47 protein-coding genes (1 of these 47 running past the window's edge) are annotated in these 52,439 nt (G+C 42.3%); 34 read left to right on the top strand and 13 right to left on the bottom strand.

What is annotated here, in order from left to right; translation table 11 throughout:
• Nucleotides 1–547 precede the first annotated feature (547 nt).
• On the top strand, nt 548–913 hold the full coding sequence (locus tag AAEY75_RS08370) for a hypothetical protein (protein ID WP_110923327.1): 366 nt from the start codon (nt 548–550) through the stop codon (nt 911–913).
• Nucleotides 914–1,083: 170 nt separating this feature from the next.
• On the opposite strand, the gene AAEY75_RS08365 is transcribed toward AAEY75_RS08370, so the two are convergent.
• The 3 genes from AAEY75_RS08365 to nadR form a co-directional block, all read right to left on the bottom strand.
• On the bottom strand, nt 1,084–1,530 hold the full coding sequence (locus tag AAEY75_RS08365; RefSeq protein ID WP_110923326.1) for an Mpo1 family 2-hydroxy fatty acid dioxygenase: 447 nt from the start codon (nt 1,528–1,530) through the stop codon (nt 1,084–1,086).
• Nucleotides 1,531–1,866: 336 nt separating this feature from the next.
• Nucleotides 1,867–2,598 carry a nicotinamide riboside transporter PnuC gene (gene pnuC, locus AAEY75_RS08360; RefSeq protein WP_197216504.1) on the bottom strand — a complete coding sequence of 244 codons (732 nt, stop codon included), beginning with the start codon at nt 2,596–2,598 and terminating at the stop codon, nt 1,867–1,869.
• Nucleotides 2,599–2,661: 63 nt separating this feature from the next.
• Nucleotides 2,662–3,726: a multifunctional transcriptional regulator/nicotinamide-nucleotide adenylyltransferase/ribosylnicotinamide kinase NadR gene (nadR, locus tag AAEY75_RS08355; protein WP_197216506.1), complete on the bottom strand. Its 1,065-nt coding sequence runs from the start codon at nt 3,724–3,726 to the stop codon at nt 2,662–2,664.
• Nucleotides 3,727–4,270: 544 nt separating this feature from the next.
• On the opposite strand from nadR, the gene AAEY75_RS08350 reads away from it, so the two are divergent.
• The 4 genes from AAEY75_RS08350 to AAEY75_RS08335 all read left to right on the top strand — a co-directional run bounded on the left by AAEY75_RS08350 (nt 4,271) and on the right by AAEY75_RS08335 (nt 8,526).
• On the top strand, nt 4,271–4,483 hold the full coding sequence (locus AAEY75_RS08350; protein WP_110923323.1) for a PspC domain-containing protein: 213 nt from the start codon (nt 4,271–4,273) through the stop codon (nt 4,481–4,483).
• 377 nt (nt 4,484–4,860) lie between these two features.
• Complete coding sequence (gene glyQ, locus AAEY75_RS08345; protein WP_197216906.1) at nt 4,861–5,850, top strand: glycine--tRNA ligase subunit alpha; 990 nt, start codon at nt 4,861–4,863, stop codon at nt 5,848–5,850.
• 9 nt (nt 5,851–5,859) lie between these two features.
• Nucleotides 5,860–7,953, top strand: coding sequence for a glycine--tRNA ligase subunit beta (glyS, locus tag AAEY75_RS08340; RefSeq protein ID WP_352259331.1), 2,094 nt, complete (start codon nt 5,860–5,862; stop codon nt 7,951–7,953).
• A 267-nt stretch (nt 7,954–8,220) separates the two neighbouring features.
• A complete protein-coding gene (locus tag AAEY75_RS08335; RefSeq protein ID WP_227686677.1) occupies nt 8,221–8,526 on the top strand; it encodes a hypothetical protein in 306 nt (101 codons plus the stop codon).
• A 188-nt stretch (nt 8,527–8,714) separates the two neighbouring features.
• Here AAEY75_RS08335 and AAEY75_RS08330 read toward each other — a convergent pair whose 3' ends face one another.
• On the bottom strand, nt 8,715–9,161 hold the full coding sequence (locus AAEY75_RS08330; RefSeq protein WP_352259330.1) for a cell division protein ZapA: 447 nt from the start codon (nt 9,159–9,161) through the stop codon (nt 8,715–8,717).
• Between the two features lie 116 nt (nt 9,162–9,277).
• Nucleotides 9,278–9,718, bottom strand: coding sequence for a hypothetical protein (locus tag AAEY75_RS08325; protein WP_352259329.1), 441 nt, complete (start codon nt 9,716–9,718; stop codon nt 9,278–9,280).
• Nucleotides 9,719–10,198: 480 nt separating this feature from the next.
• On the opposite strand from AAEY75_RS08325, the gene AAEY75_RS08320 reads away from it, so the two are divergent.
• The 6 genes from AAEY75_RS08320 to AAEY75_RS08295 all read left to right on the top strand — a co-directional run bounded on the left by AAEY75_RS08320 (nt 10,199) and on the right by AAEY75_RS08295 (nt 15,909).
• A complete protein-coding gene (locus tag AAEY75_RS08320) occupies nt 10,199–10,852 on the top strand; it encodes a UPF0149 family protein (protein WP_201550036.1) in 654 nt (217 codons plus the stop codon).
• Between the two features lie 33 nt (nt 10,853–10,885).
• Nucleotides 10,886–12,133 carry an acetylornithine deacetylase gene (gene argE, locus AAEY75_RS08315; RefSeq protein ID WP_352259328.1) on the top strand — a complete coding sequence of 416 codons (1,248 nt, stop codon included), beginning with the start codon at nt 10,886–10,888 and terminating at the stop codon, nt 12,131–12,133.
• Nucleotides 12,134–12,292: 159 nt separating this feature from the next.
• Nucleotides 12,293–13,033: a LysE family translocator gene (locus tag AAEY75_RS08310; RefSeq protein WP_201591566.1), complete on the top strand. Its 741-nt coding sequence runs from the start codon at nt 12,293–12,295 to the stop codon at nt 13,031–13,033.
• Between the two features lie 796 nt (nt 13,034–13,829).
• Complete coding sequence (locus AAEY75_RS08305; protein WP_197216511.1) at nt 13,830–15,044, top strand: RtcB family protein; 1,215 nt, start codon at nt 13,830–13,832, stop codon at nt 15,042–15,044.
• A 72-nt stretch (nt 15,045–15,116) separates the two neighbouring features.
• Nucleotides 15,117–15,668, top strand: a complete 552-nt coding sequence (locus AAEY75_RS08300) for a DUF6756 family protein (protein WP_197216512.1) — start codon at nt 15,117–15,119, stop codon at nt 15,666–15,668.
• Nucleotides 15,669–15,672: 4 nt separating this feature from the next.
• On the top strand, nt 15,673–15,909 hold the full coding sequence (locus AAEY75_RS08295) for a hypothetical protein (protein ID WP_227681307.1): 237 nt from the start codon (nt 15,673–15,675) through the stop codon (nt 15,907–15,909).
• A gap of 98 nt (nt 15,910–16,007) precedes the next feature.
• Here the strand turns inward: AAEY75_RS08295 and miaB are convergent, their stop codons facing one another.
• Nucleotides 16,008–17,501: a tRNA (N6-isopentenyl adenosine(37)-C2)-methylthiotransferase MiaB gene (miaB, locus tag AAEY75_RS08290; protein ID WP_197216513.1), complete on the bottom strand. Its 1,494-nt coding sequence runs from the start codon at nt 17,499–17,501 to the stop codon at nt 16,008–16,010.
• A gap of 347 nt (nt 17,502–17,848) precedes the next feature.
• On the opposite strand from miaB, the gene AAEY75_RS08285 reads away from it, so the two are divergent.
• The 4 genes from AAEY75_RS08285 (at nt 17,849) to AAEY75_RS08270 (ending at nt 23,035) form a co-directional block, all read left to right on the top strand.
• Nucleotides 17,849–19,969: a lytic transglycosylase domain-containing protein gene (locus AAEY75_RS08285; protein ID WP_197216514.1), complete on the top strand. Its 2,121-nt coding sequence runs from the start codon at nt 17,849–17,851 to the stop codon at nt 19,967–19,969.
• A gap of 456 nt (nt 19,970–20,425) precedes the next feature.
• The gene (locus tag AAEY75_RS08280; protein WP_197216516.1) at nt 20,426–21,067 is read left to right on the top strand and encodes a T2 family ribonuclease; all 642 of its coding nucleotides are present in this window, start codon (nt 20,426–20,428) and stop codon (nt 21,065–21,067) included.
• Between the two features lie 400 nt (nt 21,068–21,467).
• Complete coding sequence (locus AAEY75_RS08275; RefSeq protein WP_181416277.1) at nt 21,468–22,457, top strand: malate dehydrogenase; 990 nt, start codon at nt 21,468–21,470, stop codon at nt 22,455–22,457.
• A gap of 338 nt (nt 22,458–22,795) precedes the next feature.
• Nucleotides 22,796–23,035, top strand: coding sequence for a DUF2789 domain-containing protein (locus AAEY75_RS08270; RefSeq protein ID WP_197101534.1), 240 nt, complete (start codon nt 22,796–22,798; stop codon nt 23,033–23,035).
• A 115-nt stretch (nt 23,036–23,150) separates the two neighbouring features.
• Here the strand turns inward: AAEY75_RS08270 and ribF are convergent, their stop codons facing one another.
• Entirely contained in the window at nt 23,151–24,185 is a 1,035-nt protein-coding gene (ribF, locus tag AAEY75_RS08265) for a riboflavin biosynthesis protein RibF (RefSeq protein WP_197216520.1), read from the bottom strand.
• A gap of 366 nt (nt 24,186–24,551) precedes the next feature.
• On the opposite strand from ribF, the gene AAEY75_RS08260 reads away from it, so the two are divergent.
• Nucleotides 24,552–25,151, top strand: a complete 600-nt coding sequence (locus AAEY75_RS08260; protein ID WP_197216522.1) for a GNAT family N-acetyltransferase — start codon at nt 24,552–24,554, stop codon at nt 25,149–25,151.
• 55 nt (nt 25,152–25,206) lie between these two features.
• On the opposite strand, the gene AAEY75_RS08255 is transcribed toward AAEY75_RS08260, so the two are convergent.
• The 3 genes from AAEY75_RS08255 to ampD all read right to left on the bottom strand — a co-directional run bounded on the left by AAEY75_RS08255 (nt 25,207) and on the right by ampD (nt 28,122).
• A complete protein-coding gene (locus AAEY75_RS08255; protein WP_227681308.1) occupies nt 25,207–25,725 on the bottom strand; it encodes a hypothetical protein in 519 nt (172 codons plus the stop codon).
• A 123-nt stretch (nt 25,726–25,848) separates the two neighbouring features.
• Entirely contained in the window at nt 25,849–27,399 is a 1,551-nt protein-coding gene (gene murJ / locus AAEY75_RS08250) for a murein biosynthesis integral membrane protein MurJ (protein ID WP_197101540.1), read from the bottom strand.
• Between the two features lie 135 nt (nt 27,400–27,534).
• Nucleotides 27,535–28,122, bottom strand: a complete 588-nt coding sequence (ampD, locus tag AAEY75_RS08245; RefSeq protein WP_197216524.1) for a 1,6-anhydro-N-acetylmuramyl-L-alanine amidase AmpD — start codon at nt 28,120–28,122, stop codon at nt 27,535–27,537.
• A gap of 191 nt (nt 28,123–28,313) precedes the next feature.
• Between ampD and AAEY75_RS08240 the strand changes: the two genes are divergently transcribed.
• From AAEY75_RS08240 to lpxC, 12 genes are all read left to right on the top strand, one after another.
• Nucleotides 28,314–30,488 (top strand): Lnb N-terminal periplasmic domain-containing protein, encoded by a 2,175-nt coding sequence (locus AAEY75_RS08240; protein ID WP_197216526.1) that lies wholly within the window; start codon nt 28,314–28,316, stop codon nt 30,486–30,488.
• 63 nt (nt 30,489–30,551) lie between these two features.
• Nucleotides 30,552–31,391 carry an SDR family oxidoreductase gene (locus AAEY75_RS08235; protein ID WP_197216528.1) on the top strand — a complete coding sequence of 280 codons (840 nt, stop codon included), beginning with the start codon at nt 30,552–30,554 and terminating at the stop codon, nt 31,389–31,391.
• A gap of 337 nt (nt 31,392–31,728) precedes the next feature.
• Nucleotides 31,729–32,769 (top strand): hypothetical protein, encoded by a 1,041-nt coding sequence (locus AAEY75_RS08230; RefSeq protein WP_197216530.1) that lies wholly within the window; start codon nt 31,729–31,731, stop codon nt 32,767–32,769.
• A 61-nt stretch (nt 32,770–32,830) separates the two neighbouring features.
• Nucleotides 32,831–33,553, top strand: a complete 723-nt coding sequence (gene pyrE / locus AAEY75_RS08225; protein WP_197216532.1) for an orotate phosphoribosyltransferase — start codon at nt 32,831–32,833, stop codon at nt 33,551–33,553.
• A gap of 216 nt (nt 33,554–33,769) precedes the next feature.
• Nucleotides 33,770–34,741 carry a glutathione synthase gene (gene gshB / locus AAEY75_RS08220; RefSeq protein WP_197216534.1) on the top strand — a complete coding sequence of 324 codons (972 nt, stop codon included), beginning with the start codon at nt 33,770–33,772 and terminating at the stop codon, nt 34,739–34,741.
• Nucleotides 34,742–35,053: 312 nt separating this feature from the next.
• The gene (murG, locus tag AAEY75_RS08215) at nt 35,054–36,139 is read left to right on the top strand and encodes an undecaprenyldiphospho-muramoylpentapeptide beta-N-acetylglucosaminyltransferase (RefSeq protein ID WP_352259327.1); all 1,086 of its coding nucleotides are present in this window, start codon (nt 35,054–35,056) and stop codon (nt 36,137–36,139) included.
• 84 nt (nt 36,140–36,223) lie between these two features.
• Nucleotides 36,224–37,663 (top strand): UDP-N-acetylmuramate--L-alanine ligase, encoded by a 1,440-nt coding sequence (gene murC, locus AAEY75_RS08210; protein WP_197216538.1) that lies wholly within the window; start codon nt 36,224–36,226, stop codon nt 37,661–37,663.
• 150 nt (nt 37,664–37,813) lie between these two features.
• Nucleotides 37,814–38,782, top strand: a complete 969-nt coding sequence (locus AAEY75_RS08205; protein WP_197216912.1) for a D-alanine--D-alanine ligase — start codon at nt 37,814–37,816, stop codon at nt 38,780–38,782.
• 487 nt (nt 38,783–39,269) lie between these two features.
• Complete coding sequence (locus AAEY75_RS08200; protein WP_352259326.1) at nt 39,270–40,070, top strand: cell division protein FtsQ/DivIB; 801 nt, start codon at nt 39,270–39,272, stop codon at nt 40,068–40,070.
• Between the two features lie 178 nt (nt 40,071–40,248).
• Nucleotides 40,249–41,541: a cell division protein FtsA gene (gene ftsA, locus AAEY75_RS08195; RefSeq protein ID WP_197216541.1), complete on the top strand. Its 1,293-nt coding sequence runs from the start codon at nt 40,249–40,251 to the stop codon at nt 41,539–41,541.
• Nucleotides 41,542–41,790: 249 nt separating this feature from the next.
• A complete protein-coding gene (ftsZ, locus tag AAEY75_RS08190) occupies nt 41,791–42,996 on the top strand; it encodes a cell division protein FtsZ (RefSeq protein WP_110923297.1) in 1,206 nt (401 codons plus the stop codon).
• 372 nt (nt 42,997–43,368) lie between these two features.
• Nucleotides 43,369–44,286, top strand: a complete 918-nt coding sequence (gene lpxC / locus AAEY75_RS08185; protein WP_197101562.1) for a UDP-3-O-acyl-N-acetylglucosamine deacetylase — start codon at nt 43,369–43,371, stop codon at nt 44,284–44,286.
• 298 nt (nt 44,287–44,584) lie between these two features.
• Here lpxC and AAEY75_RS08180 read toward each other — a convergent pair whose 3' ends face one another.
• Nucleotides 44,585–45,091 (bottom strand): hypothetical protein, encoded by a 507-nt coding sequence (locus tag AAEY75_RS08180; protein ID WP_197216545.1) that lies wholly within the window; start codon nt 45,089–45,091, stop codon nt 44,585–44,587.
• Between the two features lie 249 nt (nt 45,092–45,340).
• On the opposite strand from AAEY75_RS08180, the gene AAEY75_RS08175 reads away from it, so the two are divergent.
• Nucleotides 45,341–46,069 (top strand): CHAP domain-containing protein, encoded by a 729-nt coding sequence (locus AAEY75_RS08175; protein ID WP_110923294.1) that lies wholly within the window; start codon nt 45,341–45,343, stop codon nt 46,067–46,069.
• 175 nt (nt 46,070–46,244) lie between these two features.
• Here AAEY75_RS08175 and AAEY75_RS08170 read toward each other — a convergent pair whose 3' ends face one another.
• Both AAEY75_RS08170 and AAEY75_RS08165 read right to left on the bottom strand, forming a co-directional pair.
• On the bottom strand, nt 46,245–46,988 hold the full coding sequence (locus tag AAEY75_RS08170) for a DOMON domain-containing protein (RefSeq protein ID WP_227681309.1): 744 nt from the start codon (nt 46,986–46,988) through the stop codon (nt 46,245–46,247).
• 308 nt (nt 46,989–47,296) lie between these two features.
• Complete coding sequence (locus AAEY75_RS08165; protein ID WP_110923293.1) at nt 47,297–47,608, bottom strand: YhbY family RNA-binding protein; 312 nt, start codon at nt 47,606–47,608, stop codon at nt 47,297–47,299.
• A 323-nt stretch (nt 47,609–47,931) separates the two neighbouring features.
• Between AAEY75_RS08165 and AAEY75_RS08160 the strand changes: the two genes are divergently transcribed.
• The 5 genes from AAEY75_RS08160 to AAEY75_RS08140 all read left to right on the top strand — a co-directional run.
• The gene (locus AAEY75_RS08160) at nt 47,932–48,564 is read left to right on the top strand and encodes an RlmE family RNA methyltransferase (RefSeq protein ID WP_110923292.1); all 633 of its coding nucleotides are present in this window, start codon (nt 47,932–47,934) and stop codon (nt 48,562–48,564) included.
• Between the two features lie 386 nt (nt 48,565–48,950).
• Nucleotides 48,951–50,846 carry an ATP-dependent zinc metalloprotease FtsH gene (gene ftsH / locus AAEY75_RS08155; RefSeq protein ID WP_197216547.1) on the top strand — a complete coding sequence of 632 codons (1,896 nt, stop codon included), beginning with the start codon at nt 48,951–48,953 and terminating at the stop codon, nt 50,844–50,846.
• A 156-nt stretch (nt 50,847–51,002) separates the two neighbouring features.
• A complete protein-coding gene (folP, locus tag AAEY75_RS08150) occupies nt 51,003–51,902 on the top strand; it encodes a dihydropteroate synthase (RefSeq protein ID WP_197216549.1) in 900 nt (299 codons plus the stop codon).
• Between the two features lie 129 nt (nt 51,903–52,031).
• On the top strand, nt 52,032–52,310 hold the full coding sequence (locus tag AAEY75_RS08145) for an FAD assembly factor SdhE (RefSeq protein ID WP_197216551.1): 279 nt from the start codon (nt 52,032–52,034) through the stop codon (nt 52,308–52,310).
• A 28-nt stretch (nt 52,311–52,338) separates the two neighbouring features.
• A protein-coding gene (locus AAEY75_RS08140; protein WP_197216552.1) for a hypothetical protein crosses the window boundary here: on the top strand, nt 52,339–52,439 show its 5' portion. It continues 358 nt past the right edge of the window; 101 of the gene's 459 nt are visible here — the first part of the coding sequence; its start codon is at nt 52,339–52,341; its stop codon lies off the right edge, out of view.

Raw genomic sequence — 52,439 nt, 5'->3', positions numbered from 1 at the left:
CACTAGCCGAAGCACGATATAAGACCAAGAAATTGATTGGGGAAATCTCTGCTATTAGAGAGTAGGGTGATTTGTCTTATCAAATAGACTGGCAATAAAAGTATATGCGTTACGAGTATTTAGACAGAAAAAGCGTCACTCAACAATCAGTTGGGTGGCGCTTTTTTTTGTGATTTAGATGTTGGTATTAATATATTTTCAAGCAGCATTGTAAATTATAGCTAATAAGTGAACATTACCCTCACTTTAATTTATACCTTGTTTGGAATTATTTCGGCGATGAGATATGTCTAATAATGGATATATAACATTTCTCTGTTTTATATGTCAGACGGCAGTTATTTTATCATGACTGGTTAGTTCAAAATAATCTCCCTTATAATACATAGAGTATAATGCGAACTACTAAGTTATGTTAGTTTTTTTAATGAATAAGATTCATTATCTTTGCTGAAAGACATACTTCGTTATTGATGTTTCTTGATCAAAAACATCTCACAATTTTAGCGTTACTTTATTGAACCACAACCAAGTAGATAGGAAAAAAATGTCAAATATCAATGAGTCTTTACAAGAGTTAATGAATCTTGATGGTGCTATGGGTGCCTGTGTTGTTGATTACATGTCAGGTATGGTATTAGGTATGACTGGTAATGGTGGCAGTATAGATTTAGAGCTTGCTGCAGCTGGCAATGCACAAGTAGTAAAAGCGAAAGTCGCTACAATGAGATCACTTGGTATCAAAGGTGAAATTGACGATATGTTAATCACGTTAGAGTCTCAAATACATATCATTCGTCCTACACATAACCACGAAGATTTGTTTATTTACTTGGTGCTTGATAAATCAAAAGCCAACCTTGCACTAGCACGTCGTAAAGTACAAGGGATAGAAAGCAAGCTAGAAATATAATTTGATTGGTAGTATTTAAATCGATGCATATTTGGTAGATATCTATTGTGGTCTTATTAAATAGGCTAGCAATAGGACTATATGTATTACGAACATTTAGACAGAAAAAGCGCCACTCAACAATCAGTTGGGTGGCGCTTTTTTTATAGCTCTAGATGTTATGGATCTAGCTAGCTATTCTTACGTTGCATCAAACTATTGGCGACCCATGCTGGCCCAATTAATAAAAACTGTAGGTCTTTAAAGAATGATGGCTTTTCTCCTTCGATTTTATGACCGATAAACTGTCCAATCCAAGCGACGATGAAGATACCCGCCCACACTTTAAACCCCCACGGTAAGAACGCCATAACAGACAAGCAAATTAAGATAAATATTCCCATTGCTAAAAACAATGGCGTGGACAAGCGTATGTAGAACAATAATACCAAAGCACTAAGTACCAAGGTAAACCACACAGATAGCGACATTCCAACGCCTAGCAGACTGACAAATATAGTAGGGACACATAACCAATGGATTTTTTTATTGACCAGATTTTGATGACTAATAGAGTACTCGCTGAGCCACTGCTCAAGTGTGCGTTTCGACATTCTCTGCTGCTTAACACGAGCCATACCAACCTCCTTGTTAGTAATTAATAGGATGAATTGATACTGGCCACCAGTACAGGTGCCAATAACATTCGTAGTATCAGTTTTATCATTAATTGTCCCAATCTACCATGCTATCCAATGGACGGCACAGTCAGAAATTATGATGCTATAGTCAAATCCACTATAAATTTGATACGGTGTCAGTCTTGCTTAGTCTACTATTCGTAGCACTGTCACTCACCTTCCTTGTATCCAAATTATATTAAACCGACTCTAGTAATATTGTACCCAACACAGCTGACCATATTCTTTTGCTTTTCATTTTGAATGTCTCAGTGTTAATTCAATGCTGAAAAACTAACCTTGTTCGCTACGATGCCATTCATAGAGACCGATAAAGGCATTTATTTGATAGATCATAGTTTGGATAGCAAAAATATAGTTACCAGACATTAAGTTGACGATGAGCCAGACGAAATTCACGATAATCCATAGCCACCAGTTAAATGAATACCGCAAAATCATCGCGGCTTGTGCAGTAATTGAAAGTACAAAGGCAATAACATTAATCCAAAAGAAAGAAATAAACCCTAGAAATAGGCTGCTATCATCTTCTACCACTACATAACCATAGCTCGCTAATAATTCATTTACCGTGGGGAACAATGCAAGCCCAATGATAATGAAGGCAGCGGTAATCAACCAAACGGCTTTATTAGCAGCCTTCGGTATCATGTCACCATCAGGATCGGTATGCTTTGACCAATAAAAAATACCGTAGACATGAGTGAAAAAATTAAATAGCGGCGCAAGCATTAAGCCCACTGCGCCAGACGTCGCTTGTACGACTACTTCGCCAGCAGTTGCTGCCATGCCTAGACCATTACCCATGACGTTTTTTCGGAATGACAGTGAGACAACACAGACCAAACCAACAAAAGACACGCCCAAATAAAACATATCGAGCGAGGTATGGTCTGTGGTGAGCCAAAAGCCAGTGGATAGGGCAACCACTCCGCAAATGAACCAAGTAATAATCCATTGCATTGCCCATTTTCCGGTGATGTTGTCTAGTAGCTGAATACGCATAAGGCTTCTTTCCTAAAATGAGAGTTGGTCGCCGCATAGTGATTGATGCTGTTATTTTCCATTTTACGGATTTTTACCGTAGATATATTGATCAATAAATAGCACCGCTTGCTGATAGCGAGCATCGTAGTCTGGCTCATCAATCATATATGGCTCGATATGATGGCGCGCAAATATATCGACCAGTCGTTGTTCAAAACGCCCTCGTGCTTCAGGCGTGCCCAATGAGCGCATGCCGTCGTCAACCCATGGCGTATTATTATCTAACATAATTGTATGGTCTAAACGGAACTCATCGATACAAGCAGCCACAAACGGGTGCGTGCGATTTTCATATTCTTCACAGAACGCCTGTGTGGTGACAAAATCTGTGTCAACGATGGTGATAGGGGCGGTGGCATTTGCTGTCGCCTCTCGGATAGCTTGGGCATGATGTAGGGCAATGGGCCCATAGTCATTATATTGCAACCCAACCTCGCTACCTCCCAAATCTGTGCCGACGTACAGCCGCCCCATTTCTAGGGCAAAGCTGGCACCATAATAATTAGCAAGCTTATGTATCAAGGTTGTTTTGCCTGAGCTTTCACCACCGACGATAGCAACGGTCTTAGTATAGTCGCCACGAGCTTGCGGATGAATGGCTGACCAATGTGCTACCGGATCACGAGCAATTGCATAAGAGTCAAACTCAGGCTGTAGTGGGGTCGTGACCACACGCAAAAGCAGCTGGTCTTGTACATCGCTTTGCGTGAGTGGATGGTTCTCTGCAATGAACAATACAGTCTCTGCTGATAGTGATAGTGCGTCCGTTAAACGTTGCAATTTGGCGTTACTAGCAGCGATATCGATACTGACATCGTCACTGTCACTGGCATTATAGAGGTGTTCATGCAGCGGCAGCTCGATTTCATGAGTTGTGTGAATATGAATAAAGGGTAAGTCGGCACAGGCCATCTGTAGCCAGCGTGCTTTATCTTGTAAGGTAATCGTGAAATCTGGATGCGGCGATGGATGCGCCATAATAACGATGTGTAAGGTTTTGGCTTGTCCTGCTGCATCCAATATACTGCGCATCTGTCCTAAGTGTAGGGGCTCAAAATGTCCAATCATCAATCCAGTGTCGTACATAGCTATCCTTATCTGAGCCTCATCTTGGCTTTATATTTATTTTGTTTTTTTGACTTGTACCGACCGATATAAGTTTGACTATATAAAGGTTTTGGTTGATTTGCAGGTAGGTTATTGTAAACACAAGTTTGATGCAGAATTTTATATAGATTATTCGTCTTTTTAGAAGATAATTAGTGACCAGTTTTATGCTAATTAAGCTAAATTTTACCAGCTTTATTACTACATAAATACTGCTTATCTATTTGATAGTATTAAAAAAGACTGAGCAGATGAATTATTAGCGTAATGTTTTAGCAATAAACCTAGATTTGAAACATTTTGAAATAATTATTCAAAATCAGGGGTTTAGATGCCCCTATGACAGATTAGGGCAAGCTTAGGTAGCATAAACTCACAAAGTACTGCTACATCTTCAACAGATAGGAGCTGAATAGTTGATATACTTATTCGTAAGTCAAGAGGGCTAAATAGCATTTTGATTGAATATAGCAAACAAGTATAAAAAATATAAGAAAATACAAATAATAGAGAGGTATCTGATTTGGCTAAGTTAGCGAAATTACATCGCTCACAGAACAACCGTATGATAGCAGGAGTGATGGGCGGCGTTGCAGAATATGTCGGTTGGTCACCAACTTGGGTGAGAGTGCTGTTCGTGATTATCTCATCGTTGAGTGCAGCAGTACCAGGCATCTTAATCTATATTATATTATGGATAATAATGCCCAAAGCAACGAGTGAATCGTATCAGTAAACCAGCGTCAAAACTTCAAGCGATACTTTGAAAGTAGAAGTTTAACCAAAAAATAAAAAGCCTGATCAATCAGGATACCAAAGACATACTTTTCCTCCTGCCCAGATGCTCGCGCATCTGGGTATTTTTTTATCTGTTACTTTATCGATGCTTATGGCTCCAGTTTGATTATAAATGAGCCATACAATAGGATTTTTATCGCTTAGATATAAATTTAGTTAAGGTAAATATGGATAAAATAGTCAATTTTTAGTAAGGTGAGCAGACAAATAGAGTCGTTGCCGAATAGGCTGTACGAGTGCTATCAACGTTTTATTTATTAATACTAATTCCATAGTGATTTTATTATGACATCCCAAGCGAAAAACTCTCAACCGATGACTTTTCAAGATTTGATTTTAACCTTACAAAACTATTGGGCCGACAAAGGCTGCGTTATCCTGCAGCCTTATGATATGGAAGTTGGCGCAGGTACTTTTCATACGGCGACATTTTTGCGTTCGTTAGGTCCTGAGCGTTGGAATGCTGCCTATGTTCAGCCATCTCGTCGTCCGACTGATGGGCGTTATGGTGATAACCCAAACCGCTTGCAGCATTATTATCAATTTCAAGTCGTGTTAAAGCCGAATCCACCCAATATCCAAGAGCTATATCTAGACTCGCTAAGAGCCATTGGTATCGATCCGCTGGTGCATGATGTGCGTTTCGTCGAAGACAACTGGGAGTCACCAACGTTAGGTGCGTGGGGACTTGGTTGGGAGATTTGGCTCAACGGTATGGAAGTGACGCAGTTTACGTACTTTCAGCAAGTTGGCGGCATCGAGTGTTTCCCAGTGACTGGCGAAATTACTTATGGTCTTGAGCGCTTGGCGATGTATGTGCAAGGCGTCGATAGCGTTTATGATTTGGTTTGGGCAGATGGCGAGTTTGGCCGTGTCACTTATGGTGATGTCTTTCATCAAAACGAAGTGGAGCAATCTACCTATAACTTTGAGCACGCTGATGTGCCAATGATGGGTCAGATGTTTGATTTCTATGAGCAGCAAGCGGATAAGTTGGTTGCTGAAGGTTTGCCATTACCAGCCTATGAGATGGTGCTAAAAGCTTCGCATGCCTTTAACTTACTTGATGCTCGTGGTGCTATTTCAGTCACTGAGCGCCAGCGTTTTATATTACGTGTGCGTACGCTTGCTCGTAAGGTTGCCATTGGTTATGTCGAAGCACGTGCCAAACTTGGTTTCCCATTGGCGGACGAAGCTCATCGTCATGCAGCGCTTGATAAGTACTTGCCAAAAGAAGACGTGGCAACAGATAGCTTAGCAAAAGAAACTACCGATACCAACCAAACTACTAATAACAATAAATAGGAGCATCCCATGAGTACTATTCTATTTGAACTGGGGTGTGAAGAACTACCTCCAAAAAGCCTAAAACCACTACGTGACGCATTACAAACAAGCGTTATTGAGCAATTGAACGAAGCAGAAATCAGCTTCGATAGTATCAAAGCCTTTGCCGCACCGCGCCGTTTAGCGTTACAAATTCAGGGCATTGGTGATAAGCAGCCGGATCGCAGTGAGCAAAAACGTGGGCCAGCGATTAAAGCTGCCTTTGATGCCGATGGCAATCCAACGCGTGCAGCGATGGGTTTTGCTAAAGGTTTAGGGATTGAAGCCAGTGAGCTGATAACGATTAATACCGATAAAGGTGATTATGTCGGCTATGAGCAGACGATCCAAGGTCAAGCGACCACTGAGCTACTGCCAGCTATTTTTCAAACGGCGCTGGATAAGTTACCGATTGCTAAGCGTATGCGCTCAGGCGACAGCCGTAATGAATTCGTGCGTCCGGTACAGTGGGCAGTATTGATGCAAGATAGTACTGTCATCGACGCCACTATCCAAGGTCATCAGACGGGTACGCAAACTCGTGGTCATCGCTTCCATAGCCCTGACTACCATAATATTGCTCATTCTAATGACTATGAAGAATTACTAAGTGGTTTAAAAGTAGTTGCTGATTTTGATAAGCGTCAAATGCTGATCAAAAACCAAGTCAAAGCGTTGGCTGATGAAGTCAATTCTGATGCCATCGTACCGCAGGCACTGTTAGATGAAGTCACTGCACTGGTTGATTTTCCCATTGCGCTACGAGCAAGCTTTGAGGCGCGCTTCTTACAAGTGCCACAAGAAGCGCTTATCTCTACCATGCAAGCGGATCAAAAATATTTTTGCTTAACCGATAAAGCGGGCAAATTGCAGCCTTACTTTATCTTTATTACCAATATTGAGTCAAAAGACCCGAACCAAATCATTGAAGGTAATGAAAAGGTTGTGCGTCCACGTTTGGCTGATGCAGAGTTTTTCTTCTTACAAGATCAAAAGCAGCCATTATTTGCGTTGACTGAGAGTCTCAAGAATCGTGTATTCCAAGATAAATTGGGTACGATTTGGGAGAAGTCTGAGCGTATAGCCAAGCTGGCTGCATTTATCGCTGCCTTGATGCAACAGCAAGGTCAGCAGATTAGTATCGATGAAACGGTACGTGCTGGCATTTTGTCTAAAGCAGATTTGGCAAGTTCATTGGTCGGTGAGTATCCAGAGTTACAAGGTATCGCTGGTACTTACTATGCGCGCTTAAATAATGAGCCTGAAGCCGTAGCGGCCAGTTTAGAAGAGCAGTATTTGCCCAAGTTCAGTGGTGATGTATTGCCGCAGACGCCGATTGGTATCTGTTTGGCATTAGCGGATCGTCTGGACACGTTAGTCGGTATTTTTGCAATTGACCAAGCACCGACTGGTTCAAAAGACCCATTCAGCTTACGTCGCTCAGCCATTGGTATTTTGCGTATTCTCATTGAAAAACAGTTACCGATTAATTTGGTAGCGCTCGTTGAGCAGGCGATTAAGAACTATACTACGGAAGAAGGTAGCAAGATTGCCAAAATGGGCGATACCTTTACCCAAGTCATGGCATTCTTGAACTCACGCTACCGTGCGATGTATACCGAGCAAGGCGTGAGCGTTGATACCATCCAAGCTGTACAAGCGATTAACCCGCATATGCCGCTAGATTTCGATCAGCGTATTCGTGCAGTGCAAGCATTTAGTGAGTTGTCACAAGCATCAATGCTAGCCGATTCGAACAAACGCGTTGCCAACATTTTGGCCAAGTCAGAAGTGAGTGTAGCTGATAATGTTGATGAGACGTTATTGTCTGAGCCTGCTGAGCAGAGTCTATATGCGAGTGTGCAGCAAGCACAAACGGCGGTACAACCATTACTCGAGCAGGCTGACTATACGCAAGTATTGCAAACGCTTGCCAGTCTAGATGAGCCATTGACACAGTTCTTCGACAATGTGATGGTCAATAGTGAAGATGCTGCGCTGAAGAACAATCGCTTAGCGTTGCTCAAGCAAGTTCGCGCGTTATTCTTAACCGTAGCGGATATCAGCGAGTTACAGCTTTAGCTCTACTGATACATGATTGTTAATTTTGATGCAAAAACCTGGCCTATCGTGGTCAGGTTTTTCTGTTATAGAATAGCGTCATTGTTTAGGACTACCATTCAGTGGATTTATCTAGCAATTCAGCGCAATCAGTAATTAAACTGCAAAGGCATTGTGTTATCGCTATTATTGACGGTAAAATTTATATTATTAAAACGTATTGAATAATCATCAGCTTATTAGCTATTTTTATTCCTCGCGTTAACCTATATTCGAAGGAGCACTGCCGTGTTTGCCGTTATTATTGTTATCCTCATTATCTGGGCATCGATGTGGGCTTTTTATAAGTTTATGTACCCGCGTGCGCCCAAAAGCATGATGCCAAAAGCAGGTGATGTCACCACACCGCGCCAGTGTGATTTTTGTGGCAATAGATTGGCTGAATATCGCGGTGTACTTGAGACCCTTCAGACTACGCCGAGTTTGGCTGACAATAGCGACAGTGTTATAAAAACCAATCAAGACTTATTTTTTTGCAATTATGAGCACCAAGCAGACTTTCATGCCGGTAAGACTTATGGTGCCGATGACTAAATAGATAGATTTTGTTTCAAGCATAAAAAAGCGCTTAGCTTGAGTTGGCTAGGCGCTTATCTTTTTAATAGAGTGCTATTTGCTTATATAGTTGAATTCAAATAATTCCGATACAAGGAAGCCGAGTGCAAGCTATACATTAGTATGGTTAGCGAGGATGACGATGTAGCGGATTTATATGAACTTGACTATAGAATAGAATGTGCGTCTTTCATGATCTTATTTAGCAAAGCTTCAGATTGTTTGTCTTGTTGCAAGCGATCTTCGCTAGTTGTTTGATTGGCATGGATTTTCTCGTACAAGCTCAGGCAACACAGTACCAGTATGCTCTCTTGACTGAGGCTCGGCGCATCTCTCTTGAGGTCTAGCGCATAGTTGTTAATATAAGAGACAGCTGAATGTAGCTCTTCTTGCTCATGCACAGGGCAGTAGATTGGATAGTTAACGCCAGCAATGGCAATATCAACCTTTTTAATTTGCGGCTCAACGACTTTAGATGCTTTAGTATTAGTCTGATCAGAGGTGTTCGGTATAATTGAAGCCGCTGTGGCGACATTTTTTGGTTGTTGTGCAGTATTCTGCGTTTGGTTATTTGGCAGCTGTTTTTCTATCGGTTTTTTGTGGTCATCGGTCATGATAAATCCTACAATATTTGGTCAGTAAGGTGAGTAATATCAGATATTACTGTTATGAGCTTGGCTTAATTCATAAGAAGCAATGAGTTGTTATTATAAAAAATTGCGCTTAGTCATTAGCCTTCTACTCGGTCAATATGGGTTAAGCGTTTTAATACTACTTGTGTGCGCTCGGCTGCCAATTGATTCTTTTTCTGTAGTTCACTGTTTTGTTGTTTAATGTCGCTATACTGCTGCTTTAATTCATTATTATGCTGTTGTAGCTCGCTGTTTTGTTGTTGTAATTGGTCGATCTGTTTTTGCAGCTTGTCTTGCTCTTCACCAATCATATGATGCGCTTCTGCAAGGCTTTGGTAGCGTTTGTCGAGATCGCCTAATTGTTTTTTAGTACCGTCACGTTCTGTATAGCTAGTCTTGAGCTTGGTCCTCAGCACCGTAAGCTCTTGTGGATCAGCAACAGGATGTTGTTTAAGGTTGCTAAGTTCAGCACTGACAAGCTGATACTGTTTTTTTATGTCGAGTACCATTTTTTCTAAGATTCTAAGTTGATCATACATAGTCAGTTTTTATCCTTCACAAGTAAGCGTAAATGAATTTTGTTCTCTGCGTTTAATAATGCCATAGGTGACCGCATAATATCTATATTAACAAAGTAATTACAAGTATTAGGGTCTGTTGAACATTCAAATATTAGGGCTGCTAATCGCTAAAATTACACCAAATTAGGCGCAAGTCGACGATAATATCGAGACCTTAGCTAGGCTTGCAACAACATTTGGGGTGATTTTAGCATTAGCCTTTTAGGGCAGTACTCTTTTTTGCCAATATATGACGAAATTGTTTAACCTAGAATGACTAGGCATCAAAAATTTCACTGCATATTGTCTAAAAAATAGTGACTGCCAGCACCACATTTGAATGTTCAACAGACCCTGAGCTTGGTCTTTCTATTTTTTATGGTCCACCGTCGCATCAATGACGTTGCGCGGGGGCTGTTTTTGTATTTTCAGTAATAATCAATCACTAGGACATCTATTATGAATGACAATATCTCTGGCTGGAACACTTGGCTGACCGCTTTTGATGACTGGACTGACGTATCTATCAGCGAAGTACATGGCCTGATGACTGGACTCATGACTGCTTGTAATGCGCCTGATGAAGCTGTATGGGCTCAAGTTTTTGAAGAGTTAAGCTTTGGAGCATTACCAGAGCCTGCATTGACGTTACTAGCCGAAGAAGCGGAAGATATCGTGTTTCAGCTGAAGGATAAAGATGATGCTTACTCTTATATGCCGCTGATACCTGATGATGAACATGACTTGTACGAGCGCGTGATGGCCTTGAAACAGTGGGCCAATGGTTTTATGACTGGCTTTGGTATCACCGATTGCAGTATTAGTGCTGACGAAAACGAGATGCTATCGGATTTGGCGAAGATTGGCGGTATTCGTTTAGAGGAAGACGAAATATTCGAAGGTGGCGAAGAGTCTTATCTATATATTTATGAATTTGCCCGTATGGTGCCAGTCAGTTTTGCGACCCGTAAGCGTAAAGCAGTCAAAGACATCGCCTTAATTTCTGGACTTGCTATCGATGCTAAGACGACAAAAGAGCTACAGGCAGAAGGTAAATTACCAAAACCGATGCCACCAGTTATTGATATTATGAATCAAAACAACCCTTCATAAGGCGAGTATTGCGTATCATAATAAGGATATTTTATGATGAGAAATAATAGTACTGATAGTGACAGTCAAGCTGGCTCTGATAACGCTTATCCTACACAAAGCATCGATTGGCTAACGCGTTTGATTGCTTTTGATACCGTCAGTCGTCACTCAAATTTAGCACTCATTGAAGATGTGCAAGCGTATTGTGAGCAATTAGGTCTGACAGTCGACTTGACCTTTAATGATGCTAAAAACAAAGCTAATCTGTTCGTGACAGTACCGGCAGGAGAGAACGCTGACCAAGTGAATCATGGTCTCGTGCTCTCTGGTCATACGGATGTTGTCCCAGTCGATGGTCAAGAGTGGACGTCAGATCCATTTACTGCGACGATACGTGGCGATAAGCTCTATGGACGCGGTGCTTGTGATATGAAAGGCTTTATCGGCTGTGGGTTGACGCTCTTACCACAAGCGGTAAAACTGTCTAACGCAGGTCAGCTACGTCGTCCCTTGCATTTGGCTGTGTCATTCGATGAAGAGGTCGGCTGTTTGGGCGCACCACTCATACTAGCAGACATAAAAGCCCGTGGTATTACTCCTGATTATTGTATCGTTGGTGAGCCAACCAATATGGCGATGGTCGTCGCGCACAAAGGTATTTCCATTTATCGCTGCCGCGTGCATGGTAAGTCTGCGCATTCGTCATTGACGGCGCAAGGCGTCAACGCCATTAGCTATGCCAGTCGTTTGATTGGTTATGTCGATGAGCTAGCGGAAGAGATAAGTCATCGCGATGATACTCTTGACGATGGGGACGCGATGTTCGATGTACCTTACTCAACTCTGTCTGTAGGTACTATACAAGGTGGTACCGCGACCAATATCGTTCCTAATCTGTGTGAGTTTACTTTTGATTATCGCAACCTGCCACACATGACGCAGGACGATATCCTGATACCCATTCAGGCAAAGGTCGCGGAGCTGAGTGCTCAAATGCAGGCACGAGCACCAGAGACTGGTATTGAGCTAATACAAGCAGTAGGCGTACCAGCAATGACTGACAGTGATAGTGCTGAGCTGCAATCATTAATCGCTGCGCTGACAGGTGATGATGAACGTCATAAAGTAGCTTACGCGACGGAAGGCGGGCAGTTTACCAATGCTGGCATTCCAACGATTATCTGCGGCCCTGGTAGTATCGAACAGGCGCACAAGGTAGACGAGTATGTTGAGCTGAGCGAGATTGTACGCTGTGATGAGTTTTTGCAAAAGTTGCTAGATAGTTGCACGGTCAATTAGTAGATTGAGAAGCAAGTGACTGTTTTTTTATCTAACTTTTCATCTAAATTTTTATCTAAGTTGGCATAAAATACACCGTCTTTATGGCGGTGTTCACTTTTTAGCGGTTTAGTATTGCTGCGATAAATTTTTTATAAACAATAAAGTAGGGGTCGGTTGATGTCTTGGCATCTGTTTGCGGTATTTTTTGCAAGTACATTTTTTATATCAGCGACCCCTGGTCCGAATATGCTGTTAGCATTCCAGTATGGCATGAACTATGGCGTAAAACGAACGCTGTGGACGCTAGCAGGGTTAAGCCTTGGGCTATTTATATTACTCCTCTCGACCCTGCTTGGGCTCGATGTGATCAGTCGCCAGTCACCTTGGTTACTGACGGCTATCAAAGCAGTTGGCGCGGCGTATTTAATCTATCTAGGTATCAGCTCATGGCGTGATGCGGGTGATGGTAGTTTAATGAAAGACGCTCGCGAAATGAGTGAAGAAGTCGCTTCGGAATATCCTGCGTCTGAAAGTAACAGTGAAAGCATGGCTAATACACCGCAGCCACGTTCTCTCTCTAGCGCGGCAGTCAAAGTATCTCCAAGTAATACGACCTTATTCCGTACGGGTGTCTGGGTATCGCTATCTAATCCCAAAGCCATCCTGTTCTTCGCGGCTTTTTTTCCAAAATTTATCAATTTTAGTGCGCCACTATGGCCGCAATATGTCTTATTGACCATAGGGCTTTTTTTGAGCGAGACAATTTGGCAGATTATTTATACCTTAGGTGGTAAGAAGCTGGCAAGTTGGCTAGATGTAGGCAATCGCCTAGCTTGGCTAAATCGTGGTTGCGGAGTAATATTTATCATAATTGCTGCAGCTCTATTAGCTGAAGTATTAAATAGCTTTATGGTTTAAAGGTTTTTTAATTCTATGTTTAAAGTGATATTCTCAAAGCAATACTTTTAAAGTAACAAGTTTAATGAAATATAATTTTTATAGTAATCTCTATTTAAATAAAATTAATTATTGACTTTATTTTTTAAATCGTTATTATTATCACATTGATTTATCAGCTTCTATGTAAGCGATAAGTCATTCAAATACATCTGCTACTATTGCCCACAATAATTAGCCACAACCTATGGAGGAATCATCGTGTCCTATTTAACTATCAAGACGTTTTTAAAGATTGAATGTGTAAACTACCTGACAGCAATGACGACTTCGAAAAGGTTTGGCTGAATCTATATACAAGCTATTGAGTGATATCCTATCTATTGATATCAACGAATAGTGTTCTGTATCTACTCGCTCTATCCTTCGTTTAAGTCTACTGTGCCAAAATCGTTCTGCGATTGTGCTAGGCCATATTGCGCTTGCTGTTATCTGTTTACCTAACATTTTACTTTACTGTTATTACCAATAAGATTGCTATCGTTTAGCGTATGCTCTTTTGTGTGCATAATTTTTACGCTTTCAATTTTGGTACGGTAAAACCTTTCTTTAAAACGTCCATCATAAATTAACTATGCATTTTTATTGATTTTTTAATTAATAAAAAGACGGTATTTTATTGCCTAAATTTTATGATTTATTAACTTATGTGCTTATTAAACGTATCGTTTAATGGAGACGGGTAAGTAATGTCTAAAAATTAGTAAATTAAAAAATATGTATGGTTATAAAAATAATAAAACGGAAATAATAAATTATGAGCATTCAATTAATATTAAATGAAAACCGCAAACACGGCGTACCCGTCAAGATTTACACCTCAGATGTTGAGCAAGGTGCAATGCAGCAATTGCGCAATCTAGCCCAGCTAGAGTTTGTACACTCACACATTGCGGTGATGCCTGACGTACATGTTGGCAAAGGCGCCACAGTCGGCAGTGTGATTCCGACCAAGTCCGCCATTATTCCTGCCGCAGTCGGTGTGGATATTGGCTGCGGTATGAACGCGGTGCGTTTGTCCCTGACGGCGAGTGATTTGCCTGACAGCTTAAAATCACTGCGGTCGATCGTTGAGCAGCAAGTGCCAGTCGGCTTTAATATGCACAAGCAAATTCAAGCCAAAAACTCAACGCTTGATCCGTTAGGCAAGCGCCTAAAACCGATTACTGATAAGTATCCCGGCTTGCTCAAAATGCTAAAAGGTTTTGAGCGTACTTGGGCGAAGCAGTTAGGAACACTCGGAGGTGGCAATCATTTCATTGAGCTGTGCTTGGATGAAAACAATGATGTCTGGGTCATGCTGCACTCTGGCAGCCGCGGCATTGGTAACTGTATCGGCCAGTACTTTATTAACCTTGCCAAAAAAGAACGTCAATCGCGCTTCGGTCATGTGCCAGATCGAGATTTGTCTTACTTTGCCGAAGGATCTGATAGCTTTGCTGATTATGTTGAAGCAGTGGGTTGGGCGCAGGACTACGCGTTAGAGAACCGCCGTGAGATGATGCGCCTCGTCATTAAGTCATTGCAGTCGCCACAAGCGGGGTTGCCACGATTTCAGCTGACCAAAGAAGCCATTAATTGTCATCATAACTATGTCAATGAAGAGGTGCATTTCGGTGAGCAGGTCTACGTAACACGCAAAGGTGCGATAAGCGCTTATGCAGGTGAGCTTGGTATTATCCCAGGCTCTATGGGTGCAAAGTCCTTTATCGTACGCGGTCTTGGCGAGGCTGAATCGTTTTGCTCATGTTCACATGGGGCAGGGCGACAGATGAGTCGAGGTAAAGCCATGCGAGCATTCACCATCGATGAGCTAAAAGCGCAGACGGATGGCGTCGAGTGTCGCAAAGACAAAGGCGTCATCGATGAAATACCAGGCGCTTATAAAGACATCGATGAAGTGATGGCCAATCAAACGGATTTGGTCGAAGTGGTGCATACGCTAAAGCAGGTCATGTGTATTAAAGGCTAGTTTTTTTATAAAACTTGATCTTGTTTTAACTGTTAGCATCCTATAAGACAAGATCAAATTAAGGAGACAATTATGAGAGATTATCCTTATATCAACAAAAATGGTAAAAAAAGACCCCAATCAAAAGAATGGGCTGATATACGAGCAGAGATTATGTGCTTGAAAACTGAGCTGAATTTAACGGATAAATCTTTTCGAGTTCTAACCCCTTACGATGATTACAAAGGCATAGAAGAGCAGATTTATCAAACCTTTTGCAAAATTGAAAATGGTAAAAGCCGTCCAGTTTGGTTATGGCAAAATCTGATACAAGAAACGTATTCAATGGAAATCAAAGATTCTCTCGAGAATTACTTGTTACGTTTAATTCAGCCCAATGAAAGTATTTGGTTTGGTGTAACAGGAACATTCAACGAGCGTTCAAAAATCTGGTTTTACGAGGGCAAGATTGAGGCAATAATAAAAATACTCGATGAAATCTGCTTCTTTGACGAGTGCTATTTTGTTTCTAAAAAGTATAACTGGCTTATCTGTAGCAACCACCACGACATCTTGATGGCCACAGGTAAAGATATGCCACAAAAATTAAAGGCTATAGAAGATGTAGCAAAGAATAAAGGATAAAATAATGAGCTTAAAACAAACCTTAAAGAAAGCCAAACAGATTGAACGGCAGTTAGAACAAAAAGCTGAAACAGGTGCACAGCAATCGCTAAGCACAGTCAAGCCGCGCAACTATTTGGCACTGGATCCACTGTTAAGAAAAGGTGGTATTCACGAAAAAGAAGATATCGACATTGTCCGCAAAAAACGTCGCCGTGAGACTAAGCAGCAGTTACGGAAGACAGATTGGCTATCGGAGTAGCAACCGTTCATCTTAATCTTAAATTTAAACAACAAAAAAGCCGTTCGCTATGATAGTGAACGGCTTTTTTATTTTTACTCAATCTTATAATTTAACAGTTACGCCAATACTTCGATTAGCTCACCCTTGACCATATGCGGGCTGACGAAATCAGTAATGCGTACGCTGACAAGCTTACCCAACATTTCATCCATCTTTTCGATATCATGAGGGAACATGACCGTACGAGTGTTATCCGCCGTACCGATTAAGCAGTCAGGATGGCGGTTGGCGATTTGTTCAACCAATACGCGTGTCGTGGTGCCGACCATTTCATGGGTTTTCGCTAGCGTTGAGTCAATGATGACTTTTTGAAATTCTGCCAAGCGCTCTTTTTTAGTTTTGAAACTCACATCATCCGGCAACTCAGCGGCTGGCGTGCCTGGGCGCTTAGAGTAGATAAAGCTGTAAGAGTGATCGAAGTTTAATTCCTTTGCCAAGTTCAACGTATCTTGGAAGTCTTGATCGGTCTCACCAGGGAAGCCAATGATAAAGTCGCTCGACAAGTGAATATCAGGACGAATGGCTTTTAGCTTATTAATCTGATTGATATACACATCAATCGTATGGTTGCGTTTCATCGCTGCCAAGATAGCGTTTGAGCCACTTTGAACCGGTAAATGCAAGTGAGACACCAGCTCTGGCAATTGTGCATAGGCATCAATGATGTCATCAGTGAACTCTAGGGGATGGCTGGTCGTATAACGAATACGCTCGACACCATCGACATGTGAGACATAATGCAACAGCTCAGCGAAACGGCAAATGCTGCCATCGTCTTTTTCGCCGCGATAACCGTTGACGTTTTGACCCAAGAGGTTAATTTCACGCACGCCTTGCGCTGCTAAGCTATCAATCTCAGCCAATACGTCATCGAGTGGGCGAGACAATTCTTCACCACGGGTATAAGGCACCACACAAAATGAGCAATATTTTGAGCAACCTTCCATAATAGAGACAAAGGCTTTAAACCCTTCTACTCTTGGTTCAGGCAAAAAGTCGAACTTTTCGATACTTGGGAAGGATACGTCAACTGTGCCGATACGGTTTTTAGGCGCAATCTCACGCTGTTCATGTGATTGATCATATAGCTCTGGTAGACGATGTAAGGTTTGTGGGCCAAAAACCATATCGACATAAGGCGCACGTTTTTGAATGTTGTCGCCTTCTTGTGAGGCCACGCAACCACCGACGCCAATGACGAGGTCAGGGCGTTTTTCTTTTAGTTTGCGCCAGCGACCCAATTCTGAAAAGACTTTCTCTTGCGCTTTTTCGCGGATAGAGCAGGTATTCATTAACAGTACATCGGCCTCATCGATATCATGCGTGACTTCCATACCGTGAGAATCACCGAGCACGTCGAGCATTTTGCCAGAGTCATAGACATTCATCTGGCAGCCTTGAGTGGTGACAAAGACTTTTTTGGTGGCTGGTTTGTTTACAGGAGATTGGGCTGAACTTGCTTCATTGAGTGCAGTGACAGCAGGCGCGGCAGCAGTTGCTTCAGTAACAGCAGCGTCTTTGATGCGGGGGTTGAATACAGTAACACTCATAAGGATAAGTCCATGATTGACTAAAAATATAGCGGGGTAGACGATTAACAGGTGGCGTATTTTATCACAACCCTCTACCAATGTGAAAAATTAGCGTGGGTGTTCGTTGGTCAATATTATAAATTATTCATAACGGTATCAATTATTTACTAGAGTTAGCAGTGATTTTGATAAAAACTACGACTCGACATCATTTCTATGTTACACCGTACTGTCCTATTTATTAACAAAAGGTAAAGGCTATGGTTGAAAGTGCAATGAGTATAGTATGATGAATAAAACCACCTTAGCGGTACATTATAAATCGCTGTTTAATTATTTGTAGAGACATAATAAAGAGAGTCAATATGACAGAGTTGCGCGTTGCTCATAGCATCAAGGATAGAGAGTTGGCCAGTCAAAAGCGTAGTTCTGAGCGATCTAGAGCAGGTAGGCTGCGGGTGAGTGCGCTGAGTTTGGCGACGGCAGCGAGTGCGTTAGGGTTATCGCAAGTTGCTTGTGCAGAGCTGACATGGGGTGATAGCGAGAGCTACCAGCAAGAGAATAATTATCAGCAAGACAGTGGTATTGACTCATTCATGTCAGCAGCAAGCGCCGCGGACCGAGGTGATGTCAGCGCCCTTTATGGTTATGAGCAAGCGATGAGTGGTGGTTTGTTTGCAATGTATCCAACGTATTGGCGAATGAATCTGGATCTTAATTCACAAAGTGCGGCTGCGGTGTCACAGTTCGTACGTCAGTATCCAGATACTGTGATGGCTGAGAAATTGGTTGCGGATTTTGCGGAGACCAAAGCAGGATCAAATGATTATGCATCAGTACGTCAAGTGGCGAATTTAATTACCAATGCCGATGCCAGTGAGCGCTGTGCGGTTGCGCTTGGTTTTAATAACGGTGGTGACACGATGCGTGCTATGGCAGCCAAGTCTGATGTCTGGCTGAATACGCAAAAGCAGCCAGCATTGTGTGATCAGCTAGCGATGGAAATGAACAATAACGCATTGATTAGTGATCAAGATCGTACCGCTCGTCTTAAGCGTATGCTACGTAAAGGTAAAACTGGCGATATCATGGCGTTGTCATCACGCCTAGGCACGCCTATTGCGTATTCAGCATTGAGTGAGATTCAGCTTAGCCCGTCTTTATTTTTTACCAGTTTTGGTAGACAGTCTGCCAGTCAGACCAATCAATATCTCTACCTGTATGCGTTAGGCCGTGTCGCTGATAAGTCTTATCGTGAGGCTGCGCTACAGTTAGATTTTGATATCAAACAAGACAACCAGCGTTCAGTGAAGTTGTTGAATGATGATACCCGTCGTTATGCTTATCGCATCCTTGGCGTACAGCGTATGAACCACAATACCGATGATGGCTTTAATGCTGAGGCAGTTGAATGGTTCCGTAACAGCTTAGATAACGACTTTAATTTTGAAGAAGCCGAAGATTATGCCATGGCAGCCATTCGCTTTAGTCAATGGGATGATGTGGTCGAAGCCATTTCTAGAATGGAGAGCGAAACTCAAAAAAGTAGCCAGTGGCAATATTGGCTAGCACGCGCATATGAGCAATCGAGCGATTCAAGCAAGCGTAACACTGCCAAAAAGATGTATAAGAACATCGCAAAAAGTAATGAGTATTATGGCTTAATGGCAAAAGATAAAATTGGTCAGCGCTTCGATGCTAGCCAGTTCGGTGGTAGTAATTTACCCAACGTGAGTACCTCGGATCGCGCACGTGTTATGCAAGATGGCAACTTTGCTCGTGCTTTTGCCTTATATAACTCTGACGCTAGTCGTGCTTATGCTAACCGAGAGTGGAACTGGGCGGTGAAGCAGGCGCGTGACAAGCGTGATGACAATCTAATCATCGCTGCTGCCCGTCAAGCACATGACATGGGCTGGCTCGATCGTGCAATTTACGCGGTTGATAATACGGATAGAGTTGATAGCTTAGCATTGTCGCATCCAATGCCGCACCAAGATGCTGTCGTTCGCTACAGCCAATCTGCTGGCATCGATCCAGAGTGGGCTTATGGCATTATGCGTCAAGAGAGTCGTTTTGTGACTTCTGCCCGCTCAAACGTTGGAGCAAGTGGACTGATGCAGGTCATGCCTGATACGGCAAAATATATCGCTCGTAATCTAGGTGAGACCTATAGTGCTAGCCGTGCTAATAGTGGTGATACCAATATTCGTTATGGTACGTGGTATATGGGTGATATCTTGAGCAAGTTGAACCGTCAGCCAGTCGTTGCTACAGCAGGCTACAATGCTGGACCTAACAATGCCAAACGCTGGCAGCCAGTGTATGGGTCACTTGCAGCAGATCAATATGTTGAGTCTATTGCATTTCCTGAAACGCGCAATTACGTCAAGCATGTGATGGAGAATGCCACTATCTATAGTAGCTTATTGGGTCGTAGTCAGCCTATTAGCCAGCGCATGGGTACCGTGCCTTCTTCTTTTTAGAGCACTCATTTACGATTCAAATAAGCCATTGATGAGCAATCGTTAGTGGCTTATTTTTATACATTGATTTTAGTCGTCCTAATCTCATGTTTACGTTTCTGCTATAGATTAAAAAAAACGATTTGTTACCATTGCATTAATGATTGTCTTTAATTGATGTTTACAAATCGCCGTTCATATTTTTTAGCTCTATGTTTAGTGGTATGAGTGTTTGTATGTCAAACGCCATAATCTAAGCGATAGCCTATACTTTATCACTGCTAGATGCCTCCAGCCCTTATGATCAAAAAATACTTTACTCTATGTATGTTATCGAAAGTTAGACGTCAGTCATCTATGCAGGTGCACTCGCTATCTAACCTGACGGCGACTCCGAGTCATTCGAATGTTCATTCAGCGATCAAACCAATCAAAATTTTGAATAAATGTCACGCAAGCCTAATCAACAAGCGTTTTATGAGTAAAATAAATACCATGGTGGGGATTGGTGCACTACTAATATTGCAAGGTATTTTTCTAATGCCAGCACATGCTGCCAGTACCGCGAGGAGTGGCCAACGTGTGTTGATGATCGAAATGACGCCTGCCTTATGTAGTATGCAGCCAACGCGTGCCCGTATGCGTCAATGTCTAGAAGGCTATTCGCTCACCGTATCGGGTTTAGATATGGGCTATGGTGAGCGTTGCGGTCGTGGTAGTGAGCCACGTTTAACACCGCTTCAGCTAAAAGTCGTCAACCGTATCATGCCTGATACCACAGTACGCAGCCAAACATGGCAACGTTATGGTGCCTGTAGTCCATTTAGTGCCAGTAGTTACTTTCGCCAGATTACCAATTACGCTGGCGCATTGAAGTTGCCAAAGGAGCTAAATACGGGTAATAGCTATACGGTTTCTAAGTCACGATTTATCAGTCAGATGACTCGCCTTAATAAAGGTATGTCATCGGCTAGTGTCGACCTAATTTGCCAAGCGGGCAGTCGAAAGCAGTCTATCTTGACGGATATTCATGTTTGTTATGAAGGTTCTGAGTTTGGTAGTTGTCCTAATGTTGTGGACAGTTGTGGTAGTCGCTTTATCATTTCAGGCGGTGAGTAGCTTTCCTCAATGCTATTTAAAAGTTATCATTTAGCATCCTTTTTGATACCCTCTTTGACAATTTTTAGTCATAGCTTATAGCCTCATCCTTTTATTATAAGCGTTATATCAAGCGATATAGTGCTAATCCACGTGATCATCAGCTCCTTTTAAATCTGTCTTAGTGCTTGATTCATAAGCGCTTTACTTGCTTAAAGCCTCTCTCGTATAAAATGTAACAATATAATAGGTCGTGGGCCTCTTATTGTCTCTAGACGATTCGCTGAACGAAGTGCTACACTAACCCTCGGTTTATGGCTGCTGCTATGCAGCAAACAAGTCGATATCTAAAATGATAATCATTCATTAGAGTCATCAATTAGAATCATGAATTATCTAATAATTAATTAGGGAGTATTCAATGTCAATGAAACAGCCTTTACGTGTTGCCGTCACTGGTGCCGCTGGTAATATCAGCTATGCTATGCTATTTCGTATTGCATCTGGTGAAATGCTAGGTAAAGATCAGCCAGTTATTTTGCAATTGCTTGAAATCGCCCCAGCACTTGACGCCCTAAAGGGTGTGGTCATGGAGTTAGAAGACTGTGCATTCCCATTATTGGCCGGTATCGTTCAAACTGATGATGCGACCGTTGCATTCAAAGATGTTGACTATGCTTTGCTAGTCGGTTCACGTCCTCGTGGCCCAGGTATGGAACGTAAAGATTTGCTAGAAGCCAATGCTGCGATTTTCTCAGCACAAGGTAAAGCATTGAATGACGTAGCAAGCCGTGACGTAAAAGTATTGGTAGTGGGTAACCCTGCTAACACCAACGCGCTTATCGCTCAACGCAATGCACCAGATCTTGATCCACGTAACTTCACAGCAATGACTCGTTTGGATCATAACCGTGCCATGGCGCAGTTGGCTGGCAAAACTGACAGCACTGTAAATGACGTGAAAAAAATGATCATCTGGGGTAACCACTCATCAACTCAGTATCCAGATCTAACAGCTTGTACTGTAAACGGTAAGCCAGCTTTAGATCTAGTTGATCGTACTTGGTACGAAGGCACTTATATCCCAGAAGTACAGCAACGTGGTGCAGCGATTATTAAAGCTCGCGGTGCTTCATCTGCCGCTTCTGCTGCCAATGCTGCCATTGCACATATGCGCACTTGGGCACTTGGTACTGATGAGAACGATTGGGTATCAATGGGCGTTTACTCAAACGGCGAATACGGTATCGCGGAAGGTTTGATTTACTCATTCCCATGCACGTGTACTAACGGCGACTGGTCTATCGTAGACGGCGTTGATGTATCATCTGATTTCTCAAAAGAGAAAATGGCTGCGACTGAGCAAGAGCTTAGCGAAGAGCGTGATGCAGTAGCACACTTACTACCATAAGCAGATATTTTGCTTAAGTGGTAAGACCAAAAGCAGTACATAAAAAGGCCCTCTGAAATATGAGGGCTTTTTTTATGTCTTGGAAAAATAAGTAATCGTTGCAGCTAGTTTGAGACACTTTAGATGTAAGTAAGGCAAACAAAGCAAAATAAGTAAAACACTAAAAATAATAGCCTAACATCGTATCTGATTTATACAAGACTGGACCATTGCCATTAATACAATTGATAACGTTAGATAAACGTTGGTTAACAGCTATTAAAATAGAGCCTGCTACAATAAAGTGGTAAGCATAAATAATAATCACAAATAAACCTGCATTATCTAGGGAGAAAAATATGATGAATGAACCTGAATATAATATAAATGAATTATTTGCGCAGCTAGGACTTGATAGCTCAGATGAAGCAATCGATAGCTTTATTGAAAAAAACAAATTGGCAAAAGAAGAGAAGCTAATAGAGTCAAATGTCTGGACCGAAAATCAGCGTATGTTTTTGCAAGAAGAATGGGAAAAAGATGCGGAATGGGTAGAAGTCATTGACGACTTAAACGTACGTATGCACCCAGATGCCTAGCTATAAAAGCAAGCTTGTAAAGAAAGAAAGCTTATAAAAAAGCAAGCTCATAAAAAAACCCACAAACATTTATGTTGTGGGTTTTTTTATGAGTTAGATATCTGTTCTAACAAGGTTATTGTTTTGCTAGCCACTCAATCAACTCTTTTACATCGTTATGAATGCCAGTCTTTAATGCCTCTAAGCCATCGTAACGTCGTTCACCATGCAGATAATGCAAAAATCGAACCTGTAGAGTCAGGTCATATAAATCAGCTTGCAGCTCTGGGAAATGAACTTCCAAACGCCAATTATGCTCTTTATCTACTGAAGGTCTGGTACCGATATTGGCTGTACCAAACAAGCTATCAGCACGTAATCCTGCTATACCAGTTTGTCCGTTGACCGCATTTACAGTTAGGCCATTAGGAATTATTTGACCATTATCATCGAGACTGACCACATCGACACCGAATATGCCATGCAACGCAGGCTTTAAGCGTTTTAGATCAATATTAGCAGTAGGGAAGTCTATCGTGCGGCCAATTTGATCACCACTGACGACCAGTCCTGTAATCGCATAGTCGCGACCTAGTAAGGTATTGGCGGCATCGATATCACCAGCCAACAGCATATCACGCACACGAGTAGAGCTGATACGTGCCGCATTATCACTACTGTCAGTGACAGTATGTAAGTTGGTCACATCCAGACCATAATCACGCAAAAACTGACTGTCACCAGTACGGTCATGACCAAATTTGAAGTCATCGCCCAGTACTAAGGCTTGTACATTCAAGCGCAGTGCCAAAATATCTGCAAATGCTTGTGCGGATAGCGACCGGAAATCTGTATCAAATCCCGCCACAATTAAAGTTTCAACACCATACTCTGCTAGCAAGGCTTGTTTTTCAGCGAGATTGGTTAAGCGAGCAGGCGCAGTGGCTGTCGCAAAAAACTCACGAGGCTGTGGCTCAAATATCATGACAGCAGAGCCAAGATTTTGCGCCTGTGCAATTTCTCTGACTTGTGTAAGCATCGCTTGATGCCCCAAATGTACGCCGTCAAAATTGCCAATAGTGAGCACACAGGGCGCTAGATCTATTGGGCTAATATTGGCAGGCAGTGTACTTGGCGACGCAATCAGTTGCTCAAGAAAATAGGTGTTCATAAATTTTCAGCTATGATAGATAAGACCAGATAAAAAAGAAAAACACACCATACCAAAAATCGATGTGTCTAAAATCAGCCATTATAAAGTAAAATGGCTATACTAACATCCTATAGTCTACTCATAATATAAGTAGGGCGCTGTCAGTTCCGCTATTATAAAGAAACACTTGAGCTTATCTTCCTTTGACGACTATCGTTAGCAATCAGCTATATAGTGGATTCAGTTTAAAAGAGAGTCAAGGCAACCGAGTGCAGATGTATATGTGATACTTCAAGCGAGGTTGACGCTGTAGCTCTTTTATAAAAGATTGACTATATTCAAAAATTCCTGCGAATCATACAACCAACTAACTATGGAGCTCTTATGTCCGATGTTGCCTTGAATGCTGTGCCATCTATCTTACCTCAACACAATCTTAATGACGATTTTATCGTACAGCGCGCAAGTGAGAGAGACCTGCCAGAGATATTAGCGATTTATAATCAAAGCATTGCAGGTAAGCAAGCAACAGCCAACCTTGTTCCAGTGACCTGTGAAGAGCGTGCAGATTGGTTTGATGAGCATTTAAATAGCGCCACGCGACCTATTTATGTCGTTCGCTCAGTGACAGAAACCACCGAAAGTGGTAAGCAAGCAGAGTCTTCGCCGATAGTGGCATGGGGCAGTTTTAGTGATCTTTATGCACGTATGGCGTACCATATCAGCACCGAGATTAGTATTTATTTGCACGAAGGGCATCAAGGAAAAGGACTGGGCAGTTTACTGACACGCTGGATGCTTACTCAAGCACCAAGCTTAGGGATTCAAAATATCATCGCGCTTATCTTCGCACACAACCAACCAAGCTTAGGGTTGTTCCGTAAGCTTGATTTTGAGCAATGGGGTTATATGCCAAAGGTTTGTGATATGGAAGGTTTTATGGCGGATGTTGTCATGCTTGGAAAAGCGGTGACAATAGACTAGAACCTGTTAGACAGAAAGGAAAATCAAATAGCATCATGCTTGATAGTGTGATGCTTTAGCCTAAGATTTTCCATTGACCGTCTATTTCTTGTAGTTCGTAAGTCAAAGGTGCAGGCTCACTCTGTCCTTTTAACATCAGCTCACCAGTGATGGTGGCACGAGTTTTATCATCGTTATATTGAGTGTCAGTAATAGTGACACCCTCCACGGTTTGCTGAAAGGCAGACTGAGTTTTTGCTAGCTCTTCTTCAAAGTTTGCCATATCTACTTCATAGTATCCAGCGGCTTGTTTTACATCACCGTAGTACAGGCTATCCAATGCTTTCTTAACCGTGTCTTCTGGCGTGCCAGCTTCAGTAGGATTGGTGACTAGGCTTTTTTGCTGAGTAGCCTCTTTATTACTATCAGCTGTTTTTTCATCATCAGTTGCGCTATGAGAATCGGCCACTTCTACTTTGTGTACCGTTTCTTCTGTATCGACATCATTGCTGCAACCACTCAGAAGCAATCCAGTACTCAGTAGACCAGTCGCAAATAAGATTGGCAAACGTGGAATTATCAGCTGTTTAGTCATTATAAGACCTCAAAATTTATTTATTAATGCATAAGCTATTATGACAAATATTCGTATCGAACACTGTCAGTTCTCAGGCCAAGCTTGTTTTGGTTTCGTAAGTTAAGGCCTTGTTTGGTATGTTTAGCCATGCTTTAGTTGGCGGGGGCGGAAGCCTGTAGCGAGTAATACCACACCATAAACCAAAGCACCCACGGCACACATAATAATAAGAGCAGTAATACGTCGCCACTGAGCATCATCGGCAGGGAAATAGGGCAACATGAAATACAGCACTGCAATCATCGCGGTTGTAGAAATGGCAAACTGGGCAAACAGTTTTTTCCAGTGGCTACCAAAACGGAAAATATCGCGCTTATGTAAGAAATAATACAATAGCCCTGCGTTTACAAATGCCGCACCTGTGGTTGCTAATGCCAAGCCACCGTGTAGTGGAATCTCCAAGAAATAGAAAATACCAATAAAAATAACACTAAAGACCATATTGGCTATAACGGAGATGATACCGATTTTTACAGGCGTTCGAGTGTCTTGACGTGCAAAAAATGCAGGGGCAAATATCTTAATCAACATAAAGCCTAAGATACCACCAGCCATACTACGCAATGCTAGCGAGCTCATTTGTGCATCACGCAAAGTAAATTCACCACGCAAAAACAATGCTTGCATTAATACATCTGCAAGTATAAATAGCGCTGCTGATGCCGGAACACCTACTAATATGATTAAGCGTGCCGCCCAGTCAATCGTCTTTTTGAAGCTAACGTCGTCTTGCATCGCTTCACTTTTTGACAGACTTGGTAATATGACTGTACCAATTGCCACGCCAATCAGACCTAGTGGCAGCTCGCTCATACGCTCTGCAGCATACAACCAAGAAACCGACCCACCAATCATTAATGATGCAAAGATGGTGTTTAATAGTAAATTAATCTGAGTGACAGAAACACCAAAAATGGCAGGGAGCATGAGTTTTAAAATACGGCGAACGCCTTCATGCTGAAAGTCAATCTTTGGAGCGACCAGCAGTTTTTGTTGCCATAGCTGTGGCAGCTGTAGCAAAAACTGTAGCAAACCTGCGATAGCGACGGCATAGCCAAGTGCCATGATAGGGGTATCGAACATTGGGGCGAAAATCAGTGCACCACCAATCATGCATAAGTTTAATAACACTGGTGCAAACGCTGGTGCAGCAAATCGTCCGTAGCTTTGCAAAATACCACTGGCAAAAGCCGTCATGGAAATGAATAGCAAATACGGAAAGGTTAGGCGTAGTAATTCAGCAGTGATGGCAAATTTATCGGGTTGATCGGCAAAGCCGGGTGCAAACAACGTCACGACCCAAGGCGCGATTAAGATAACCACGACTGTCAGCATGGATAGAACCATTAACAGAGCACCTGAAGTGCGACTGACTAAAATCTGTACTTGCTGTAGGCTGTACTTTTCTTTGTATTCGGATAGAACAGGTACGAACGCTTGGCTAAAAGCGCCTTCTGCAAATAGACGTCGCAAAAAGTTGGGTATCTTAAAGGCGACCAAAAAGGCATCCATCAGACCACCAGCGCCAAAAACACCTAACAATACGACATCGCGTACTAGGCCTAAAATACGAGACAGCATGGTCATACTGCTGACCACCATGGTTGAACGAAATAACCGACTTTTTGCCATGAGAACCTATCTTGCTAAGTTGTATTGGGTTGTGTGCTGATTTTCTGTGTTGAAAAACTGACGAATTATATCACTTTCATAATCGAGATAAATGGATTGAATGTGGAATATGACATGTGGACAAAATAGGGTGTTTTATTTTAATAGAACGGCAACGTTTTCACGCAGTTTTGTCCATTCAAAATAATCACCAGGATCTGTCTTACGTCCTGGCGCGATATCGCTATGACCTGTCAAGTGACGACGAGTTTTAGGATAAGCTTCATAGATAGCACTGACGACCTGTGCGAGCCTGTCATATTGCATGTCAGTGAAAGGCGTAAAATCTGACCCTTCGAGTTCGATACCAATGCTATAATTGTTACATTCAGGTCGTCCCAAATAGCTTGATCGACCGGCATGCCAAGCACGCTCGTTAAAGTTTACAAACTGAGTGATCGACCCATCACGCTCGATAAATAGATGCGCAGAAACTTCGGTCCCTTCTATAGTTTTAAAGTAGGAATGGGCATTCCAATCTATTTGATTGGTAAACAGCGCCTTAACATAGTGAGTGCCATCAGTGTCGCAAGCGCCGAATTCGTTGGGTGGCAAGCTGATATTATGAATGACGATAGTGTCGATATTCATATCTGCTGGTCGCATATTTTTGTTGGGCGATGCGAGCCATGTGGCTGCAGATAATAAGCCGTCTTTAATAGTCATTGAGGATGATTTGGACATAATATTCTCTTTTACTAAAATTTATCAAACACGCCCCAGAGATTTAAACAATCTAGGTCGAAAACGGGTTTTGGATTGTTTTATTTAGGGTCTGTTGCATATTCAACAGACCTTAACACTACAGTAGACATTATTAGTCAGCCCCTAATCACGCTATCAGCGTATGAATAATAACGTGCGAGGTTTTACTCATGGCTACAAAGCCTATGTCTCTATCAGTCGATTGTACCTTAACAATAACTTGCCAACGAGCCTGTTTGCCACTTGCTATCGCTGGGTTACTATTCTCTGGCCAAGCACAGGCTTTTTTGCCAACACCAGAATCGCTAGTAACCACAGGTGAATTGGCGAGTGAGCCACAAACACCGATAAATAGTAATACGACACATACCATGCCACATGATGGCGCTGAAGAAGAAACTAACAACACGCAAAGTATGCAAGGCGTACAAGACAGCAGTGCTCAATCGTTATTAGCCACGTGGCGCACACAAGCAAAAACAGAAAATCTGGCACAGCATACAACGTGGCGACGATTACTGTATTTCTTTGATGATCAAAAGAACTTAATTGGTAAGAAAAAAAACACCAGTATGGTTGATGACGCTGGCTTCTTTTTAAGTGAAAATGGTCGGAGTGATTCAGGTGCAGAGCTTGATGCTCTGCTTGTTGCCCTTGCCGACGAAATGCAGGCCGCTACTAATAAAAAGACCGCTAATAAAAGTTCTGCCCAAATAACCGACGGCCATTCTGTCAGTAGTCGTGCTGTCGATAGCAACTCTGTACTATGCCGTTTTCCAGCACGAGTACAATGGCTGACTGATACGTTGAATATTGACGACACTGTGCTACAAGCTGACTGTCCAGAGCTAGATAAGTGGATGCAAACGATTGCACCTGAGCAGCTGTCTCTCATGTTTGCACAGGAGTATTTGGACAATCCTCTCTCAGCGTTTGCTCATACTCTGCTACGTATCGACTCAAAAGAAAGCGTCGCTGATCCTAGCCAAATTCATCACGCTCATGCGTTGAATTATACGGTAGATGGCAATCCTGAGGATAGCTTTCCAGTATACTCCGTCAAGTCAATGATTGGTGCTTATGACAGTCTTATTGAGATTGACCCTTATCCTGAAAAGCTCGTGAATTATCTACAGGGAGATGAGCGCGATACGTGGACCTATCAATTGGATTTGACACCAAGCGAAGTTCAGAAAATCATGTTGCATGTCTGGGAAACCAAGGATTTGAAGTTACCATATTACTTCACCACAGATAACTGCGCATCTGAAGTGTTGCGTCTAATTGACGTGGTGCGCCCGCAGCAGCATTTATTAAGCAGATTGCCTTATGCGGTCATTCCTTCAGATGTCGTGCAGTTACTTAATAGTGAAGGTTTGCTTGCCAGCAGTATTTACACCCCAGCTGATAGTACCTTACGCCAATCTCAGTTAAATAAAGTGAGGCAGCAGCGTGAGCAACTTGGCTATCACAACAGCGCCACACAGACGATTGACGAGATTAAATCTGCTCAGCTCAATGCTGTCTCGAGCATGTCAGCTGACAAGCAAACATTATTGCCGACTAGTATCGTTGTATCAGATAACAATCCTGTTGACAGACATCCGCTGACATTGGGGAGCATCGGGATAGGGCAGCGCGGTGACAATAACTATATCGATCTGGGCTTGCGGGCAGGATTCCATGATACGCTTGACCGCTCATCAGGATATCCGCAGTTTTTTAATTTAGAAGGCATTGCGGCGACCTTACGTTTATATGACACGGATAATGATAAAGACAATCAGCCAAAAAATGTGGTCTTGCAAAATGCCACGTTAATTCGCGGTCGTTCTTTTAATCCTGTTAATTCTGCCAAAAAAGGTAAAACGTGGGGCGCAAGTATCGAAGCGACACGCGTCAATGACGGTTCGCAGAAAGACGGCACAGACCATTTAGTGGGGAGCGTGGGCTACGAGACAGGGTGGTCTTGGGCATTTGGAGCCCCCAATACAGATACTGGCGAGATGCCGCCGCAATTATGCTACACCTTGTTGTCCGGTACGACGCAAGTAGGTCGTGGTATCAATAAAGGCTTTCGTGTCGGTGCTGGTATAAATGCTGGCTGTCGTTATCAAATTAACAATCAGTTACGCGCGCAGGCTGAATTGCAACTGCCATATTGGTATCATGGCAGCAGCGATGAGTCGAACATTCGCGGTCATTATTGGCAACCGATATCGACGCTAGGTCTGCAATACGATATTGATAAAAAACAAGCACTACGCATCAATGCCAATTACGAATGGCAAGAACGTATCGATGCCAATGAAGATATACAGCTGTCATACAGACGCTATTTTTAGACATTGATTTAGAAAAAATTGCTTCTAAGCGCCGTAATGGTTGTATAAAGGGAAGAGTTATTTATGAATATGCAACATTTATTAATTATTGGTCAAGGTGATATTGGATTACCAGTGACCAATAAGCTTGCGCAGGATGGCTTGAATGTCACGGGTCTGGCTCGTGGTGAGCGGCAGGATTATGCGTTGGATGATAAAGCCATATTTAAACAAGCCGATGCATTAACGCTGACTGCCCAAATCTTGCAAGGTTTTACGCATATTGCCATTATCGTCACGCCTGATGAGTATTCGAGCAGCGGCTATCACAACAGTTATCTAGCGATCTGTCAGCACTTGGCAAATCTTGCAGAAAATCTGACCAACCTTGAGCGCATTGTCTTTATCTCATCAACGGGTGTCTATGGCCAAGACAATGGCGAGTGGATTGATGAGCATACTGCACCCATCACGCCTGCGCGCGACGCGTCAAAGGTCATACTGCAAGCAGAACAAGCGCTGCAACAGGGCTTTGGAAATAAGGCCGTGGTCATTCGTCCCAGCGGTATCTATGGGCGCGAGCGGTTAATGCGCCTACGTAAAGCCCGCGAGCCGCAAAAAGAGCCAGTGGCCGCGAGCCATTGGAGCAATCGAATTATGGATCGTGATTTGGTCAATATTATTGCCAATGTATTGACCATGGATTCGCCAGAGCCAATATATCTGGCGACTGACTATGCACCAGTGACAACATTGGAGTTGAGTGTTTGGTTAAGTGAGCAAATAGGCGAGACACCTCCTGCCATGGATAACGAAAAAACAGCGGTTACGGGAAAACGCTTGCATAGCAACATTCCATTAGCTTGGCTAGATTATCCTGATTGGCAAGCAGGTTACCGTGATATTTTGAACCATCAAGCATAATTAGGGCATGTCCTCAATCTGAACATTAAGCTTTAAATGGGCTAAAAATGGTCAAATATTTGCTAAACTGCGTCAAGTAGCTTGCTAATATCTCGATATTATCTGTACTACTTTCCTTATTTGGCTGCAATTTATCTCATTTTTATCACCATTTTCAAAATGAGGACACGCCCTACATCAAAAAAGTAAGTCTAGTCGTGGTTAAACTCATCCAGTGGGTAATGTATAGTACTGGCGTTCGTGTTCCTCGCTACTCTAATTTTTGTGAATGGTATAAGATGACCGTTCGACCTGATTTACCTTATTCGTTTTATATTTTATAGTCTATGGAGCTCTCATGACCCAGCCTTCTACTTCTGATAACTGCTTATCCAGTGCTGACATCACAGCAGCAGGTGGCAAGCGTACAGAAGGCAGTGCTGAGCAGTCGCCTGTTTTTTCTGATAGTACACAACCTGCCATCGTGCATCCTAACTTTGATCCTAAGCAGTCTCCACTTGATCCTGCAAGGCCTTTGACTGATATCCCAGAGCCTGCGCGTCGTCTAAATACTCAGCTGCGTCGTTTATATGGTAACGCTGCCCGTTTTTATCAGCCTAACAAAGACAGTCTATCGAAATGGGCATTAATTGCTTCAGAAGTCTTGGGTGAGCATCTGTCGTTACTGAGTGCAGCGGAGCTTGCTGAATTTCCGGACAGCTTTTATCATAATAATAGCGAGCAACCGTTGTTGTCAGCATTGACGAATATGACGTTGTTAGATATGTCAGATATTCAGCAAGCGCTTCAGGCTTATCCAAAACTACAGCGTTATGGTTTTACGCTTGCTGGCAGTCCGTTAAGCGCTGATTTGAATGGTGCTGATGCCGGTAACTGCAATACCAGTAATCGTAATGCCAGTAACAGTAAAGTTAGAGATGCTTCAACCTCTCTGCGTGCATTGACCAAACGTTATAATCCTGATGAGCTACTCAGTAGCCTCTATGCCGATGATTGGCAAGTGATTTTGCAGCCGCAGCAGTTTGAGACGGGCGAGGGTAGTCTGGCCACTGATATCATGGCGTGTAGTGTTGCCGTCCATGCGTTGCAGCAGTGCAGTACGCGCAAAAGTATCAATCATAGTTATAGCGCGGCGCAAATTTGTCAGCATGTACGCAGTTATCTGCTTAGTCAGGTCATCTGTGAGCCATCGCAGCGTCATGCATACCGTCAGGTGCGTCTATTTACGGGACATATTATTGTTGCCGCTTATCACTTGGGCTGGGAGATACAAGTGAGTCATGATGGTCAGTGCTATTTCAATCTCTCATCACGTAGTGGTCTATTGACCCGTTATCCTAATATGCAGGATTACGACATCAATGGTTGGTCAAGCTGATCAATAATGCGTACAATAATGCCAATTTTTTGCCCTCATTTTTGTTAATAGGAATGCCTTAATGTCCAATGCTCGTGTACCTAATAATTCAGTACCTAATGCTCAGCCTACTTTCTCATCGCATCAATTCATTCAATTGGCTTTAGATAACCAAGTCCTTAAGTTCGGTGAGTTTGTCCTTAAGTCTGGTCGTATTAGTCCATACTTTTTTAATGCAGGTTTGCTGGCGACAGGTGAGATGTTATCGTTGTTAGCACGTGGTTATGCCGACGCCTTAGCTGAACAGATGGCAGCGACCAATAACGGTACAGATGAGCAAGAGCTGGTCATTTTTGGTGCCGCTTATAAAGGCATCCCATTTGTTGCTGCCACCGCACAAGCATTATGGAACCATCATGGTATCAATGCTAAATGGGGTTACAATCGCAAAGAAGCCAAAACCCATGGTGAAGGTGGTAACTTGGTGGGTGCTGATGTCAATGGCAAAGCGGTTTGGGTATTAGATGATGTCATTACAGCTGGTACAGCCATGCGTGAAGTGGTCGAGATTTTAGAGCAAGCGGGCGCAAGCGTTGCCGGTATTATTGTCGCTCTTGATCGTAAAGAAAAAGGTCAAGCTGAGCATTCTGCTATTCAAGAACTGGCTTCGACCTTAGAGGTCCCTGTACGCGCACTCATCGATATTGATGATTTAATCAGCTATCTAGCAGATGACAATAGCCAATACAAAGATGCGACTCAGCTTGCAAAAATGCAGCATTATCGCACGCAGTACGGCGTATAATTTGTCGTAGATGGTTTTATGAGCGAGCATCTTTTATGCTGAATAGATGATATTTACCTATTTAACCGCTCATATCTGCCTATTAACAATATAGTCGAACCACTCTTAAAGTGTTATGACGTTAGACTCGCTTAGCCTACTACTGTAGTACTTGCGCTCGTCTGCCTTATACCATTTTTAAGATTGATTGACTATACAACGTAAGTGAGTTTTGTTATGAGTCTAGAAAATCAAAAAAAATCGTTAAACATACTCGTTATTATGGATCCTATCGAGCAGGTCAATTATAAAAAAGACACTACCTTAGCCATGATGTGGTCAGCACAAGATCGCGGGCATAGCTTAGGATACTGTCAGATTCAAGATCTTTGGTTGGATCGTGGGCAGTTGATGGTCGATACGCAGCCAGTAACGGTAAAGCGTGATCCTAAAGACTTCTATACATTAGGTGATAAAACAACGGCACCGGTTAGTGATTATGACGTGATTTTGATGCGCAAAGATCCACCGTTTGATATGCGTTTTATCTATACGACCTATATGCTCGATCATGCAAAAGCGACAGGCGTACTCGTGGTCAACGATCCGCAAGCCATCCGTGATTGTAATGAGAAATTGTTTGCCACTTGGTTTAGTGATTATATGAGCCCAACGATTGTGACCAGTAAACAGGCGCACATTCGCAAGTTCATTGCTGAGCAGCAAGATGTTATTGTCAAACCCCTAGATGGTATGGGTGGTACAGGTATCTTCCGTCTGACTGCTGATAGCCCAAACATTGGTGTCACACTAGAAGTATTGACGGAGTTAGAGACGCTGCCAATTATGGCACAGCGTTATTTACCAGAGATTGTCGAAGGCGATAAACGCGTATTAATCGTCGATGGTGTGGTGGTAGGTTATAGTTTGGCTCGTATTCCGACCAAAGGCGAGACCCGTGGTAATCTAGCTGCAGGTGGTAGTGGTGTTGCTATGCCGTTGACTGATATCGAACGTCAAGTGGCAGAAATAGTAGCACCTATTGTGAAAGAAAAAGGTCTTATGTTCGTTGGCTTAGATCTCATCGGCGGTCGTATTACTGAGATTAACGTTACCAGTCCGACTTGTGTACGCGAGATTGACGATCAGTGTGGTACAGACATTGCGACGGACTTTATTATCGCCATTGAAAATAAATTCACGATTTGAGCATCGTAGTAATGATAGGGTGATTTATCATTAAGGTATGTGCACAATGATAAAAAAATAGTTGTGCTAATATATCTTGTCGAAACGTGATTGAAAATGTCGATTTTATCGATGTTACAGCGTATTTATTAAAGCCAAGCCGAGGTTGTTCACGGCTTGGATTTTTATTATTAACGACGCATAAAATGCTATATATAAGTCAACGATTTACACTATACTATGCGAGATTTTATAGGGTCGTTATTTGTCGATAACTAAAATCCTGATAGGATGATAAGTCCTTCATATAAATAAAAAGATAGGCAGGCGTTCATGAAAAAACCGCATATATTAATGATGGCTGCTGGTACTGGCGGGCATGTGTTCCCAGCATTGGCAGTGGCTGAGGAATTGACCCAGCGCGGTGCGGTTATTCATTGGTTAGGAACGCCAAATGGCATGGAAAATGGCCTAGTTAAACCAACTGGTTATAGCTTTCATGCCATTGATATGCAAGGGCTGCGTGGTAAAGGAGTAGGGCGCTTGTTAAAGCTACCTGTAACCCTGCTATCAGCGACGATGGCTGCTATAAAAGTCATTCGCAACAATCAGATTGATATTGTCGTAGGCTTCGGTGGTTATGTGACCGCACCAGGCGGTATTGCAGCACGTATGACCAGCACGCCGCTTATTATTCATGAGCAAAATGCTATTGCTGGCATGAGTAATCGCTATCTGTCTAAAATTGCTACCAAGGTATTACAGGCCTTTGAGCACACTTTTGCAAATAGTGAGCTTGATGCAAAGCTAGAGACGGTTGGTAATCCGGTACGTAATGCTATCACTGGTGTCGTGGAACCGACTGTACGTTACGATTTGAATGATACGTCACCACTTAAGTTGCTGGTGGTTGGTGGCTCGCTTGGTGCACAAGTATTAAATGATACCGTGCCAAAAGCGCTGGCGTTGATAGACCGTCCTTTTGAAGTGCGTCATCAATGTGGACGAAATAATGAGGCCGCCACGAAAACTGCTTATGATGAGCAAGATTGGAGCGTTCATAAATTTGTGGTACAGCCATTTATTGATGATATGGCCGCTGCTTATAATTGGGCAGACATCATTGTTTGCCGAGCAGGTGCATTGACCGTTACCGAAATTCAAAACGTCGGTATTGCTGCTATTTTTGTACCGCTGCCGCATGCCGTTGATGATCATCAAACAGCCAATGCTCGTACGTTAACCTCACATGATGCAGCGATTTTATTACCTCAATCTGAGTTAACGCCACAGCGTTTGAGCAATGAGCTGGCAGCGCTTGATCGAAGTGCTTGCTTAACCATGGCCAAGAAAGGCCATGCGCTTGCCAACCGTAGTGCTAGCAAGCAGGTCGCTGATATTATTTGGCAAACCCTGTAGCTTATATTTCTACCAGCTGCTATTTTTATAACTAATTATTCTGATTCACCACATTTTATTCGCCTTTAACCAAGAGAATTGATTATGCCTACCTCTGCGAAAGCGCTACCTAAACGTTTGATTGAAATACCAGAAATGCGTCGTATCCAGCATTTGCATTTTGTAGGTATTGGCGGCTCAGGGATGTGCGGTATCGCCGAGGTGATGAGCAATCAAGGTTACGAAGTAAGTGGTTCTGATATCGCTGAGAGCTTGGTCACTCGACGTTTACAGCAGATTGGCATTGAAATATCAATTGGTCATGACTCGAAAAACATTGCCAACGCAGATGTTGTCGTCGTATCGTCAGCGATTGATCGTAGCAATCCTGAGATTAAAGCAGCCCTTGAAGCACGCTTGCCTGTCGTTCGCCGTGCAGACATGTTGGGTGAGTTGATGCGTTATCGTCATAGTATTGCTGTTGCGGGTGCTCATGGTAAGACCACAACGACTAGCTTGCTCACTACGATGATGGCAGAAGGCCAGCTCGATCCTACGTACGTGATTGGCGGTAAGCTTAATGCTTCTGGGAAAAATGCCGCGCTTGGTAGTAGTCGCTTTCTAGTCGCTGAAGCTGATGAGTCTGATGCATCATTTTTATCGTTGCATCCAATGGCTGCAATTGTGACGAATATCGATCAAGACCATATGGAAACTTATGAGAACAGCTTTGATAAATTAAAAGCCGCTTATATTCAGTTCCTACAAAATATGCCATTTTATGGTCTGGCTGTGGTGTGTGGTGATGACCCAGAGCTGTATGCGATGATTGATGATATTGGCCGCCCTGTACTGACCTTTGGTCTTGAGCCTTTTAATGATGTGCAAGGTGTTGATTTAGTGACTGAGGGCACTAAAACCCACTTTACCGTGTTGCGCCGTGACCGTGAGCCTTTACGTTTGACGCTCAACATTCCTGGTACTCATAACGTTTATAATGCGCTTGCTGCTATCACGATGGCGACCGATGAAGGCGTGGATGACGAAGCCATTAAGCGCGCCCTGCAAAAATTCGAAGGTGTTGGCCGTCGTTTTGAGCAGCATGCCTCTGTAGATATCGATGATGGCAACGTCCTATTGATTGATGATTATGGTCATCATCCAAAGGAAGTCGATGCAACTATTAAAGCTGCTCGTCAAAGTTTCCCTGATCGCCGTTTAGTCATGCTGTTTCAGCCGCATCGTTATAGCCGTACGCGTGACTGCTATGATGATTTTGTTGAAGTACTTTCAAGCGTAGATGAGCTATTATTATTAGACGTATATTCAGCAGGTGAAACGCCAATTACAGGTGCTGATACCAAGTCATTGGCGCGTAGTATTCGTTTGCGCGGTGAAGTTGAACCTACGATTGTTGATAAGGACAATCTAGCGCCTGTGATGCAGCGTCTATTGAAAGCCAATGACATGCTGATTACTCAAGGCGCTGGTAATGTGGGGCAAATATCCGTTGATTTGGCTGCAAACAACCTTTACATCAAGTAAGCTAAAAGAACTCTAGGAGTTATCCTCATGACGACGAACAATGATCAAAAACATGCAAAAAATACAGCCATGGATGCCGCTGAGGATAAGACAGCTATTATTAATCCAGAGCCAGCCCTAGCAGCAGTTGCCCAAGCAGAGAAAAATAGTATGGAAAATAACCAGTCATACCAAGAAGTATTATCAAATGTGGCGCCTAGCAAAGTAAAAGATGCGAGTGAGTTCGGTAAAGTTGCTGTCGTTTATGGCGGTAGTAGTAATGAGCGCAGCGTATCTTTAGACAGTGGCGCGGCTGTATTGCAAGCACTCCAAAACCAAGGCGTGGATGCCACTCATTTCGATCCTAAGCATCAAGACATCACTGAGCTACGTGCGTATGATCGTGTGTTTAACGTGTTGCATGGTCGCGGCGGCGAAGATGGATTGCTACAAGGCGTGTTGCAATGGTTTGAGATTCCTCAGACAGGCTCAGGCATTTTGGCATCGGCACTGGGCATGGATAAAGTGCGCACTAAGCAGTTGTGGCAAGGCTGCGGTGTGGCGACAGCCCCGTTTTCATTGTTGACAGCGGATACTGACTGGCAGCAAGTAGTCAACATGTTAGGTTTGCCACTTATCATCAAACCTGTCCATGAAGGTTCAAGTATTGGCATGACGAAAGTCAACAATCTTGATGAGCTTCCAGCTGCCTATGCAACAGCGGTACAGTGTGGTGATGCGGTGATGGCGGAGCGCTGGATTACTGGTCGCGAGTTTACGATTGTTATTATCGACGACGAGGCTTATCCAGTCATTCGTCTTGAGCCTGCAGATATCACTAACTTCTATGATTTTGAAGCCAAGTATAATCGTAATGATACCAGCTACTATATTCCGTGTGGCTTGAGCGATGCTGATGAAAAGCACTTACAGGATTTGAGTCTTGCGGCATTCCGTGCTGTTGATGCAAAAGGTTGGGGACGTATCGATGCCATGCAAGATGAAGCAGGCAATTTCTGGTTGCTTGAAATCAATACTGTACCGGGTATGACCAGTCATAGCTTGGTCCCGATGGCAGCCAAGGCTCGAGGCATGGATTTTGATACGCTGTGCTGGCATATTTTGGCGCAGACAGTTTAGTTAGTTTTAAGTACTGCTGTATTAGTTCAAGCAGCTTCATTCAAGCAGCTTCATTCATAAAGTGAGCTGCGTGAGTGAATTGAAAACGTCATCAATAACGCTGGTCGCTTCTTACTCAAAATGAATAAGTTTTCTTGAAAAATCGAGTTAATGTATCACTAGAGATGCTATATCACAACTTCATGTAAACTTGTGTAAATTCGCTGTTGCCAGTAAGGGTTAGGCTATTGTTTAACTATGAAATACGTTAATATTACATATTGTGGTTATATCTTGATGATGTTTAAGTTTTTATAAGAAAAAACCATAAGTTATCTATGAACTAAGAAAAATGTTACGTTTGAATAAGCGTAATAGCATCATATAAATTGTTTTAGCCAAAGACTTTGATAATATATCGACTTAATAGACCTCTGCATAATATGTGTAGACTGACATCAATGAATAGCATAAGCCGTTTTATGCAAATATAGGGACACAGGTCGTTATGGCTCAAACTGTCAACGAGGTAACTGACTTGATGAGTGATACAGCCCGTCGCCCAAAATCTAAGCTCCAAGTACCAAACTCAGTCAAATACTTGTTTATGGCAATGGTATTGGGATTGCTAGTACTGATATTGATCATGGGTGGCAAGGCTCTGCGTGATGCGCCGCCAGCTGCTATCCATGTCAATCATCAAGGTTTGACAGGCGTTCAATATCAGTCATTGCAACAAGTTATGGATCAGCATAAGGTAAGCAGTTTTTTTACCTCTGATTTGCAAGCGTTAAGAGACATTACGATAGGTCTGGCTTGGGTGGATCAAGTAAGTGTTTCTCGTGATTGGCAGCGTGGCATTGTAGTGACTGCACTACCTAAACAGGCCGTTGCCAATTTTGGGACAGAACGTTTGGTTGATGCAAAAGGGACAGTTTTTGTTCCTGCTGATACGAAAGATCTGACGCAAGAAAAATTTGCTACTTTACAAGGTGAGATAACCCAAGCGCCAGTCATCATGCAGCAGATGCAGCAAGTCAACGATTGGTACGCACCATTAGGTATACAGGTTGAAGATATTATCTTATCACCAAGAATGACATGGTTGATTCGCTTTAATAATGGATTACGCGTCATCGTTGATAACGAAAATACTGCGCAAAAGCTACTGAATCTGAGTCAACTGCTTGGTAATCAACTAAGTGATCGTCGAGACCAGATACAATCGGTAGATTTGCGTTATAAAAATGGCTTTACCATTTCTGGAGATATGGTACAGCCAAAGAATGATGAAGCACCATCATCATAGATAGACAGAAGCAAAAACTGGTTAACATTCTGGCTTTTAATATGAGCTGTTTTGTTCGAACGGTTTTAATAGTATTTAGCATTGAATACACAATTTTGTAGTGTATTGATAGCGATTTTTTAATGATCTAATGGAGACGTCATTTGGTCTCCTGTTTAGCGATAATTTGTCTGGTACCATGAAAAATACTGAAAATCTGGTTGTTGTCCATCTAAGTGCCACGGCAGTTTATGTCGTCATTGGCAATGTTGTCTCTGCAAAAGACATTCGCATTTTGGGCGTTGGGCAAGTTAAAAATAGCGATTTTTATCAAGGTCAAATAAAGCATCGTGAGCGTCTACAAGGTGCTATTAAGCAAGCCATTCAAGAAGCAGAAGATACTGCCAATTGCCGTGTGCATAGTGTGTGGTTGACGTTGGCAACGCCTGAACTGTCTAGCAAAAACAGTACAGGTGATGTGCAAGTGGAAGAGGAGGCTGTACGTGCCAAAGATATGGTACAAGCACTATCTAATGCCAAGTCACGCGATTTGCCACCGGACTATTATTTGATGCATTGCTGTCAGCAAGGTATTTACGTCAACGACCAAGACTTTATGGTTGATGATGCTATCGAAACAATGGCGCATAATATCTCTGTGATGTACCACATGATGATGATGCCAGTGTCTAGCCGCCAAAATATCCAAAAATTATTGCAAAGCTGTGACGTTGGTATTGACCATATTGTCTTCGATGCAGTGACAAGCGCTGAATATAGCTTGATGAGTGATGAGCGTCAACAAGGTGTGTGCTTGGTAGATATTGGTGCGAGTACCACCAGTATTTGTGTTTATAAAGAAAACAAATTGATATTTACCCATTGTATCGCAACGGGAAGCCATGAAGTCACGATGGATATCTCAGCTGACTTTGGCATATCAATGATTGAAGCTGAAAAGCTCAAAAAGACTCACGGTACTGTTGATGTTAATAGTGTTGATCCTAGCTCTTTCTTTATCTTTAAGCCGCAAGGGACAGGCGATGAAATTAATATCGGCATTTATAATCTAGCCCGTATTATCGAAGCTCGCTATGTCCAGATATTTACGGAAGTGGCTCGTCAATTACATGACGCAGATTTGATTGGTTATATAGACAAAGGCATCGTTCTCACTGGTGGTGGCAGCGCGGTTAAAGGTATGATACCTTTTGCCAAAAAATTGCTAAAAATGCCGGTGGTGCTGACCAATATACATCCTGCTATCAGTGCTTATAATCATTTTGATAATGATGAATCGTTCAAGCAGCTGAATATTCAGGTAAATGATCGTGCTTACCAGACAGCATTTGGTACGCTACTTTACAGTCAGAGCGAACAGTTCCGTCGTAGCGAAAAGAGTGAGCCTGAAGCGATTCAAAAGAATCGAGTCACTGGTGTTTTTCAAAGTGCAGGGCAACGTTTTGCTAGTGTACTGAAAAAGATATTGTAGATTTTTTGGTAAAATATTGAGAATGCTAATATTCTTGTAGAGTTTACCTAAATTATTCAAGCAGAAAACGAAGTAATATAAAAAGTAATACCCTTTGCGATGATGACCTATTGTTATCTATGCTGAAAGATTTAAGCCATAACCCTATTTTATTTAAATACATTTATATATAGTATGTCGATAGTGCGCCATATGAGTGCGTTACCACGTATCAATCATCACGCTATCTGCAACTGGAGAATCCTTTTTATGTCAAAATACACCATGCCAGATGATAACCAGCTTCAAAACAACGGCCAAGCGAGCTTCACTGTATTCGGTGTGGGCGGCGGCGGCGGTAATGCAGTTGAACATATGGTACAGCAAGGGATTAGAGGTGTGACATTTGTTTGTGCTAATACGGATAAACAAGCACTTGATCGTCTAACAGCGCCGCATAAACTACAATTGGGTGCAAAGACGAACCGTGGTCTAGGTGCTGGTGCCAATCCAGAAGTTGGACGTGAAGCAGCAGAAAGCGAAGAAGAAGCTATCCGTGCGTTACTTGAACATGCAGATATGGTATTTATTACTGCTGGTATGGGTGGCGGTACAGGTACTGGTGCAGCACCGGTGGTTGCTCGTATTGCTAAAGAAATGGAAGTGTTAACAGTTGCAGTAGTGACCACGCCATTCAAATTTGAAGGTGGTAAACGTATTAAAGCGGCTAAAGCCGGTATTGAGCAGCTAACCAATTTCGTTGACTCTATCATCACTATTCCAAACGACAAGTTGATGAGTGTCTACGGTAATATCTCTATGCAAGATGCTTTCAAAAAAGCAGATGATGTATTATTGCATGCGGTTCAAGGTATTGCTGAAACCATCGCTAGCGAAGGTATGATCAATATCGATTTCAACGATATCCGTACTGCTATGACTGCTAAAGGTCATGCGATGATGGGTATTGGCCGTGCAAGTGGTGATGATCGTGCACGTCAAGCGACTGAAAAAGCCATCAGATCTCCATTACTTGATGATTTACGCTTAGAGAATGCTAAAGGTCTACTGGTCAACGTGATTTCTTCTGAATCACTATCATTAGATGAGATGAGCAAGATCAGTGTCATCGTTGAAGAAATCACTGATATTGATGATGCTCATATTTTCTATGGTTCAGTTATCGATGAAAAAATGGGTGATGACTTGCATGTGACAGTCATTGCAACGGGTCTGACTTTAGATGAAAATGCTGGCCAAGAACCTGAAGTAGTGGAGCAGCCAGTACCTTCTGTGAACAGCACTCAGCCTGTTGATCCTAATGTACATACCAGTGCTTTGAACAGCCAAAAGCAGTCACAAGCTCAAATGTATCAAGATACCTCTGCTACTGTACGTTCTAACGCGCCTCAAGAACAAGCTAAGACCAAAACCAACAGTATTCAAGACTATCTAAAACGCCAACAAAATAAATAATATTTTGAGATGTTTTTAAATAGAGTAAAAAAGCCAGCGTTTAATCGCTGGCTTTTTTGTGGCCGTAGATAAGGTATGTCTGTTTGCAAAGAGGTGATTCTATAATTTTTTACCGATAGAAGTAGCACCTTGGGAAGAGATAATCATTAATAAATGGTAGTACGAAACAATTTCTGATGATAGAAATAGACTTCAATACAGCTATTTATATAGAGATAGTTATGTCAATAGAGCATAGAAATAGTTTCGGTTTGGTGCGATAAGTGTTATCAATCAAGGAGATAAGGAAAATAGCGAGTTTTAACTGTGGCGAACTAGGGGCCTGTAATGGTACACTATGGCAATTGTAACAAAATATGTGAGAAGACAGTCATGAACCAAAGAACCATAAAAACTGCGATAGCTATTACAGGTACTGGTCTTCATAGTGGTCAGCCTGTTGACTTAGAATTTCATCCTCAACCTGTAAATACAGGTATTGTTTTCGAGCGCTCTGATATCGAAGGCAGTCAGCCAATTCCAGCCAGTGCCTTTTTAGTACAAGATACCATGATGTCATCAAACCTAGTATTCGGTGGTACACGAGTGGGTACAGTTGAGCATCTATTGAGTGCAATTGCTGGACTTGGTGTAGACAACCTTTTAATCCGTGTCTCTGCTTCAGAGATTCCGATTATGGATGGTAGTGCTGCACCTTTTGTTGCATTGCTACTTGATGCAGGGTTTTGTGAACAAGACGCTTTGAAAAAGTTTATTAAGATAATACGACCAGTACGTGTAAAGGTCGACGATAAATGGGCAGAGCTGCGCCCGTATGAAGGGTTTGAATTAAATTTCGAAATTGATTTTGATCACCCTGCTATTGATAAGAATTTTCAACATGCACAACTGCAGTTTTCAACGCAAAATTTCATTGAGCAATTAAGCTCAGCACGTACTTTCGGATTTTTACGTGACATTGAGGCATTACGCCAGAATAATTTGGCGTTAGGTGGCAGTATGGACAATGCTATCGTCATAGATGAAGCCAATATTCTTAACGAAGAAGGCTTACGTTTCAATGATGAGTTTGTTCGTCATAAAATTTTGGATGCGCTAGGTGATCTATATCTGATTGGTTATCCAATTTTAGGTCGTTTTAACGCTTATAAGTCTGGTCATGCATTAAATAACTTGTTAGTGCGTGAAATACTATCTGATCATGATAACTTTGAAATTGTAACTTTTGATGACAATGTAACCTGTCCTATCGAGTATCTTCCTCTGAAAGGGATGGCTGTTGAAGGGTGAAGAGAGGGATATACACGAAGTATCGAAACATTGACGCAATATTACATAGCTCTACGATAATTACATTCCTATAATATTCTATAATTTAAATATAGAGTCGCGATTATTTTGATAATTCCTCTTTAGAGTAGAGAATACAAAAGCTGTAGGTAGTTTTCCAATCATCTGTCGGTGATATTCATATTATGAATATCGCTGGTAGATGATTTTTTTTGTTGGCGTCATTACAAAATCTCAGCGTTGTTGGCCAGTTTTTACGTTTTTATTTACATAACTTTACATGTTAGGGTCAGGTTTTTTAAGAATTTATCAAGCGCAAAAGTGCTTTTTTAAGTTTTTCATCAGTGGTGACATGCTCTGCAGCCTGTGATATAGTCCGCTTTATGTTTTGGCTAAGGGCCTGATTTTCATTGGCTTTCTGAGGCTTTGACAAGACTGCAGATGATTGTTTAGATGAATAATTATCAGCCGATTTGCTAGCCACCACGACGCGGATTTGCTTGAGTTGTTTAAATGTAATGGACTGCTCTGTCAGTACCTGCAAATAAGAACTTTGCAAATACCGTATGTGATTAGCAGCAGTCATCGAGCCAACGCTAAGAATTAATTGCTCAGAAGTGAAGCCTACGACCCAACAGGTATTGAGGATTTCCTCAGGTAGACAGTCTACCAATAGCTCTTTTACCTCATTGGTCGTTTCTATATATAGTCTCATGTTGTCAGCAAGTGTTTGGGGTAGTGCGCTACCAGCAAAAGCTTGATGATCAATAAGTTGGGCAAGCCGGTTAGGCTGTTTTTTTGACATCGTAATGACTCATCTAATAGGTGACAAAATCGATATTCATAACAGACATGCTAAAGCGATATATGGCAAGCGATTTACATGAGAGTTGACTAAATGAATGCTGATAGCAGCATTAGTCACTACAGAAGAAAGAGCAGGCTGTTGTCATAAGGATTTTATCATGTTTGTTTAATGATAATGTCCACTAAATTAATTGATGCTTCGTCAAGGATGACGAGCTGTCTTGCATTAACAATAGGTAGTAAATTTATGAAACAAGCTTTATTAATTTTGTCAGTATTGGGAATGGGTATAGCACAGGCAAGTGGTGCTGTCGAAACAACCTTTCAACCAAATAATACCTTGAGTCATACCACCACAAATATCTCTACTTCTGCGACCTATGGTTCTAGTCGTAATATCTATAGCACGAACAGTGGTGCTCATGTATATAGTAACGATGAGATCAGCCAAGCCATTGATAATCTAAGCGCACATGCTAAGCAAAAAGAATATCAGCTTGCTTCGCTAACCAGTCGCCTATCTTATGAGCAGCGTCAGCAACAAGCAAAATCAATTCCAGATCGTTTTTCTGCCCCTGCTATTGCAGCAGCAAACGCATCACGCGTCGCTTTGTCTAGAAGCTCTGGCTACTGTGCTCGTTATGTACGTAAAGCACTACAATCAGCTGGTTACGAATTTACACCGAACCCTTCAGCTTATCAATATGCCTCTCGTGGCACACTAGCCCAAGCAGGGTTTACCAAAATCAGTAATGATATGCAGCCACAAGTTGGTGATGTCGTGGTTTATAACCGTACTTCAAGTCGTCCACATGGTCACATTCAGATCTTTGATGGCAATGACTGGGTATCTGATTTCCGTCAAAACAGCATCAGCCCATATAGTGGTAATTATAGCTATACCACATGGCGCGATTCGCAGTATGTCGATGATGCATCAGACCGTGGCATCTATCTTGCGATGGCTGATAAGTAATCAGTTAAGTACACGCAATCATCTGCTAAGCAAACCGTTTTCTCTAGACTCAGTAATGTTCTTTATGACATTACTGGGTTTTTTTATATTTTAAACATCAAGTTTAAGTGAGAGTAACTTTTAGAAGTTCTTCTATTTGCAGTGTTATTCAAGTAATGCTCTGCATGTGATATGGCTAAAGCTCAAATCTCGACCAGTACTGGTGATTATGAAAATCAGGCGGCGAGGCATGACTGGTTGCGAAGTATAAAGGCGTCTTGTCCAACCACAAGATGACGCATGGATGTATTTGCCCAATGATAGTGTTATTGATAGCATATTTCAGATGCGAGTCAGACAGTCGAGTCAATGGTACGTTGAAGCTTCGCTCGCAACTATTAGGTTTGAGTTCATGTTTAAGTAGAGTGTCTGGCTCTCTAAGTAAATGCATGTTTGCGGATGTACTTTGATGCTTGGGCTTGTTAGTCCACTCAATAGAGGCACGCGTGTGTCCATCGTCTTGGTACAAAGGTGTCGGCGGTAATGTCGCAGGGTTACGGTAACTCTCAAATTGATAGAGTGCATAACGACCATCTGGATTGGCATTAATCTCAATATAAGAGGTTGTATGCTCGGTAACAGCGTGAGAGTCGATAGTGCGACCAGTGATAAAGCACTCAAGGCAGGTCTCTTCCCATAAGTAATCAGAAAATCTGACCTGTTCAGGTTGCCATATCGGCCAGTCTACTTTATCTGCTAGCATTTGGTTAGGCAAAGTAATGCGGTAAGTCAGCTGTAGACATACCTCAGGATATTGAACAATATTAGCACTTACCTGAACACAGATACGCTTGAGATCATCTATAGCTACGCCAAGTTGTTGTGCGTCACTTGCGATCGTTTCGTTTGCTATGTAAAGGTCAAAGGTTTGATTCATCATTTTATAAAACTCAAAAATAATATAGTTGATCCAGTTTAAAAGAGATATAAGGCAACCGACTGAAGAGGTATGTGTGATACTTCAAGCAAGGTTAACGCTGTCTCACTATTTTATAAAGGATTGACTATAATGAGAAAGCTATGTCGATTGTGTGATTTAGTCTTATAAAACAGGCAAATCGATGAGAGTAGACAATATAAAAGCCGCGAGCAAGTTGCATCGCGGCTTTTATATTTTACCGTAAGGGTCCGGCTGTGATATGAGATTTTACGGTATGATATTTCTTAAACTAAATGTGCCATCACACATTACTGTGCGTGACGTGCTAAGTTAGACAGTTTTGGGTTGGCGTTCGGGTTTTTGCGTAGTAACAGTGCCATACGACCAATTGAATGTACCAAAGATGCTTTAGCAGCAGTTGCAAGCTCAGCGCCAATGACATCACGTTCTTGCTTAGTGCCTGATGGTAGTTTTACTTTAATAAGTTCATGATCTGTTAGAGCACGATTAATTTCTTCAATGATGGTTGGAGTAATACCTTTGTTGCCAATCATGACAATCGGTTTCAGTTCGTGACCAATGCCTCTTAGGCGTTTGATTGTAGCGTTATCGAGTTCCATAGAATTCCTAAGTGTTGATAAAAATAAATGACAATGCTATTGAGAGCAGTTGATGACCATTATAGATAATCTGTGGTCAACTTGCATGAGATCAGCAGGATTTTGCACGATTTTACGTGATGAAAATGTTAAACTGAATGTTTAGCCACATTATAAACGCTACTGTCTTATAAAACAGTGTTTTAACCAATAGAATTTGTTCAGTTTAAGACAAGAGAACAAATCAATGGTCTAATTGAGTCCATCTTTAAAGCATTTTATAAATGTAGTGGCTATTTCATCAGTATGTATTAGTGTTTTGCAAAGCAATAGGAGCAGGTATTTTGGCCACGCGTATCGAAAATAAAAAATTGTCAAAGAGTAGTAGCGCTTGGATGAAAGAGCACATTGACGATCATTATGTGCAAAAGGCTCATAAAGATGGCTATCGTGCCCGTGCTGCCTATAAATTATTAGAAATCAATGAAAAAACCAGCCTGATTAAAAAAGGTATGACGGTCGTAGATTTGGGTAGTGCTCCTGGTAGTTGGTCACAAGTGGCTGGTCAATTGGTAGGCGAACAAGGCATTTTGATTGCCTCTGATATCTTAGCGATGGATACTTTGCCTGATGTTACCTTTATCCAAGGTGATTTTCGTGAAGCAGAAGTGTTTGATAGCATCATGGCAGAAGTTGGCGATAGGCAGGTCGATGTGGTGTTATCTGATATGGCACCCAATACGGCAGGTAATAGCGCGATTGATCAGCCGCGTATGATGTACTTATGTGAATTGGCAGTGGATTTTGCTTTGGCAACCTTACCAGAAGGTGGCGCACTTATTATGAAAGTGTTTCAAGGTGAAGGAACACAAGAATTACGCAAGCAGATGCAGCAGGATTTTAGTAAAATCCGTAGTATCAAACCAGGTGCTTCTAGGCCGCGCTCAAAAGAGATGTTTTGGATAGCGATTAAATAGTTTTAACTTCGACGAGTTATTGCCATTGTAAGCTGGATATTGTGTCACCATTAAGTATATCTATTAGAATATTAAAAACGTTACAATCGTTGATTGAATAATAGCAATACCTGCTTGAATTATGCAGGTTAGTACCACATATCATGGTATATTAACTTTGTTTTAGGCAAAGTCGTCTGACAATAAGCGCTTGATAAGCTCATCTGCGATAGATTCATATATCATTGATATTTATAACTTGTTAAACCTGTTTTATAAGACATTTGACATGTATAAGCCCCAATCAGAAAATTCTGACATTGATAGGTTTATGAAAAATGAGCGATACGTTTATAGACGTCACGTGTTTAATAGACACACCAATAAGTAAGGGATGGGAATAACTAGTGAGCGACATGGTAAAAAATACCTTATTGTGGCTGGTGGTAATCGGCGTTTTAGTGCTGGTGTTTAGCGGCTTCGATCAATCATCTGAGCCGGATAGCCTTAACTACTCTGAGTTTGTGACCGCTGTGTCAGAAAACCAAGTAGCCAGTGTTGAAATTGACGGCGAAGAAATCACCGGCGAGAAGAAAAATGGCTCAGCTTTTGAGACCATTAGACCTGCTGTATCAGATGACGAACTGATGCCACTGCTACGTGAAAACCAAGTCGAAGTTCAAGGAACTGCACCAAAGCGCCAAAGCGTCTTGATGCAATTATTGATCGCCAGCTTCCCAATTCTATTGATTATTGGTCTGTTCTTATTCTTCATGCGTAATATGCAAGGCGGCGCAGGCGGAAAAGGCGGCGGCCCTATGAGCTTTGGTAAATCAAAAGCTAAAATGCTGACCGAAGATCAAATCAACGTCAACTTTGAAGACGTGGCCGGTTGTGAAGAAGCCAAAGAAGAAGTCGTGGAAGTGGTTGAGTTTTTACGTGCGCCAGATAAATTTACGAAGCTAGGCGCGACCATTCCACGTGGTATCTTGATGGTAGGCCCTCCGGGTACTGGTAAGACGCTACTAGCAAGAGCCATTGCTGGTGAAGCTAAAGTACCGTTCTTCTCTATCTCAGGTTCTGATTTCGTTGAGATGTTCGTCGGTGTTGGTGCATCACGTGTACGTGACATGTTCGAACAAGCAAAGAAAAGTGCACCATGTATCATCTTTATTGATGAGATTGATGCAGTCGGTCGTCATCGTGGCTCCGGTATGGGCGGTGGTAATGATGAACGTGAGCAGACACTTAACCAGTTACTGGTTGAGATGGATGGCTTCGAAGGCAATGAAGGCGTTATCGTTATTGCTGCGACTAACCGTGCTGACGTGCTTGATAAAGCATTACTGCGTCCAGGTCGTTTTGATCGACAAGTACAAGTAGGCTTACCAGATATTAAAGGTCGTGAGCAAATCTTAAAAGTCCATTTGAAGAAATTGCCAAACACGATTAGTGTAGACGCAAGTTCTCTTGCTCGCGGTACACCTGGATTCAGTGGTGCACAGCTTGCCAACCTTGTAAACGAAGCCGCATTATTTGCAGCACGTCGTAACAAGACCAGTGTCGATATGAATGACTTTGAAGATGCTAAAGACAAGTTGTATATGGGTCCTGAACGCAAGTCTATGGTGATACGCGAAGAAGAGCGACGTGCGACTGCATATCATGAAGCCGGCCATGCGTTGGTAGCTGAGCTATTACCGGGTACAGATCCTGTGCATAAAGTTACTATTATGCCTCGTGGTTTTGCCCTTGGTGTGACTTGGCAATTGCCTGAGCACGATCAGACCAGTATGTATAAATCGAAAATGTTGAGCGACATTGCTATTTTGTTCGGTGGTCGTATCGCCGAAGAAGTCTTTATCAATCAAATGTCGACGGGTGCTTCGAACGACTTTGAACGTGCTACTAAAATGGCACGAGCGATGGTCACGAAGTACGGTATGTCTGATGCACTTGGTATCATGGTGTACGAAGATGACGACAACTCGCAAGGATATTTCGGCGGTGGTGGTCGTACGATCTCTGAAGCTACTCAGCAAAAAGTTGATGAAGAAGTACGCCGTATGCTAGAAGAGCAGTACGATATCGCTCGTGAATTGATTGAAGCCAATCAAGACAAGATGCATGCGATGGTTGAGGCTCTCATGAACTGGGAAACTATTGATCGTGACCAACTGCAAGATATCCTAGCAGGTGAAGCACCGCGTCCACCGAGAGTCTACCAGCATAACGAAGTAAACTTGTCGAAAAATGATGTGAAAACAACTGGTGCCACACCGCCACCATTACCAGCGATGTAGCGTTTAGTTTGTAAACTCTCAATAAGAAAGCCCTTTATATAAAGGGCTTTTTTATTGTCATTGTTTTATGAAGGATTTAGGGCCGAGTAAAATTTACTGGTATCATGAGCATAGGCAGTAATAATTAAAATTGTTCTTATGAGAGATAAATGGGTTATGTCATTATTCCAAGCCTTACCCGACTATAAGATATCTAGTCGTGATAAAACTTTAGATTTATCAATACCTCATATTATGGGTATACTTAATGTCACACCAGATTCATTCTCAGATGGTGGGCAGTTCAATGCGGTGGATAAAGCCATTCAGCATTGCCAGAAAATGATCAATGAAGGTGCGACTATTATTGATATTGGTGGGGAGTCTACTCGCCCAAATGCGGATGCTGTCGCTACGAGTGATGAGATGTATCGCGTCGTACCTGTTGTTCAAGCCATTAGACAATCTTTTGGAAATGATATTTGGCTGTCTATCGATACTAGTAATCCAACAGTTATGGAAGCCGCATTTGAAGCCGGTGCTGATATATGGAATGACGTACGGGCTCTAAAGCGTGTTGGTGCGGCTACAATGGCAGCCAAGCTTCATATACCAGTCATGCTCATGCACATGCGCGGTGAGCCGACGACGATGAATGACTTGGCACAGTATGATAATGTAATAGAGGATGTGAGTACCGAGCTAGTCGACCGTGTTGATGAGGTAATCAGTATCGGTGTCAAACGTGAAAAAATAATTATTGATCCAGGTTTTGGTTTTGCGAAAAACTATGAGCACCACTGTGCACTATTAAGCCAGCTTCAGCGGTTGCAGATACTAGGATTGCCAATGATGTTTGGCATTTCACGTAAGCGATTTTTAGCAGAAGTATTGAGTAAAAGTGGGGTTGAAGCAGTGGCTAATACTCAAGCAACAGAGCGTGATGCAGCAGGAATGGCCGCAGGTGTTTTTGCGCTACAACAAGGGGCAAGTATCATTCGCACGCATAATGTGACGATGATGCAGCAAGCAGTAGCGCTATGGAATCAGTTGTCTGAGTATGATCGTCATCAATAGATATTTATACTCGTTTACGCTGTTGTCCAATGCTATAGGTGTTCTATACTTTACTTAAAGAAATAAGAAACGATTTTAGAAACATCTAAATACACTAAAAAAACTATTCAAATTGATGAAGGTAGCTTTATGACCACTACACAACCAGAAGCAACGAATGAGCAACGCCGTATTATTTATCAAGCCCGCCGTGGACTCAAAGAGTTAGATTTTTATATTGATCCTTATGTCAAAGAGCTATATTTGACAGCATTGCCTGAAGAGCAAAATACATTTGCAGAAATGTTAACTCACGAAGATCCTGATTTATTAGATTATTTCACCAATCAAAATCGTCCAGAAAACGAAGACATATGGGCGCTAGTGAATAAAATTAAAACATGGCGTCATACTAAAGATTTGGCTTAATGCTTCATATTTATTGTGGCACTCAAATATGACTATGGCAACTTCATTACGTATTGATACTGCTATTCAGCCTGCTAGCTATTTGCGCGTGTTGTTTTACATGAGTTTGACGAGTGCTATGGTTATACT

It is taken from the genome of Psychrobacter sp. TB55-MNA-CIBAN-0194 (assembly GCF_040309505.1).
Classification (GTDB): domain Bacteria; phylum Pseudomonadota; class Gammaproteobacteria; order Pseudomonadales; family Moraxellaceae; genus Psychrobacter; species Psychrobacter fozii.
The sequence above is the reverse complement of the archived record's forward strand: the minus strand, read 5'-3'. Positions and strand labels throughout refer to the sequence as shown.

Excerpts from the sequence above, each read along its gene's own strand:
- AAEY75_RS08310 (WP_201591566.1), top strand. The coding sequence starts at position 12,293 with ATGTCTTGGCATCTGTTTGCGGTATTTTTTGCAAGTACATTTTTTATA.
- AAEY75_RS08180 (WP_197216545.1), bottom strand. The coding sequence starts at position 45,091 with ATGTCAAAAAAACAGCCTAACCGGCTTGCCCAACTTATTGATCATCAA.
- pnuC (WP_197216504.1), bottom strand. The coding sequence starts at position 2,598 with ATGCGTATTCAGCTACTAGACAACATCACCGGAAAATGGGCAATGCAA.
- argE (WP_352259328.1), top strand. The coding sequence starts at position 10,886 with ATGATGAGAAATAATAGTACTGATAGTGACAGTCAAGCTGGCTCTGAT.
- AAEY75_RS08255 (WP_227681308.1), bottom strand. The coding sequence starts at position 25,725 with ATGACTAAACAGCTGATAATTCCACGTTTGCCAATCTTATTTGCGACT.
- ftsZ (WP_110923297.1), top strand. The coding sequence starts at position 41,791 with ATGTCAAAATACACCATGCCAGATGATAACCAGCTTCAAAACAACGGC.
- ribF (WP_197216520.1), bottom strand. The coding sequence starts at position 24,185 with ATGAACACCTATTTTCTTGAGCAACTGATTGCGTCGCCAAGTACACTG.
- glyS (WP_352259331.1), top strand. The coding sequence starts at position 5,860 with ATGAGTACTATTCTATTTGAACTGGGGTGTGAAGAACTACCTCCAAAA.
- AAEY75_RS08145 (WP_197216551.1), top strand. The coding sequence starts at position 52,032 with ATGACCACTACACAACCAGAAGCAACGAATGAGCAACGCCGTATTATT.
- murJ (WP_197101540.1), bottom strand. The coding sequence starts at position 27,399 with ATGGCAAAAAGTCGGTTATTTCGTTCAACCATGGTGGTCAGCAGTATG.
- AAEY75_RS08280 (WP_197216516.1), top strand. The coding sequence starts at position 20,426 with ATGAGTAAAATAAATACCATGGTGGGGATTGGTGCACTACTAATATTG.
- ampD (WP_197216524.1), bottom strand. The coding sequence starts at position 28,122 with ATGTCCAAATCATCCTCAATGACTATTAAAGACGGCTTATTATCTGCA.
- AAEY75_RS08285 (WP_197216514.1), top strand. The coding sequence starts at position 17,849 with ATGACAGAGTTGCGCGTTGCTCATAGCATCAAGGATAGAGAGTTGGCC.
- lpxC (WP_197101562.1), top strand. The coding sequence starts at position 43,369 with ATGAACCAAAGAACCATAAAAACTGCGATAGCTATTACAGGTACTGGT.
- AAEY75_RS08205 (WP_197216912.1), top strand. The coding sequence starts at position 37,814 with ATGGAAAATAACCAGTCATACCAAGAAGTATTATCAAATGTGGCGCCT.
- nadR (WP_197216506.1), bottom strand. The coding sequence starts at position 3,726 with ATGTACGACACTGGATTGATGATTGGACATTTTGAGCCCCTACACTTA.
- folP (WP_197216549.1), top strand. The coding sequence starts at position 51,003 with ATGTCATTATTCCAAGCCTTACCCGACTATAAGATATCTAGTCGTGAT.
- AAEY75_RS08295 (WP_227681307.1), top strand. The coding sequence starts at position 15,673 with ATGAGCTTAAAACAAACCTTAAAGAAAGCCAAACAGATTGAACGGCAG.
- murC (WP_197216538.1), top strand. The coding sequence starts at position 36,224 with ATGCCTACCTCTGCGAAAGCGCTACCTAAACGTTTGATTGAAATACCA.
- AAEY75_RS08300 (WP_197216512.1), top strand. The coding sequence starts at position 15,117 with ATGAGAGATTATCCTTATATCAACAAAAATGGTAAAAAAAGACCCCAA.
- AAEY75_RS08200 (WP_352259326.1), top strand. The coding sequence starts at position 39,270 with ATGGCTCAAACTGTCAACGAGGTAACTGACTTGATGAGTGATACAGCC.
- AAEY75_RS08320 (WP_201550036.1), top strand. The coding sequence starts at position 10,199 with ATGAATGACAATATCTCTGGCTGGAACACTTGGCTGACCGCTTTTGAT.
- AAEY75_RS08170 (WP_227681309.1), bottom strand. The coding sequence starts at position 46,988 with ATGATGAATCAAACCTTTGACCTTTACATAGCAAACGAAACGATCGCA.
- AAEY75_RS08270 (WP_197101534.1), top strand. The coding sequence starts at position 22,796 with ATGATGAATGAACCTGAATATAATATAAATGAATTATTTGCGCAGCTA.
- AAEY75_RS08230 (WP_197216530.1), top strand. The coding sequence starts at position 31,729 with ATGACCCAGCCTTCTACTTCTGATAACTGCTTATCCAGTGCTGACATC.
- AAEY75_RS08305 (WP_197216511.1), top strand. The coding sequence starts at position 13,830 with ATGAGCATTCAATTAATATTAAATGAAAACCGCAAACACGGCGTACCC.
- AAEY75_RS08240 (WP_197216526.1), top strand. The coding sequence starts at position 28,314 with ATGGCTACAAAGCCTATGTCTCTATCAGTCGATTGTACCTTAACAATA.
- glyQ (WP_197216906.1), top strand. The coding sequence starts at position 4,861 with ATGACTTTTCAAGATTTGATTTTAACCTTACAAAACTATTGGGCCGAC.
- AAEY75_RS08235 (WP_197216528.1), top strand. The coding sequence starts at position 30,552 with ATGAATATGCAACATTTATTAATTATTGGTCAAGGTGATATTGGATTA.
- pyrE (WP_197216532.1), top strand. The coding sequence starts at position 32,831 with ATGTCCAATGCTCGTGTACCTAATAATTCAGTACCTAATGCTCAGCCT.
- AAEY75_RS08175 (WP_110923294.1), top strand. The coding sequence starts at position 45,341 with ATGAAACAAGCTTTATTAATTTTGTCAGTATTGGGAATGGGTATAGCA.
- AAEY75_RS08165 (WP_110923293.1), bottom strand. The coding sequence starts at position 47,608 with ATGGAACTCGATAACGCTACAATCAAACGCCTAAGAGGCATTGGTCAC.
- AAEY75_RS08365 (WP_110923326.1), bottom strand. The coding sequence starts at position 1,530 with ATGGCTCGTGTTAAGCAGCAGAGAATGTCGAAACGCACACTTGAGCAG.
- miaB (WP_197216513.1), bottom strand. The coding sequence starts at position 17,501 with ATGAGTGTTACTGTATTCAACCCCCGCATCAAAGACGCTGCTGTTACT.
- AAEY75_RS08275 (WP_181416277.1), top strand. The coding sequence starts at position 21,468 with ATGTCAATGAAACAGCCTTTACGTGTTGCCGTCACTGGTGCCGCTGGT.
- ftsA (WP_197216541.1), top strand. The coding sequence starts at position 40,249 with ATGAAAAATACTGAAAATCTGGTTGTTGTCCATCTAAGTGCCACGGCA.
- AAEY75_RS08370 (WP_110923327.1), top strand. The coding sequence starts at position 548 with ATGTCAAATATCAATGAGTCTTTACAAGAGTTAATGAATCTTGATGGT.
- gshB (WP_197216534.1), top strand. The coding sequence starts at position 33,770 with ATGAGTCTAGAAAATCAAAAAAAATCGTTAAACATACTCGTTATTATG.
- AAEY75_RS08260 (WP_197216522.1), top strand. The coding sequence starts at position 24,552 with ATGTCCGATGTTGCCTTGAATGCTGTGCCATCTATCTTACCTCAACAC.
- AAEY75_RS08330 (WP_352259330.1), bottom strand. The coding sequence starts at position 9,161 with ATGACCGATGACCACAAAAAACCGATAGAAAAACAGCTGCCAAATAAC.
- murG (WP_352259327.1), top strand. The coding sequence starts at position 35,054 with ATGAAAAAACCGCATATATTAATGATGGCTGCTGGTACTGGCGGGCAT.
- AAEY75_RS08325 (WP_352259329.1), bottom strand. The coding sequence starts at position 9,718 with ATGTATGATCAACTTAGAATCTTAGAAAAAATGGTACTCGACATAAAA.